Raw genomic sequence first — 57065 nt, 5'->3', positions numbered from 1 at the left:
CCCGCAGCGCCCGCTCGACTTCGGCGGTGAAGTCGACGTGCCCGGGGGTGTCGATGAGGGTGAGCCGGTGGCCGGCCCACGCGCAGCTGACGGCCGCGGAAAAGATCGTGATGCCGCGGTCGCGTTCCTGCGGGTCGAAGTCGGTGACGGTGGTGCCGTCGTGGACCTCGCCCGTTTTGCGGGTGGTTCCGGTGCGGTGGAGGATGCGTTCGGTGAGGGTGGTCTTGCCCGCGTCGACGTGGGCGAGGATGCCCAGGTTGCGGACGGTGGTCAGGTCGTGGGTGCGCATGGCGCGGTCCTTCGTGGCCGATCCTGGTCAGGGCGGCGCGATTCCCCGCGACGCGCAGGTCCACAAAGGACGCGTCACGGAGTCCGGTGCGTGCCGCGCGGCAGGCACCGGGAGCGCGAAGACACGAGGATCACCTCGGACCGCGGACGGGAGACGACGGCGACGCGCACGGCCGGCTCCCTTCGTTCGACGCGATCTTGGACTCCGGGCAGCGTAACGGCGGATTTCCGCGCCGCCAACCGGATTTCCGCCCGGAAACGCCGAAGGCCACCCCGGTCGTCCGGAGTGGCCTTCGGCGTTTAGCGACGGATCAGCTCGGGTCCTGGTCCAGCTGGGTGGCCTTCACCGCGTTGGCGACCTGGGTGCAGTCGTCGGTGGTGATGCCCGCCGTGCCCGCCTTGGCGAGCGCCGCGCAGGAGGAGTTCAGGGCTTCACCGACGTCCTTGAACGTCGCGCTCGGGGTGAGCGTGTTCTCGACGCCCCACCAGATCTGGACGGACTTGTCGAGACCGAGACCGCGCACCGTCTGGTTGTTGAACGTGTCGCCGTCGGTGATCAGGTAGTCGGTCTTGTTGACGACGCCGTCGTTGATGTGCTCGTCCGGGTTGTTCGTCTGCCAGCCGGGGCCGTTGACCATGTCCGGCTGCGGGGAGAGCGACGAGCGCGGGTCCTTCATGTTGCGGATCGCGCCGAGCGACGAGCCCGCGCCGAGCAGCCAGCGGTTGTCGCCGGTGTCGTTGGGGTCGTTCGAGGTGATGCCGATGAACTTGCCGAAGACGTCCGACAGGCCTTCGTTGATCGAGTCGGCCTGGCCGCCGCTGAGCCCGGAGGTGTGCTGGGTGACGCCGTGGGTGAGCTCGTGGCCGGTGATGTCGTCGGTGGTCACGCCTTCGCCGAAGGCCATCTGCTCGCCGTCCCAGAAGGCGTTCGCGAACGGGCACTCGCCGTCGACGCAGATCCGGACGGTGCCGCGCAGCGCCTTGCCGGTGCCGTCGGAGAAGTCGGCGCCGATCAGGTTCGTCAAGTCGACGCCGACGTACTTCTGGTAGAAGTCCGAGGCCTGGCCGAAGAAGTCGTAGACGTGGTTGACGTCGGCGACGCTCGACTCGGCGCCGCCTTCCTTGCGGGTGACGTCGAACGAGGTGCCGCAGCGCACGGATTCCGTGCTGCCGCTGACCACCTTGTGGTTCGCGTCGCAGACGTCGCGGTTGGCCTCGCGCACCTCCGACCACGAGGTGAGGACGTCCGCGGTGCCGGCCTTGACGACCTCGGTCCACTTGTCGTTCAGCTTCTTGCCGTGCACGGTGACCTGGTAGGTCGGCACCGCGACGCCGTCGCCCTTCGCGCCGCCGAGGGTGGCGTCGTACCAGTACGCGCGCGGCGCGTCAGCCCTCAGCGTGGCCGCGGCGAGGCCGGTGCGCTTCGCGACGTCCGCGATGGCGGCGTCCGCGGCGCCTGTCGCGGTGGCCGGGAACGCGCCCGCCGTCTTCTTCGTCGTGCGGCCGTGGGTCGCGAGGACCGCGCCGGCCTTGTCGCGAATCTGGACCAGCTGGCCGCCGAACACGGGCACGTCGCCGATCTCCTGCTGCGACCGCACGACGCTGCCGAACGGCATCGCGAGGGAGTTCAGCGCCTGCATCGACGGCTGCGCGATGGTCGCGTAGGCCGGCGAGCCGGTCGTGAGCAGCGAAGTCACGACGACAGCCGCACTCACCGCCGCCGTCCCTGCGATGACCCGTTTGCGTGACACCCGGTACACCTCCGTGGAAACTTGATCACCTGACGTGAAGTCCGTGCAGGTTCACATGCCCCGAAGGTGTCGCACACCGGTCGAAAGTAGGTAACCGACCAAGTGTGGTCCAGAAGTCGGTAGTTAATCACCGACATTTCGGACGCCGGGCGTTCTCGAAGAGGCATCACGCGTGTCCAGAAAGGCATGATGCGTGATTGGCGGGGCATCACCCGTGATTGGCGGGGCATCGCGCTGATGCCCGTCAAATCACGCGTGATGCCCTTCGGATCACGCGTGATGCCCCTCGGATCACGTGAGATGCCTGGTGGCACACGGTCAAGAGGCGGGTGGGGCCACCACCCGGAGCTGGAGCATCGCCGCGAAGCGCGCTTCGGGGTCCGTCATGTCGAAGCCGCCGACCTCGGCCAGGCGGCGCAGGCGGTACCGGAACGTGTTGGGGTGTACGTGGACCGCGGCCGACGCGGCGATGACGTCGCCGAAGGCGTCGAGCCAGGCTCGCAACGTCTCGACCAGGTGGGCGTGGTGCTGCTCGTCGTAGTCCAGCAGGCGCGCGACCGGGCCGGTCGGGCGGTCGCCGCGGGCGGCGACCAGGTCCTGCAGCTCCAGCAGCAGCGCCTCGACGTGCACGTCGGCCAGCGACGCCACCCGGCGTCCCGGACCACTGCCCGACCCACTGCCCGACCGCAGCACCCGCAACGCCCGGTCCGCGCTGTCGCGGGCCTCCGGCAGCTCGGCCGCGCTGCGCGCCACCGGCCCGATCCCGACCACCGCCCGGACGCGGTCGCCCACCCGGTCCAGGAAGTCGTTCGCGATCCGGAGGGCGCGGCGCTCCCCGTCGGCGTCGCGGGTCACCGGCACCAGCCCGTACGCGGTGTCTCCGACGAGCGCCGCCGCGCAGCGCGGGTGCACCGCGGTCAGGTGCATCGCCAGGCCGTCGGCCAGCCGCTGCCGTTCGGTGGCGAGTTCGGCGTCTTCGGCGCCGTTCTCGAGCACCGCCAGCGCCAGCACGACGACCGGCTGGTCGGCCAGCCCGAGCCGGCTCAGCGCCTCCCGCGCCGCCGCGCCGCCTTCGAGCGCCGTGCTCACCAGGTCCGCGCGCAGCCGGCGTTCGACGTCGGCCCCCGCCCGGACGCGCAGCAGGTGCAGCGCCACCAGGCGGGCCGCGTCGCAGAGGGCCTGCGTGCGGTCGGGCGTCAGCGGCTCGCGCACGGCGGCCCAGATCGAGCCGAGGATCTCGTCGCCGGCCCGGACCGCCACGGCGACGCGCGGGATCGTGAAGCCGTCAAGGCTTTCGGGCGGGCGGTCGACGTACACCGGCTGGTCGCTGCGGTAGAGCTCGCGGAACACGCCGCGGTCGGCCAGCATCCGGGAGAACCGCTCGGGCACCTGCCGCCCCAGGATGGTCTCGACCCGCGACGGGTCGGCTTCGTCCTGGCGGCCGGAGAACGCGAGCACACGCGAACGGCGGTCCTCGATGGTGACAGGGGCGTCGATGAGCGCCCCGATCGCGTTGGCGACGGCGAACAGGTCGCCCGAGGGCAGCCCGGCCAGGGTTTCGGGCTGGGCGTCGCCGACGTCGCCTTCGGCCAGCAGCGACCGCAGCATGGCGGCGAGCTGGGCCCAGGACGCGCCGCGCGCCAGGGCCAGCAGCGCGACGCCGGTCTCCTCGACGGCGGCGGTGATCGCCGCGGTGACCGTGACCGGCGCGCGCAGCACGAGCCCGGCCGCGTCGTGGCGGGCCAGGGTCCGCAGCTGGCGCACCACCTCGTCCGGTTCGGCGAGGCCGACGCCCAGCATCAGGGCGTGCTGGGGCAGGGCGGGCTCGTCGAAGGGGTCGTGGATGGCGACGCCGCCGATGCCGCCGGGGCGGTCGCCGTCCCCGAGCACGAGGTCCAGGAGCGTGCCGCCCAGGTCGTCGAGGACGCGGCCGAGGCTGGCGTGCGGGCGCAGGTTCACCGAAACGAGCACCTCCCGAAGCTAGGCGCGAGAACATCAGCCTAGTTCGTCCGGCGGCACGAAATCAGTATTCGTTTTGGTCGTCTGCGACGAACTCCTCCCACCAGGGGATGATCCGGAAGGAGGCGTCGCCGAGCCCGCGGAAGACGCGCCCCGCGACCTCGGGTTCGTACCCGCTGTGGCGCCGGGTCTCCCAGACGTAGAGCGGGAGCCCGCCGGGCACGTCCGGCGCCTCGCCGAACCGCTCGGTGACGAGGACGACGCGATCGTGCCCGGCCGGGCGGGCCGGGGTGCCGCGGAGGTCGGTGGAGTGCCAGCGGATCAGGGCGTGCAGCGGCGACTCGTCCGGGTCGAGCGGGAACCGCCCGCCGCCGAGCACGGCGAGGTCGGCGGCGTCGCACCGCTGGGCGAGGGCGATCCCGAAGACGATCCGGGCGTCGCTGCCCGGTTCGACGACGACGAGGGTGCGCCCGCCCAGCCGCGGGACGGCACCGAGGCTGTGCCGGGCACCGGCGGCCAGCGCGGGTTCCCACCGCCGGCTGTCGACCGCACCCCAGGCGGCGGCGTACCGCAGCGGCCCCAGCCCGGAGGCGCGGACTTCGGCGGGATCGGCAATCCGCGCGGCGACGGCCATGGCGGTCTCGAACCCGATCCCGGCGGCGTCGAACCGGCGCAGGTGGACGAGGAGGAGGGTGAGGGGAAGGTGCGGGATCAGCGGCTCCAGGCGTTCGCGGACGCTCGGGTCGGCCACCAGATCGGACACGGGCAGGGCGGCGACGAGGGTTCCGGCGTGCGACGAGGTGCCGGCTTGCCGAAGCCGGGCGAGCAGTCGCCCGGGTGGCGGATGGCCATTACCCGACCGAAGCCCGGCGAGGACCTGCATCGGCCCGACCGCCGTCGCAAGATCGATTGCTGTCCCGGCAGCTTGGCTCACCGGCAGTCGCTCGGGCGAAAGCGCCCGGCTGAGCGGATTCGCGATCCCCGGCAAGCGCCCCGAGCCCGCCCAGCTGCGCACCAGCGGCAGCGTCGCCGGGATCGTCCGCACCTTCCCGTGCCGCCGGGCCAACGCGTGCCGGAACAGATCGCCCTGCTCACGATCCCGGGCCCGCGGGTGGACCAGCCTGATCACCTCGCCGAACCGCAACGGCCGCGGTGTCCCGATTCCGCCGTAGCGAGGCAGGTCACCACGAACGAAGCCCACGTCGAAGTGGTGACCACCGTCGTCGTACGCCACCAACGCCGGCTCGTCGTACAGGCGCGTCACCGCGTCCGCCACTGCGCGCTTCACCGGCTTCGGCAGCGACTGCCCGTGCTCCGCCGCCCAATGGGCCAGCAGGTGGCCCGGGTCGTCGGCGCGCTGCAGCACCGAGGCGATCACCTGGCGCGACACCCCGTGCTCGCCCCGCTCCAGCCGTCCGGCCACGAACGCCGCCGCTCCGACCAGGGCCGGGTAGCGCATCGGGGTCGCCGTGCGCAGCCAGCGCAGGAAACCCGGTGCCCACGCCGGATCCGCGCGCCGCAGCAACGACACGTAACGCTCCCGGGCCGGGCGTGGCCAGGCGAAGAACGCGTCCTCGTACGCCACCCTGGCCAGCACCAGCCGGTACAGCTCGTCGATGACCCGCCCCTCCCCCGTGCCGGGCCCGCGAGCGAGGAGAACCGAGACCCGGATCGGCTCCGGGCTGGTCGTCGGCGGACGGTGAGGAGCACGCGCGGCACCCCTCCACTCGCTCCGGATCGCGACCCACAGCCACGCACCGGAACTCCTCGCTCGCGGGCCCCGCGAGCGTAGCGGCGGGGTCCGACAAAAACGCGGCTAGATCACCTTCGCCGCCACGTTGTAGGCCTCCACCAGCAACCGGGCGTTCGGCACGCGCCGCCGCGGCTCGACGCGGACCGTGCGGCTCTCCCCCGGCAGCAGCCAGAAGTAGTTGTCGCCGTAGCGGGTCGGCAGGACGCGGTCGGTGCCGTTGCGCTCGCGCAGCGACAGCCGGATCATCGCCGCGACCGTCTTGCCGTCGTTGCGGATCGTCGCCGTGTACGCGTCGCCGTCGGCCTTCAGCGACGACGTCAGCCGCGCGCCCGGCAGCTGGTTGAGCGCGCGCATCGCCGTGTCGCCGCGGTAGCGCCAGTACGTGTTCTCCGACAGCACCGCGCCGCGGGCGTCGGTCAGCGTCAGCCGCAGCAGGTGCAGGTCCGGGTGCGCGGCATCGAACGGCACGGTGAACGCCGTCGCGCCGACGTTCGCCGCCACGTCGAGCTTCTGCTGCTGTGCCGCCCCGAGGCCGGCGCCATCCGAGGAAAACAGCCGCGCGGTGACCGTCACCCCGCTCAACGCGGCCGGCGTGTGGTTGACGACCCGGACCTGCCACGTCGTCAGGTCGGCCTGCACGTGCCGGGCTTCGCACCCCTTGCGCGCGCCGTAGTAGCTGCCGTTGACGTCGAGGTCGTAGTCGTAGGTCTGCCAGACCGTGCTGTGCCACGCGGGGTGCGACATCCACAGCAGCACGCCGGTGGCGTCGGCCCACAGCCGCGTGTTCCAGGCCTCGAAGATCGCGCGCATGCTCTCGTAGTTGACGAACTGCGCCTTGCGGCAGAACTCCGCCAGGCTCGTCGACGGCGCGAGCCGCGCGTCGATGGCCGCCAGGTAGCTCTGCGGCGACTGGTTGCCGCCCGTGGACCAGTCGTGCAGGAACCACGGCGCGCCGATCGGCCAGCCCGGGTCGTCCTCGCCGACGAGGTTGCGCATGCTCTCGACGACCGACACGGTCGGCAGCCCGATCTCGCTCCAGAACCCGTACTTGCCGCCGGTCGCCTCACCCGTGAAGTACCGCTTCGGGTCCTGCCAGTAGTAGGGCCCGTCACCGGTGATCACGCCGCCGGCCGAGTTGCCCTGGTAGAGCAGGTCCGTGTTGTCGTGGACGATGTCGCGCAGCGCGTTGTCGATGGCCGGCGGCGGCGTACCTTCGTTGCAGCCGAACCAGACCGTCGCGCACGCGTGGTGGCGGTAGCGCAGCACGGTGTCCTTCGCCTGCGCGAGGAAGATGTCGTGGTTGGCCGGGTCGGTCGACCAGCCGTCCCAGAACTCGTTCCACAGCAGGATGCCGTACTTGTCGCAGGCGTCGAACAGCTCCTGGCGGTACGACGAGCCCACCCAGTTGCGGATCAGCGTGAAGTTCATGTCGCGGTGCATCGCGACGACGGCGTCGGTCCGCTCGGGCGTCATCCGGCGCAGCAGCTCGTCCCAGCCCCAGCTGCCGCCGCGGGCGAAGATCTTGACGCCGTTGACGAGGAAGGTCAGCGGCTTCGGGCTGTTGTCCACCGACGCGGCGTCGGTCCACGTCTCGCCGTCTTGCGACACCTGGATCTTGAACGTCGCCGCGTAGGCGGTCTCCCAGGTCAGCACGACGCGGTCGAACGCCGTCGCGGCGCCGAGGTCGACCTGCAGCCACTGGTTGTCGTCATAGGCCGACGTCCAGCGGGTGTTCGGGTCGCCGTCGAAGGCCCGCTCGGGCGGGTTGCCGTCGGCCACCGACAGCGACGTCGCGGCTTTGCCCTGGGCCAGGTCCGTCCCCGCGTTCGCGCTGTCGACCACGGACATCGTCCAGAGCGAGAAGCCCCAGCCCGTGGCGCGCTTGAGCCCCTGCATCCGGACGAACCGGGCATTCTGCGGCGCGAGGTCGACGGACTGGGTCGCCCGGCCGTCGGCGATGACGATCGGCAGGTCGTACTGGTAGCCGATCTGGCGCAGGCCGATCTTCGACGTCCGCCGGTCGCTGGTCGCCGCGCCGATCGCGGCGGTGAGCGTGAGGTCGTAGAGGTTCGGGTCGCCGTAGCCGTTGGGCCACCACAGCTTCGGGTTCTCGACCTGCTGCGCCGGGAACACGACGTCGGTGGTCTGCCCGGCCGGGACGGTGACCGTGGCCGACACGTTCACCGGGCCGAAGGCCGCGCTGACCTTGACGCGCTGGGCCGTCGGCGCGACGTTGCGCACCGGCACGGTGAGCGTCACGACGGCGGTGGCGGCGTCGGGCACCTTCGTGTCGACGCGGACGTCGCCGAGGACGGCGGCGCCGGTCGAGTGCAGGCGCACGTGGTCCCAGATGCCGGACGCGCGGTCGCGCACCGCGGGCATCCAGTCCCAGCCGGACACCGCGAGGTAGGTCGGCGAGTTGTCGAACATCGTGCTGCCGGCGTCGACCCAGGAGCTGCCGTTCGGGCCCTTGTCGCTGGGGCTGCCGGGCCGCGGCATCGGCGAGATCTTCACCGCGAGGGTCTGGTCGCCGGTGCGGCGCAGGGCGGCCGTGACGTCGTAGGCGCCGCGGCCGAACGGGTGGCTCTGGGTACCGATTTCGGCGCCGTTGAGCCAGATCTGCGCTTCGTGGTTGACGCCGTCGAATTCGAGCCAGACGTGCCGGCCCGCCGAGGTGTCGAGGCCGCGCGGGAGTGAGAAGCGGCGGCGGTACCACCAGGCGTGGCGCGACAGCGCTTCCGGGACGTGGAGCTGGTTCATGCCGGAGACCGGGTCGGGCAATTGACCCTGTTCGACCAGCGACGCCAGGACCGTGCCGGGAACGGTCGCCGGGAGCCAGCCCCGGGTGTCCACAGTGGACCCGGACAGTGCCGTGCCGTCGCCGGCCGGCGCCCAGTCGTCCATCGTGAGGACCCAGCCGGACTCGAGCGGCACGGTGCCGTCGGCCGCGACGGAGAGCGCGGGCGGGTCGTCGTGCGGGCGGACCGGGAAACTGGTCCAGCCGTGCACCGCCGGCCGGTTCTGCGGGCCGGCGCCGAACACCTGGAAGCCGTTGAGGCCCAGGGGGTTGGTCGTCGAGCGGCTCGACGCGGTGAAGCGGACCCAGCGCGCGGTGACGGCGGTGAGCGGGATCGTGACGACGCCACCGGTGCCGGCGTCGGTGTGGTGGACGGTGCGCCAGGCCCGGCCGTCGCCCGAGACGTCGAGGTCGAACGCCGTCGCGTAGCTGGACTGGATCTCGAAGCCGCTGGTGTGGCTGCGGGAAGCGGTGCCGTCGAAAGCCGGGTCACCGGGCCGGGCCTCGAAGGTCAGCACGACCGAGTCGATCCGGCACTGCCCCTGCAGGTCGACGACGATCCACTGGCCGTCGCCCGGGGTGGCGCGCCAGCCGGAGCCCCTGACGCCGACCTGGGCGAGGCCGTCGACCGCGAACTCCCCCGGGGTGGCGGCGTAGTCGGTCGAGGACACCTGCACCGGCCGGAACAGGGCCAGGTCGGTCGTCGGCGCCCGGCCGTCGGCGGCCACGGGCGACGCGGACGCGACCCCGGGCAGGACGGCCGCGAGACCGAACCCGGCCAGCAGCCCGGTCCCGGCGGTCAGGAGGTGGCGCCGCGAAACGGCGGCCACCTCCGCGGGCTCGACATCCGCGGTGATGCCGTACTCCTCCGCCATGCGAACTCCGATCTGAAAGCGGCGGCCGGACCTGGCGGGGTGGCGCCGTGAAGAGGGATGACAACGTTGCCAGGAAGCTTCCGCCGCGCGCGCCGGAAGCGTCAAGAAGACAAGGCAGACAAGAATTCCGAATACTTGACATCGTTGTCTCCGGAGCCTTCGGCGTGCCCCGCTGAGCGGTGCCCGTTACGGTTGCAACGGCTGCGCAACGAACCGATCCAGGAGGTCCGATGGTCCAGGTCGAACGCACCGTCACCGTGCGCGCGCCGGTCGCGCGCGTCGCGGAGTACCTCGCGGACTTCGCGCACACGGAGGACTGGGACCCGGGCACGGTGACGTGCACCCGCACGGACGCGGGTCCGATCACCGTCGGCGCCGAGTGGCACAACGTGTCGGAGTTCCGCGGCCGCCGGACGGAGCTGGACTACCACCTGACGCGGCGCGACGCCGGCCGCGTGACATTCGTGGGCCGGAACAAGACGGCGACCTCGACCGACGACTTCGGCCTCTCCGCGGGCCCGGACGGGACGACGGTCCGCTACCGCGCGACGATCGTGTTCCACGGCTGGGCGAAGCTCGCGAGCCCGCTGCTGAAGCGCGAGTTCGAACGGCTCGGGGACGCGGTGGCGCCGGAGCTGACGCGGGTCCTCGACGGGCTGGCGTGAAGCCGGAACTACGCCTCCGCGTGCGCCACGGCCAGCTCGACCGCCGAGGCCAGGTCGTCGACCCTGGCGAAGCCGCGGTCGCCCAGGTGCTCCCAGCCCGGCCCCGCCATGCCCACGACGCGGCCGAGGTCGCGCACGCGGGCGGCGAGCAGGTCGTCGGCCGTCGGGGCCGCCAGGGACCACAGCAGCACCAGCACCGGGTCGAGGCGCGCCGCCAGGTCGGCGACCGTTTCGGCCGGCACCAGCTGGCCGAGATAGGCGACCGGCACCCCGGCCTCGGCCAGGGTCGCGCGCAGGGCCTCCATCGGCAGGGAGTGCCGTTCGGCGGGACAGCACGCCAGCAGGACCGGCCGGCCCGGGACGGCCGCCGGGAAGCGGCGGCTGAACCGCTCGTACGCCAGTGAGATCTCCGTCGTCAGCGCCCATTCCGACCCGAAGCAGACGTCGCCGCGCTGCCAGCGGTCGCCGAGGCTGCGCAGGACCGGAGCGAGGACTTCGGTCCAGGCGGCGGCCGGGCCGAGCGTGCCGAGGGTTTCGTCGATCAGCCCGGCGACCGACGCGGATCGCAGCTCGTCGGCGGCGTCCTCGAGCTCGCGCACCCGGCGGGCCGGAGGCACCTCGGGCGGGCCGGCGGACGAGTCGCCGAAGGCCACGGCGGCGGCCTCCCGCACCGGCATCCCCCGGGCGACGAGCCGCTGCATGTGCTGCAGCCGCCGGACGTCGGCGTCGGAGTAGCGGCGGTGCCGTCCGGAAGCCGGGGCCGACGGACCGATCCCGTACCGCGCGCTCCAGCTGCGCAGGGTCACCGGCGAGACGCCCAGCAGCGCGGCCACCTTGCCCGGCGCCCAGGCACCCGTCTCGATGTTCTTCGGTTCCACCGTTCCCCTTCGCCTCGCTCGCCGCAGCTTAGCGACGACGAGGCCACCTGACCGGCAGGGACACCGTGGCCGCGCCCGGCGCGGAGATCGCCGGCCGGGTCTCCGGGACCGCCCGGCGGAGGTCGGCGAGGGGACGACCTCCGCCGGGACGCCGCGGGACACCGCCGCCACGCGGTGGAACCGGACCCGGAAATCCTGGGCCGGCCGAAGCCCGGAGGGCGGCCCACAGGGGACGCGGCGGCGGGGCGTCGACCTGCCGCGTCCCCTTCGGCGCCGCCCGGCGCCGGGGGATCCGGCCCGCGTCAGCCGGATCCGGACGGCCGCGGGGTGTGGCAACCCGCCACGGCCCGCCCAGTCGCGGGCGGAAGGGGTGCTGCACAGTCAAGCTATACCCGTCTGCAACGCTTGTGCATCGTTATCCCTCGGATGCCGCAGCGATTCGCCCCACCCGGGCGAGTGAACCCGGCGTGCGGTGGGTACTTCGCCGGGCAGGAGGGCCCCGATGACCGAGAACCGCACCCAGCCCCGCTTCGCGACGACGACCGAAGCGGGGGTCGTGATCGTCCGCTGCGCCGGCGACCTCGACCTGGCGACCACCACCCGGCTGCGCGACGCGCTGCTGGGCCCGTTCCGCGGCGACGCGACCGCGGTCGTCGCCGATCTCACCGAGACGACCTACTGCGACTCGACCGTCTTCAGCGTCCTGGTCGAGTCCTACCGCGAGGCCGTCGCGCTCGACATTCCGTACGCCATCGCGGCGGCCCGGATCGCGGTCGCCCGGCCCCTGGCCATCCTCGGCCTGGACAGCGTGCTGCCGCTGTACACCGGCGTCGCCGAAGCGCGCGCCGCGGTCACCGGGGATCCGTCCGTCCGCATCTCCTGAGCCACGACCACACCTCCCTGAAAGCGGCAGAGGCCGCACGGCGGTCCCCTGGTGGCCTCGGCGGCCTCGGGCCGCCTCGATCGGGTGGATCGGCGGGCGCCCGGCACGACCGGCCGCTAGCGTCCGCCCCTGGTAGTCCACAGTGGACAGGGAGGTTCCGTGCGCGCGACCCATGCCGCCCTGGCGGCGCTGGCGGCCTGCGGGCTCGTGGTGCTTTCGGTACCCGTGCTGCGGTCCGCGCACGCCGACCCGCTGCCCGACGGCCTCGGACCGTGCGTGCCCGGGACGTGCCCCGATCCCTACCCGCCGGTCGGCAACCACCCCTTCGCCGGGCGCGACAACGGTGTCAACCTCTACGTCGGCGGCAGCATGCGCGTCACCGGCAGCGCCGCCGAGGCGGAGGGCCGGGTGGTCGTCGGGGGTGACTTCACGCTGCGGAAGACGTCCGGGTCGTCGATCTACAACGTCGGCGTCGCCGGGGTCGGCTCCCGCGTGCCGCCGCCGGACGGTGCCGACTACCTGACCGTCGGCGGGGACCTGACGGTCGCCGACCAGCAACGGCTCGACGCCGTGGGCGACTCGGCCGGCGGCGTCGTCCGCCACGCCAAGACGGTCACCGGCACCGTGATCGGGAAGCTCGTGCACGACACCGACGCGATGCAGCCGTACGCGGGGCTGCGGGGACGGCTCAACGCCGCGAGCAGGTGCTACGCCCGGGCCACGACCACCGGGACCGCGGTGAACCAGGGCTATCAGACGCTCTTCACCGGCGACGGCAAGGCGAAGCTTCAGGTCTTCACGATCGACCAGGACATCGCCGGGCCGGGCGGCGGCACGCAGGGCATCGCGTTCGCCGGCATCCCCGCCGGGGCGACGGTGCTGGTCAACCTCACCGGCCGGGCCCGGACGATCAACACCTACAGCGGCGGCGTCGAGGACAGCGACCCGCTCAACGCGCTGCGCCCCCGCCTGCTGTGGAACTTCCCGGCCGCGGCCACGGTCGGCCTCACCGGCAGCGGCATGTTCCAGGGCAGCGTGCTCGTGGGCAACCCGGCGGGGACGACCACCGTGACGCTGCCGGGGACGAACGGCCGCTTCTTCACGGCGGGCGACCTCGTCCACGGCTCGAGCGCCGGCCAGGGCAGCGGGCAGGAGTTCCACGCGTACCCGTTCGTCGGCGACCTGCCCTCGTGCCGGGACGAGCCCGAACCGACCACGACAGCCCCGACGACCACCACCGGAACGAGCACCACGGCGCCGACCACCAGCACCTCGACCACGACGACCACAGCCGGGCCGACGACGACCACGGCATCGCCGACCACCTCCGAGCCGGCCACCACCACATCCGAGCCGTCGACGACAGCGACCACGAGCGAGCCGTCGACCACGACCCCGACCACCACCGAGCCGTCGGCCACGACCACGACGACCACGTCCGAGCCGACCACCTCGACCACATCGCCGACCACGACCGAGCCGTCGACGTCGACCACCACGACCAAGCCGTCGACCGGCACCACCACCGCCACGAGCGGCCCGGCCACCTCCACCACGACCTCGGCATCCTCGACGACAGCGGCCACCCCGGCCCCCGCACCCACCACCCCCGGCGGCGGCAGCGGCCGCCTGCCGGACACCGGGATCGACCTCGGCCCGATCCTCGGCCTCGGAGCCCTGCTCCTGACCGGCGGCATCGCGCTCGTCCTGGTCACCACCCGCCGGAAGGCGCCCTGACCACCCCGTCCACAGTGGACCACGCTGCGGGCCCTGCCGGGCCGTGCCACCATCGGGTGAACCCTGGCGGGGCCGGCGGACGTGATCCGGGTGTAGCACCCCGGTAATACGCCGTCGTTACGGTGCCGGGCCATAGCAGTCGGACAGCGGGCGGTCGTTCCGCGAGGTGGGCAGGTGCTTGCGGAAACGGACGCGGAACGCACGACCGCGGAACAAGGGAACGCGCCCGGCCGGTGGCTGCCGGTCTTCGGGGCGGTGCTGGGCGCCGTCGTCTTCCTCGTGGTGCGCGGCAGCCTGACCGACGACGGCTACATCACCCTCGCCTACGCGAAGAACCTCGCCGTGCACGGCGAGTGGGGCCTGATCCCGGGCTCGCCCGCGAACTCCGCGACGTCCCCGCTGAACGTCCTGCTGCTCGCCGCGCTCACCCTGCTCACGCGGATCGCCGGCGACCCGCACCCGGTGATCGCGCTCGGGATCCTCACGGTCCTGTGCGGCGGCACGCTCGGCTGGGCGTGGCAGCGCATCGGCCGCACCCTCGCGCTGCCGCCCGCCGCCGGCGTCCTCGGCGTCACGCTGGTGCTGCTCAACCCGTTCGTGCTGTCCGCGATCGGGTTGGAAGTCCTGCTGATCCCGGCGGTGCTGCTGGTGCTCACGGTCTTCGCGCTCGAAGGCCGTCCCCTGCTGTTCGGCGTGACCGGCGGGCTCGCCGTCCTCACCCGGCTCGACCTCGTGGTGTTCGTGGTGCTGATCGCGGTGAGCGCGCCCGCGATCCGCCGCCGGCTGCTGCCCGTCACCGGCTGGGCGGTGCTGACGGCCGCGCCGTGGTTCGTCGTCAGCTGGGTCGCCTTCGGGTCGTTCGTGCCGGACACGCTGGTGATCAAGCAGACGCAGGCCGGGCTGTTCGCGCCGTGGACCTACAGCACCGGGCCGGTGATGTACTACGTCGGCTGGCCGGTCACCGTGCTCGTGTCGTTCGTCCCGGCCCTGCTCGGCGTGGTCGCGCTGGCCGGGTGGGCGGCCGCACGGTTCGGGGTCCGGTGGCCGGAGTTCCCCGCGCTCGGCCCCCTCGCCGCACTGGCCGGCGGCGGGATCCTCTACTACGTCGCGTATTCGTTCCTCGGGGTCGGGCCGTTCCACTGGTACTACGTCGCCCCGGTGACCGCGGCGAGCGCGTTCGCCGTCGCCGCGTTCGGCGCCTGGTCGACGCAGGCCCGCGAACGCCCGGCGTTGCGCGGCACGCCCCCGGCCATCGCGCTGGGTCTCACCGGCCTGCTGGTGCTGGCCGGCGCCGCGGTCGACGCCGCGCAGGGCCTGCCGTGGAAGTCGCCGGTGATCTTCGGCAACTGGGCCAGCTCCACCGACTACGCCCGTGTCGGGACCGAGCTCGGCCCCCGGCTCGCCGGGGCCGCGGTCGCCAGTCCCGGCGAGATCGGCACGCTCGCCTACTTCTGCGAGTGCGCCATCATCGACGAGTTCTCCGACCGCGGCCACGCGGTCGAGCTCGTCGGGAAGCGGATCGCGACGGCGAACCCGCTGATGAGCCTCGCGCTGCGGGTCAACTACCACTGGCTGGACACCTCGGTCACGCCGCGCAAGCCGGACTACCGGCTGCAGTACGCCCAGGGCCCGGCGACCGGACCGGACAGCTGGCAGGTCCGGTCCGCGGCGAAGGGCGTCGGCCACTTCACCCTCACCCGAGAGCCGTGATCTCCGCGCTCATCTGAGCAGTGACCGAAAACTCCGAAGATTCCCCTGGACGCCAGACTGCGCCACAGGCCGGGGAGGCCATAGGGTTTCGGCATGAAGGTCGGCCTGCTCACCCGGGAATACCCGCCGGAGGTCTACGGCGGCGCCGGGGTTCACGTGGAGTTCCTCGCCCGGGAGTTGCGGTCGCTGGTCGATCTCGACGTCCACTGCTGGGGCGCGGACCGCCCGGACGCCACCGGCCACACCGATCCGCACGGGTACCGCCAGCCCGCGTTCACGACCATGGACATCGCCGTCTCGATGGCGAACGCCCTCGAAGACCACGACCTCGCGCACAGCCACACCTGGTACGCGAACCTGGCGGGGCACCTGGCGAAGCTGACGCACGGCATTCCGCACGTGGTCACCGCGCACTCGCTGGAGCCGCTGCGGCCGTGGAAGGCCGAGCAGCTCGGCGGCGGCTACCGCGTCTCGTCGTGGATCGAGCGTGAGGCCTACGAGTCCGCGGACGCGATCATCGCGGTCAGCGGCGGCATGCGCCGCGACGTCCTCGCGGCCTACCCGGCGGTGCCGCCCGAGCGGGTCCACGTGATCCACAACGGCATCGACACCACGCTCTACCGCCCGGACCCGGGCACGGACGCACTCGCGAAGCACGGCATCGACCCGACCCGGCCGTACGTGCTGTTCGTCGGCCGGATCACGCGGCAGAAGGGCGTCCCGCACCTGGTGCGCGCGGCCGCGTCGCTCGAGCCGGGCACCCAGCTGGTGCTGTGCGCGGGCGGCGCGGACACCCCCGAGCTGGACGCGGAGTTCCGCGGGCTGGTCGCGGAGCTGGAGAAGACGCGCACCGGGGTCCGCTGGATCCCGGAGATGCTGCCGCGTCCCGAGGTCGTGCAGCTGCTCACCCACGCCACGGTGTTCGCCTGCCCGTCGGTCTACGAGCCGCTGGGCATCGTGAACCTGGAGGCGATGGCGTGCGGCACGCCGGTGGTGGCCAGTGACGTCGGCGGCATCCCGGAGGTCGTCGACGACGGCCGGACCGGATTGCTCGTGCACTACGACGACCAGGACCCGCGAGGGTTCGAGGCGGGCCTGGCCGCCGCGCTGAACGAGGTGGTGGGTTCCCCGGACCGGGCCGCCGCGATGGGTACCGCCGGCCGCGAGCGCGCGGTCGGCGAGTTCGGCTGGAAGGCGATCGCCGAGCGGACGGTCGCCCTCTACGAGGCGTGCGGGAGGTCGTCGTGAACACTGGAGCGGACGTGCTGGGCATCGTGCTCGCGGGCGGCGAGGGCAAGCGGCTGATGCCGCTGACCGCCGACCGCGCCAAACCCGCCGTGCCCTTCGGGGGTGTGCACCGGCTGGTCGACTTCGTGCTGTCGAACCTGGTGCACGGCGGGTTCCGGCGGCTGTGCGTGCTGACGCAGTACAAGTCGCACTCGCTCGACCGGCACATCTCGACGACGTGGCGCCTCTCGGCGCTGACCGGCGAGTACGTCACGCCGGTGCCGGCGCAGCAGCGGCTGGGCCCGCGCTGGTACCAGGGCAGCGCCGACGCCATCCACCAGAGCCTCAACCTGGTCTACGACGAGGACCCCGAGTACATCGCGGTGTTCGGCGCGGACAACATCTACCGGATGGACCCCCGGCAGATGCTGGAGGCCCACATCTCCTCGGGCGCCGGCGTCACCGTCGCCGGGATCCGGGTGCCGCGCGCCGAGGCGAGCTCGTTCGGCGTCATCCGGACGACCGACGGGCTGATGATCGACGCGTTCATGGAGAAGCCCGCCGACCCGCCGGGCCTGCCCGACTCCCCCGAGGAGTCGTACGTGTCGATGGGCAACTACATCTTCACGACGAAGGTGATGCTGGAGGCGCTGCACGCGGACGCCGAGAACGCGGCCTCGCACCACGACATGGGCCGCGACATCATCCCGGCGCTGGTCAAGTCGGGCGAGGCGGCGGTCTACAACTTCAACGGCAACGTCGTGCCCGGCGAGACCGAGCGCGACCACGGCTACTGGCGCGACGTCGGGACGATCGACAGCTACTACGAGGCGCACACCGACCTGATCTCGACGCACCCGATCTTCAACCTGTACAACCGGAAGTGGCCGATCCTGGCGCACCCGGGCCAGCGCGCGGCGGCGAAGTTCGTCGAGGGAGGCTCGGCGAACCAGTCGATCGTCAGCAACGGCTGCATCATCTCGGGCGCGCAGGTCGTGGACTCGGTGCTCTCGCCCGACGTGCTCGTGGAGCAGGGCGCGGTGGTCCAGGGGTCGGTGCTGCTGGACGGCGCCCGGGTGGGCCGCGGCGCGGTGGTGCGGCGGGCGATCCTCGACAAGAACGTCGTGGTGCCGCCGGGGGCGCACATCGGGGTCGACCTGGCCAGGGACCGCGGGCACTACCACGTCAGCGAGGGCGGGATCGTCGTGCTCGGCAAGGGAGAACGCGCGATCTGAGGGCCGCGGCTCAGGACTGCGAGTCGACCCGCGCCAGGCGCTCGATCACCTGGCGCGGGTCGATGCCCCAGCGCTCGGCGAGCTCCGAGATCGTGGCGCCCGCCGCGTACTCGGCGGCGATCATGCTGTTCACGACCCCTGCCACGTTCCACTCCTCGACCGTGCCTGCGCATGCGCGGGACATGCTACATGTTCGCTGCGGATGTCGAACAAACCGCCTCAGGTCAGCGGGCGGCGACACCGCACGCGATCGCCGCCGCCAGGAACACCGCCGCCAGGACCGCGGCCCACACCACGCCCATCGCCGCCGCGAGGTAGGCCTGGGCCGCCGAGACCACCGCGTACGTCACGGCCAAGCCGCGCCACGCCCGCCCCTCGCGCGCGCCGGTCCTCCCCCGCCGCCGAAAGTGATTCAGCGTCCTGATTTCTCCGGTTCCCCCGGCGGATTCTTCGTAGTCGCCCGTGCGCGCGTGGCGCTGAACACCGCGTCGAAGATCGGCGTCGGTTCCCCGTCGTCACGCTTCGGCCGCTCGTCCCCCGGACTGCGCTTTTCCTCTCCCACGCGCCCAGTTTCTGCGACGGCGGCCGATTTCGCTCGGGCAGCACGGAAAATCGCCCGGCCGGGGGATCACCCGCACGGCGCGCGTTTTCCCGTCGTTTTCGCCCGGCGGCGAATAGGCGGGTGGCGCACGCTGCGGATTTACCCTTACCTCATTTCCGGTGGACATCGGGAATAACCCCGGGGTGCCGCGGGATTGCACCCGGCATGAAAGCTGTCGTCTACCGCCGCCACGGCGGACCCGAGGTGCTGTCGGTGTCGGAGCGGGCCGTCGTGGACCCGGGTCCCGGCGAGGTCCGCGTCCGGGTCGTCGTGTCCGCGGTCAACCCCACCGACTGGAAGGCCCGCGCCGGCCGCGGCGCCGAGGCCGGGACCGAAACCCCCGACACCGTCCCCAACCAGGACGGCGCCGGGGTCGTCGACGCGGTCGGCCCGGACGTCACCGGGCTCGCGCCCGGCGACCGCGTGTGGCTGATCCTCGCCGGCACCCACGGCCCCGAGGCCGGCACCGCGCAGGAGTACACCGTGCTCCCGGCGGCGAAGGTCGTTCGCCTGCCCGACGCCGCCGGCTTCGACGAAGGCGCCGGGTTCGGTGTCCCGGGGCTGACCGCGCACCGGGCGCTGACCGTCGCCGAAGACGGGCCCACCCGGCTCTCCCCCGGCGCGCTCGACGGCCGGACGGTGCTGGTCAGCGGCGGGGCCGGCGCGGTCGGCAACGCCACGATCCAGCTCGGCCGCTGGGCCGGGGCGACGATCGTCGCGACCGTCAGCAGCGACGAGAAGGCCGCGCTCGCCCGTGCGGCCGGCGCCCACCACGTGCTGCGCTACCCCGACCCGGAGCTCGCCGGCCGGATCCGCGAGGTCGCGCCGGACGGCGTCGACCTGGTCGTGGAGGTCGCGGCCGGGGTCAACGCCGGGCTGCACACCGAGGTTCTGCGTGCGCGCGGCACGGTCGCGGTCTACGGCGACGACCGCGGCACGGGCACGGTCAGCCTCGAGTTCGGCCCGAACCTGTGGCTGAACACGCGCTACCAGTTCCTCGTGCTCTACACGGTCGGGGAGGACAAGCTCCGCGCCGCCGCCGAAGACGTCACCGCGGCGCTGGCCGACGGCGCGTTGCGGCTCGGCAAGGACCGCGGCGTGCCGGTCCACCGCTTCCCGCTCGAAGACACCGCGAAGGCCCACATCGCGTCCGAGGAGGGCGCGACCGGGAAGGTGCTGATCGACGTCACGCCGGCGGGGTGACCAGCGCCTGAAGGAGGTCGGCGAGGGTCAGGCCGGCTTCGTCGCGGTGGTCGCGCCAGCGGCCGAACAGTTCCCGCGCGGCGTCGACCGACGCGGGTGAGAGCCCGGCGTCGGCGCACGCTTCGGCGATCTCGGCCATCTCGCCTTCCCACCGCCAGGCCCGCCGGCCGGCGGAGGTGATCCCGCCGGGTGCGCCCAGCGGGGTGTGCGACAGGACGTCGGCGGCGAGCTCACGCAGCTCGCCGCCGACGCCGTAGCGCTCCGCCAAGGCGTGGGACTGCGCGGCCAGCGCGAAGGTGAGCTTGTTGTAGGAGGCGAAGGCGAGCTTGAGCGCCGACGCCGTCCCGACCGGGCCGTCCAGCACCACGGGCCGGAGATCGGTGCCGGCGAACAGGCTTTCCAGGGATGCGACGGCGGTCGCGGGCCCGGACAGGTAGAGCCGGGTGGTCCCGGCCTGCCGCGGCGGCGGGCCGACGATCCCGCCGTCGGCGACGGTCGCCTTGTCCAGGATCCGCGCGATCTCGGTCGCGTGCCGCGGGCTGATGGCGTTGGCGTCGAGGTAGACGCCGGTGAACCCGGCGACGCTCCGGGCGACGTCGAGCGCGGCGGCGGGCGGGCAGATGCTGAGGATCACGTCGCACCCGGCGAGGTCTTCGGCTTCGGTGAGCCCGGCGTCCTCGGCTCGGCGGCGCGTCGCGGGGCCGCGGCCGGCGGGGAGCCAGGAGGTCCGGATATCTCGGGCGGTGAGCACCGCCCCGACAGCGGCGCCCATGGCTCCGGGATGCAGCAACCCGACGGAAGTCTTCATGCTCCCTTCCTACCGTGGTCGTGAGTGGGAAACAGGGTTAGAACACTGTTTCTCACTCACGACCGGCTCAGCCCGCGCTCACCCGCAGCCCGCGGCGCAGCGCGTCGACCTCGTCGGCGAACATCCGGCGGGAGATCGCCGCCGTCTCGACCATCCCCGACCCGTGGAACGTGCCCGGGTAGTGGCGCAGCTCGGTCGCCACGCCCGCGTGCGCGAGGCGTTGCGCGTACTGGATCCCCTCGTCCCGCAACGGGTCGAACTGGCACGTCGTGACGAACGCCGGCGGCAACCCGGCCAGATCCGCTGCCCGGGCCGGCGCGGCGTACGGCGAAACGCCGTCGCCGCCGGGTTCCGCGTCGAGGTAGCTGGTCCAGCTGAACACCGCGTTCGGCTGGTTCCACAGCGGCGTGTCGGTGTACGCGCGCATCGACGGCGTGTCGAGCCGGTCGTCCAGCTCCGGGATTCCGAGGTACTGGAAGCAGAGCGCCGGGCCGCCGCGGTCGCGGGCCAGCAGCGCCACCGCCGCCGAGAGGCCGCCGCCCGCGCTTTCGCCGCCGACGCCGATCCGCGCCGGGTCGATGCCCAGCTCCGCCGCCTTGGCCTCGACCCATTGCAGGGCCGCGTAGCAGTCCTCGACCGGCGCCGGGAACGGGTGCTCCGGCGCCAGCCGGTAATCGACCGACACGATCACGATGCCCAGCTCGTCGACCAGCCGGAGCAGCGACGCGTGGAACATGTCCAGGTCGCCGAGGACGAACCCGCCACCGTGGATGTAGAGCAGGCCGGGCACCGCGCCGGTGCGGTTCGCCGGGGAGTAGACGCGCACCGGGACCTCCGGCGCGTCCGACGGCCCCGGCACGGTCGTATCGCGGACGTCGATGGGGTTCGCCGGCTCGTAGGCCGGCAGGACCTCGCCCAGCTGCCCCATCGAGGAGCGCGCGGCGACCAGGGCCTCGTAGTCGGTCAGGGTCACGGCCGGCAGCATGTCCAGCCAGGGCACCAGCTCGGGATCGATCGCGTAGGTCATGCCCCGATCTTGGGCCGCCGGAGGTGGTCCCGGCCACCGCCACGCGGCGGGCGTTGCCGCTCCGGAGCTCGCCATCCGGCGGCGGCCGCGCCTATCGTGACGGCATGAAGGGGCTGCTGCTGCGCCTGTCCGGGCTCGACGCCGACGCCGAGAACGCCGTGCGGGTGATCGGGTTCTTCGATCGCCTGATCACCGGCCACGCCGGCCTGGACGCGCTGGTGGGCAGCACGGCCGAGCTCGCCGGCTGCCCGGTCGGCGTGCACGCGCCCGGACAGGGGCTGTCGCTGCGCGCGGAACCGGGCCACGGCGTCACGACGGCCGGCACGGCGCCGGCGGGAGCGGCCGTCCGCCGGCTCGAGGGCGGCGTCGAGGTGTGGGTGGCCCGGGGCGGCGCACCGGCTCCGCTCGACGACATGCTGCTGGAACGGTTCGCGATCGCCACCGCGATCCTGCTGGAGCAGGGCGGAGTGCCGCGGCCCGAGCTCGGCGACCCCGCGCTGGTCGAGCTGGTGCTGTCCGAGGACGCCGGGACGGCCGAGCGGTCGCGGGCCCTGCACCTGCTGGGGATCTCCCCGGCGGCCCGGTTCCGAGTGCTGGCGGGCACCGGCGTCGACGGGCTCGCCGGGCGTGCGGCGCAGCTGGGCGGGGTACGCGCGATCCTGCTGGACGCCGTGCCCGGCCCGCTTCCGGACGGCGGCCGGGCGGGCATCGGCCCGGAGCTGCCGGCCATCGACGCGGCCCGTTCCTGGGCCGCCGCCCGGACGGCGCTGCGCTTCACGGCGGGTTCCGAGCCGGTGGTGTGGTGGGACCGGCTCGGCAGCTTGGTCGCGTTCGCCGGCCGGCTCGACGGGCCGGACCTCGCCGAGCTGCCCGACGTCCGAGCGCTCGACCGGCTCGCGGCCGAAGCCCACGGCGACGACACCCTGGCGGCACTCGACGCGCTGTGCGCGACCGGCTCGGCCCGCAAGGCCGCGGCGGTGCTGCACCGCCACCACAGCACGATGCCGGCCCGCTTGGCCCGCGCCGAAGCGGTCCTCGGCTTCGAGGTCGACTCCCCTGGGGGTCGGTTCCGGCTGCACCTCGCCCTGATGCTGAGACGGCTGCGGGACAACGCTTCGGTCAGCTGACCGTCCTTTGAGGACGCTCGGCCGAGTGCTTGTGGCAACTTGGGCGAGTTTGCCGGCGCAGCTATGCGGCGGTGGACCAGCCACAACCTCAGCTGACCGTCCTCAGTGGACCCCGGAGCAGGTCCTCCGCCGCCCCGGCCCACTCGGGGTGGTCGAAGGCGAACCCCGCGTCCCGGAGGCGCCCGGGGACCACGCGGCGGCTCTTCAGCAGCAGCTCCGTGTCCGAGCGCAGCACGAACGCCCCGATCTCCGCCATCCACCTCGTCGCCGGCAGGCCGAACCGGACCCCCGCCGCCTCGCGCAGGGAGCGCAGGAAGTCCCGGTACGGCAACGGTTCCGGGGCCGCCAGGTTCACCGGGCCACTCAGGTCCTCCCGCGCGATCAGGAAGTCGATCGCGCGGACCAGGTCGTCCTCGTGGATCCACGACAGGTACTGGGCCCCGCCCGCGACGGGGCCACCCAGGCCCAGCCGCGTCAGCCGCAGCAGCATCGCGAACGCGCCGCCGGGCTCCGGGCTCATCACCATCGCCGTCCGCAGCGCCACCTTGCGGGTGTGCGGCGTGTTCGCCACCTCCTGCTCGCGCTCCCACGCCCGGGCGAGGTCGACGCTGTAGGCCCAGTAGGCGGGCGCGCCCGGTTCGCCGCCGCCGAGCACGCCGGTGGCTTCGTCGTTCGGGGCGTCGAACCGGTGCGCGTAGATCGTCGCCGTGCTCATCTGCAGCCAGACCCGCGGCGGCCGCGCGGCCCGCTCGATCGCGCCGCCGACGACCCGTGCCGAATCGATCCGCGAGTTCCACATCTCCCGCAGGTTCGCCCGGGTGTACCGGCAGTGCACCGACCGGCCGGCCAGGTTGAGCACGACGTCGCCGCCGTCGATCTCCGCCGTCCACGGCCCCGCCGCCCGCCCGTCCCAGCGGACGTGGCGCACCCCCGGTTCCGGCGGGACGTCCCGCCGGGTCAGCACGACGACCTCGTCCCCGCGTGCGGCCAGCCGGCGGCTCAGCACCCGCCCCAGATGCCCGGTGCCACCGGGTAGCACGACCTTCATGAAATCCCCCTTCACGGTCCGCCCACCCCACGGTACCGAAAGAGTTGAACACGTTCAAATATTCTGGGCACCGGCCAGGACGTCGTCGTTCCGGGCCCGGGACGCCCCGGGCGGGCATAGAGTCGGCCGATGACCGCTGCAGCCGCGCCGCCGATCGTCACCGGGGTGGACGGGTCGGCCGAGTCCCTGGACGCCGTCCGGTGGGCCGCGCGAACCGCCTGCCTGCGGGACGCGGCCCTGGAGATCGTGCACGCCCTCGACGTCCCGGCCCTGCTCACGGGCGGCGTCGTGCCGCCGCCGGAGGAGATGGTCGACGCCCTGCGCGCCCGCGGCCGGCGAGCCCTGCGCACCGCGCGGGAACTGGCCGCCGCGCAAGGGGTTCCCGGCGCGACGACCCGGCTCGACCCCGACCGCGCCGCACAGGCGCTGATCGAAGCGTCCCGGGCGGCCGCCCTGCTCGTCGTCGGCTCCGCCGGGCACGGGCGGCTCACCAGCCTGCTCGCGGGCTCGGTCGCCGCGGCTGTCGGGACCCACGCGCGCTGCGACACCGTCGTCGTCCGCGGGGACAGCTGGGACGAGCCCGGCGCGGGCGAACGCCCGGTCGTCACCGGCATCGACGGCAGCGAAGCCGGCACCCGCGTGCTCGCGGCGGCGCTCGCCGAAGCCCGCGTCCGCCGCGCACCGCTGGTCGTGCTGCACGCCTGGACCGACGCCCCGCCGCCGCGACCCGACCCGCGCTGCGTCGCCGAGGCCGGGCGCCGGCTGCTCGGTGAACGGCTCCACGACCACGACCTCGGCGACCTCGCGGTCGAGCAGGTCGTCGTCCACGCCCACCCGCGGCGCGAACTGATCGAGCGCAGCGGGTCCGCCCAGCTGGTCGTCCTCGGCGACCGCGGCCGCGGCGGTTTCCCCGGACTGCTGCTCGGGTCCACCGGCCAGGCGCTGCTGCACCACGCGGCGTGCCCGGTCCTGCTCGTCCGCACCGCCTCCGGAGGGAAGCGGGACGGAAGCCCGATCCGGCAGGATGGCCCCGACCGAGAGCGAGGGATCAGATGAAGACAGTGGTGCGAGCCGGGCTCGTCGCGATGCTGGCCACGACGCTGGCGGCCCGGGCCCAGGCGGCGACCGTCAAGCAGGTCACGAGCGTCTGCCACGCCGGCGGGTTCAGCGGGACGTTCACGCTGCGGTACGAAACCTCCGGCGGCTACCACCACCCGCTCGGCTCGATCACCACGTCGGGCCCGTACATCGGCGACTCGGGCACGCAGTCGTTGCGGATCTCCTACCAGGACGGGCTGGGCACGCACACCGTCTACACCCGGATCGGCCCGGCGACGAACGGCACCGCGTCGCTGCCGGCGGGCCTCGCGATCCCGGCCACCGCGCGGGGCACCGCGGCCACGACGTTCGACAACGGCACGACGTCCTGCGTCGCCACCGTGCCGATCACGTAGGCGTCACCGGGCCACCGAGGACCCCCCTGCCACCAGGACCGCCCGCTCCCGGCCCCGCACGCGGGCGGTCCTGCTCGCCGTCGCCCTGGTGCGGACGGCCGTAAGTAGCGCTTTTCCCGGCGGCCGCGGGACCCGTGACGGCACCGGTCGCCACCCGTGCGGCACCCGCCCCCGCGACGGCGGAAACCCCGGCCAGGCCTCGAATCGTGCGTTTCCCGGACGTCCGCCCGGACAACCGACGGCCGCGGGTCCCGTGATCGACCGCGGCCGGGCCCGGCCGCCGTCGATCGACACTTAACCGTCGCGGCTTTTCCATCCTGTCGACGTATCTCGCGCGGCCGACCCCGCTCCTGTACGCCTGAGCGCGGACGCGTCCGCGGCGGAGGGGCGGGGATGGTCGGCAACACCACCGGCGGGGTGGACCTCGGAGTACTGGGACCGTTCGAGGTCCGGATCGGCGGTGCGCCGCGCGACGTCGGCGGCCCGCGCCTGCGGACCCTGCTCGCCGTGCTGGCGGCGGAGTCGGGGCGCGTCGTGAGCGTCCCCGCGCTCGGCCGCGCGCTGTGGGGCGAGCGGCCGCCCGACCACGCGGACCGGACCGTGCGGACGTACCTTTCGCGGCTGCGCGGTTCCGTGGACGGCCGCCTGATCCTGACCCGCTCGCCGGGCTACGTGCTGCGCCTGGCACCCGAGGCCCTCGACGCGGCGCGGTTCGAGCAGCTCGCCGCCGAAGGACGTCGCGCGCTCGCCGCCGGTGAACCCGCCGCCGCCCGCGAGCGCCTGACCGCGGCTTTGGCGCTGTGGCGCGGGAAAGCGTACGAGGAGTTCCCCGGCGTCGAGCCGCTCCGCGCCGAGGGGCTGCGGCTGGAACGGTTGCGCCACAACGCCGTCCAGGACCGGATCGACGCCGACCTGGCCACCGGCGAGGACACCGGCCTGATCGCCGAGCTGGAGTCGCTGACCGCCGCCTTCCCCGGCCACGAACGGCTGTGGGGGCAGCTGATGACGGCGCTCTACCGCGCCGGGCGGCAGGGCGACGCGCTGGAAGCGTTCCGCCGGGCCCGGCACGGGCTGATCACCGCGTCCGGCGTGGAGCCCTCGCCGGTGCTGGCCCAGGTGCACCGGCAGGTGCTCGCCCACGACCCGGGCCTGCTCCCGGCGCGGCCCGGAACCGTGGTGACCGTCCCGGACGACGCGCTGGCCGCCGGCGAGCACGCCCTGCTGGAGGACGGCGACCTGCGGACCAGCCGCGAGCACTTCGAGACCGCCTACCGCCGTGCGGAGCAGGCCGGGGACGCCGACGCGCTCGCCCGCGCGGCGCTCGGGCTGGGCGGGGTGTGGGTGCACGAACACCGGACGGCCGCCGCGTCGGAGCTGCTCCTGACCCGCCTGCGGCACGCGCTGGCGGAGGTGGACCCGGCGTCGGCCGTGGCCCGCCGGCTGCGGACCCGGCTCGCGGGCGAGGAGGACTACCAGGCCGTCACGCACGACCGGATCCTCGCCATCGCCGCGGAAACCCGGGAAGCCGGCGACCCGGTCGCGCACGCCGAGGCGCTGAGCCTGGCCCACCACTGCCTGCTCGGCCCGGACCACACGGCCCGGCGGCACGCGCTGGCCACCGAGCTGGTCGGGGTGAGCGGGCGGTCCGGGCGGCGCACCGACCTCGTGATGGGCGTGCTGTGGGACACCGTCGACCTGTTCCTGGCCGGCGACCCGCACGCCCAGCGGCGGCTCGGCGAGCTCGACGACCTCCTGGCGGCGCGCAAGCACCTGGCCGCGGGGTTCGTCGCCGACGCGCTCAAGGTCATGCTCGCCATCCGCGCGGGCCGGTTCCGCGAGGCCGAGCAGGGTGCCCAGGCCTGCGCGGAGCTCGGCCAGGCGGCCGGTGACCTGGACGCGCTCGGCTGGTACGGCGCGCAGCTGGTGGCGATCCGGTGGTTCCAGGGCCGGCTCGGCGAGCTGGTGCCGGTGCTGGACGGGCTGATGCACTCCCCCACGCTCAGCCCGATCGACAACTCCTACTACGCGGCGCTGGCGGTGGCGGCCGCTTCGTCGGGCGACCGCCGGACGGCCGCGGGAGCGCTGGCGCGCCTGTGCGGCGAGGACCTGGGCGCGCTGCCGCGGTCGAGCACGTGGCTGATCTCCCTGTGCGGCGTGGCGGAAACGGCCTACCTGCTGGCCGACGCGGAGACGGCGACGCGGGTTTCCGAGCTGCTCCGCCCGTTCGGTCACCTGCCGGCGATGGCGAGCCTGGCCATCGCGTGCTTCGGCTCGATCCACTACCCGTTGGGCACAGCGGCCCTGACGACCGGCGACCTGGACCGCGCGGTCGCCCACCTGCGGGCGGCGGTCCAGCACAACCTGGCCCTGGCCCACTGGCCGGCGGTGGTGTTCTCCCGCCGCCGCCACGCGGAAGCACTGGCCCGGCGCGGCGGCCCGGGGGACGCGATGGCGGCGGCGAGCGAGCTGGCCGCGGCCGAGGAAGAGGCTCGGACGTTCGGGGAACCGGCCCGGTGAAAGGGTTTTCGGCTCGCGGACCGGGTTCGTCCGGTCAGGAGCCGCAGGACCGAGCCGACCGCGGCCGGATCGAACCACGGCACATCGATCGGCGGGCCTCAATGCACCGGGTTCCACCCGTCGCCGCCCGCGAGGTAGTGCTGCGCCGTGTACGTCGCGGCCTGGGCCGCCGTCAGCTGTGGCCGGTCCGTTCCGGTGCCCGCGCCCGGCCCCGTGTTGCGGTACTCGGCGAACCGGGCGTCCTTCCACGAGAAGCCGGACATGTCCGTCCACGGCGTGGGCTTGATCGCCGCGGGCAGCACCGTCTCGCGGACGACCACCTGCGCGATCGCGTCGACGTCCCCGCCGGGGTGCCACGGCCGGCCCAGGTAGAAGGTGGCGCTGGCCGCCGGGCTGAGCACCTTGCTGCCGACGATCAGGAACCCGTACGCGGTGGTCCGCCGGGTGCTCGCCGCCGTCAGGTAGCCGTTGGGGCTCGAGCCTCGGTCGAGCGCGGTGATCGTCGCCCGGTCGAACACGGCGGTGGCGCGGCCGAAGAGGAAGTCGACGTCGCCGCTGATCGCGCACGCGCGGTAGTACTGACGTCCCGCTGTGCCGACCGCCGCGGTGTCGGCGTAGAGCGTGTCCTGGTGGCCGAGGAACGTGACGTTGTCGAAGACCATCCGGTCGCCGGTGGTCTTGACCGCGACCGCCTGGGTGGCGGTGATCTCCGGGTGGGCCTTGCGGTCGAAGGAGTTGCGGAAGGTCAGCGCGCTCGCCGTGAAGCCGTTCGCGGCGATGGTCGCGGTCGCGCTGCCGGTGGTGCCGTACGTCGTGCCGTCGGGCTTCTTGGTCCCGCTCGCGTTGTCGTAGTCGACCACGACGTCGGCGGCCTTGCCGGTGGTGCCGCGCAGGGTGATCCCGGTCTTCGCCGCGGGCACGGTGATCACCTCGCGGTAGGTCCCCGGCTTCACCGAGACCGTGCCGCCGGCCGGAACCGCGTCGATTCCGGCTTGGACGGTGCGGTAGTTCCCGGAGCCGTCCTCGGCCACGACGACGTTCGCCGCGGCCGACGGGCACAGGGTGGCCCCGGTGAGCACCGAGGCGAGGAGCAGGGTCGTGAACATGACGCCTCCTGGGGGGTGCCGGACGGTGGACGGCACCCCCGGCCGGTCACTGGTAGGTGATGTTGGCGGTGGTGTAGAGGCAGTTCGTCGAGTCGGGGCCGCTGCCGGTCTTGGTCGGCTCGCCGCTGGTGACCCCCTTGTACTTCTGGCAGGGCTCGATCTTGCGGCTCGAGTCGCCGACGATGGTGATCCGGGTCAGCTTCGCGGTGTCGCCGTAGTTGGTGTTGATGCCGACCAGTGCCTTGCCGGGCACCGTGGCGGTGACGTTGTCCACGACGACGGTGCGCTTGTACTGCGTCTTGCAGTTGCCGCAGGAGCGGTACAGCTTGCCGAAGTCGTTGACCTGGAAGTTCCGGATGTACATCGTGCCGGGGCCGTTGTGCTGGAACACCTTGTCCGACGCCTTGCGCGCCCCGCCGCCGTCGATCGTCATGGTCTGCGACGCCGAGGTGCCCTTGAAGGTCGCGGCGTCCTCGCCGACGTCCTCCCACCAGACGTTGAGCAGCGTGCAGGTGCCGAGGCAGTGCACGCCGTCGGCGGCCGGGCTGCCGAGGACGACGTTCTTCAGGGTGGTGCCGTTGGCGAGCTCGAAGATCGGGCCCTGGTCCTCGTCCTGGCCGCCGGTGCCGAGGTCGCCGGTGCCGTAGAACCGCTTGAGGCCGCCGTCGTAGGTGCCGCCGGTGACCTTGATGGTCGCGCCGACCGCCTGACTGGCGGTGGGACTCGGCCACGAGGCGGCGCTCGCGGACGGGCCGGCGACGATCACGGTGGACACCGCGAGCGCGGCGACGACCGCGACCCGGGAAATCGGGGACATGCTCATCACTCCTTGGGTCTTCCCTTGCGGAAAAGGGTCCTGGCGAGTGCTGAAAGCGCTTTCTCAGTCTCCGGTTCCCGGGTTCGGCGTGTCAATGTCACCGGCCGCTGGGATCACCCTGTCGCCCGGATGCCCGCCGTTTTCAGAAAACGGGACCGGCGCCGAGCAGCACCCGCGCGGGCACCGCCCACGTGGGATCGAGGTGGTCGACCAGCGTCGGCGTCCAGCCCACGTCCGGCCCCAGATCCGGATCGTTGGCCGCGTTGTACTCCGCCGGCAGATCCACCGGCCGGGGCAGCGCCGCACCGGAGGAAACCAGCGTCCCGGTCGCGTGCAGCACCGTCCCCTTCCAATAGTGGACCAGCGCACCCAGGGGAACCGTGGCCGGGATCCGGAAGAAGTTGTTCTCCGCGTAGATGCGCGACTCGACGCCCACCCCGAGCGAATACGTGTAGGCGGCCGGGTCCCGCACCACGTAAAGGTTGTCGTACACGTGCACCTGCCCGTACCGCACCCGCGGCGCGCGCTGCCCGATCTCCGAGAACAGGTTGTGGTGCACGGTGACGCGCAGCTTCCCGACGTCGTAGGTGGGCTTGTCGGTGTTGCCGATCAGCATCGTCTTGTCGTGGTCGTGCAGCCGGTTGTCCGACACCGTCACCAGGTCCGAGCCGTTCACGATGTCCAGCAGTCCGTCGTGGACCTCGTATTTGCGCCCGAAATACGTGGGCTGCGCGTCGTTCCCGCCGTCGCTGAACTCGTTGTGGTCGACCCAGACGTGCGTCGCGCCGACCAGGTCCACGTTGTCGTACTCGGAGTTCCAGTTCCCGTCGGCGCCGTCGAGGGGGTCCCACTGCGGGAAGCAGTCGTGCGCGTCGGAGAACCGCAGGTTCCGCAGGATCACGTTGTCACCGGTGACGCGCAGCGTCAGCCCGTGCAGAGTCGCGCCGAGCCCGTAGATCGTCGTGTCCGGGCCGACGTCGACCACCACCTGCGCCGCCTGGTTCGCCTGCGACCGGGCGCGGGCCTCCTCCAACGGTCCGGAAGGCTCGACCTTCCCCCAGGTCGCCGGGTCGTACGCCGCCAGGTACGCGGGCAGGCTGTAGCCGGGATCGGCGAAGTCGGCACAGGTCCGCGGCCGGTCACCGGCGTCCACGTTGCCCTCGATCGTGCCGCGGACGTAGACGATCTTCGGCGCGCCCGGGTGCGATGCCAGCGCCGCCACCAGCTCCGAGCGCTTCGACACCGTGTGGACGTCGCCGGGTGCGGCGGCCGCTCCCCCGGTCGTCCCCGCGCCCCAGCCGTCGTGCGCGCCGGCCACGACGCGGCCCGGGTCGTGGCCGTGGGCTTCCGCCGGCCCGGCGGTGAGGGTGAGTCCGAGCAGGGCGAGGCACCCCGCGAAGGCCTTCCAGCGCATGTCGGCTCCTTCTACTCGGCCGCCCGGGCCGCGAGCTCGGCCAGCCGGGCGGGCTCCGGATCGCCGTCGAGGACGACGACGTGGTGGGTCAGCGTCAGCTCCTCCCCCGGTGCGAGCAGCCGCGGCCGGTGGTAGGTCGCGGCGAAGCTGACGACCGGGAACGGCTCGGCCCGCACGTACCAGGCCGTGGGAAAACCGGGGTTCGCCGGGCTGTCGGCGAACAGCAGCGTCGACGTCCGGAGGCTCTCGTCGTGCCGGCCGGTGAACGCGAGCCACGGGGCGCGGTGCCCCATCGCGTCGTCCGCCGGCCGGCCGTCGGACGTCCGGACCGCGCCCCCGACGAACGAGCGCGGCCCGCGCCAGAACAGCCCGCCGTAGCCGGCCGTCTCGCGGCCTTCGGTCACCGGGCTGCCCCAGCGCAGCTCCCGGCCGCTGGTGTTGCGCAGCCGGCTCGTCCACGTGAGGGTCCAGCGGTCCGCCGAGACGTCGCCGAAGCGCAGCGTGCGGTGCTCGGTCAGCCACCGCCGGCCCGCCGCGGTGCGCCAGGCCAGCTCGTGCCGCAGCTCGCAGGACCCCGCCGCGGTCACGATGCTCTCCCAGCGGACGTGCCGGACGCTGCCGTTGTTGTCGAGCGGCGTGTACCCGCGGCCGCGCACGTACGTCCGGCCGCCCCAGAAGTTCTCCCCCGAGAGGTGGGCCATGGTGAACTGCAGGCCGTTGTGCCAGGTGTGGTCGTGCGGCCGGACCGCGGTCACGGTCTCGCCGGCGGTGGTGCGCAGCGGGTGCAGGTACGGCTTCGGCGAGTCTCCGGCCGGCGTCGGCGGCGCCACGACGTACTCCGCCAGGACGAGGTCGCCGACGTGGACGCGCATCCGGCCGTCGTCTTCGGCCAGCGCCAGCGTCCCGTCGCCCACGGCCGCCCGGCTCACCCCGGTTCCCCGATTTCGCCGAGCAGGTCGTCGACCGGCACCGGCAGGCCGGTGGCCAGGGACCGGTTGGCCGCCAGCCCGGTGAGCAGCGCCTGCAGGCCGGAATCGTGGTCGGCGGCGCAGCCGAGCGGGTCCGGGCCGGCGTCGCCGAGCAGCTCGGCGAGCATCCGCTCGTCCCCGCCGCCGTGGCCTTCGCCGAGGACCTCGTCGAGCACGACCTCCGGCGGTTCCCAGTGCCGTTGCACGGTCAGCCGGGCGCGTCCGGGCTCGGCTTTCGGCTCGGCACCGGACGGGTACTCGTTCTCCCGGACCTCCAGCTCGAGCCGCCCCGAGCTGCCCGAAAACGCGACGCGGTAGCCCTCCCGCGGCGAATACGCGTGCAGGTGGTAGTTCAGGACCACCCCGCCGCGGTGCCGGACGAGCACCGAAACGTCGTCCTCGATCGTGACGCCGGGTGCGAACACGTCCTGGTTCCTGACGTAGCCGTCTTCCCGCTCCGCGTCGAGGTAGAGCGCGCGCAGCAGGGGCGAGGCCTCGAGGTCCAGCGCGAAACGGTCGTCGGGGGCGGTGGGCCGGCGGCCGTTCCGCTCGCCGTAGAAGAACAGCCTGCCGAAGGCGAAGACCGTCTCGGGACCGCTGCCGAGCCACCAGTTGACCAGGTCGAAGTGGTGGCCGGACTTGTGCACGAGCAGGCCGCCGGAGTTCGCCTTGTCGCGGTGCCAGCGGCGGAAGTAGTCGGCGCCGTGCGCGGTGTCGAGCAGCCAGCCGAACTCGACCGAGCCGATCTCCCCGATCGCGCCCGCGGCCAGCAGCTCGCGCACGCGCCGGTGCACCGGGTTGTACCGGTAGTTGAACGCGACCCGCACCGAGCGCCCCGTCTCCCGGCGGGCCGTGAGGATGCGCCGCGCGCCGTCGACGTCGGTCGTCATGGGCTTTTCGGTGACGACGTCGCAGCCGGCGTGCAGCGCGGCGACGACGTAGTCCGCGTGCGTGTGGTCCGGCGTGCACACCACGACGACGTCGATGTGCTCCTTTTCCAGCATGGCCGCGAAGTCCGCCGGCCGGTAACCCGGCACCGACGCGCCGATCCATCCTTTGTGGACGCGCATGCGGGTTTCGCTGGGGTCGCAGAAGGCCGCGAGCTCGGCTCGCGGCGAGCTGGCCAGTGAGCGGGCGAACAGCCGGGCGCGGGACCCCAGGCCGACGATCGCGTAGCGGCGCGTCACCATCACGTCTCCTCTCGGGCGAGGGTCCAGGGCAGGGCGAGCTCGGAGAAGAGCGCGAGCCGTTCGGCCGCCACGTCGACGGCCCGGTCGACACCCGGCACGACGAACCGGCGCTCCGGCCCGGTGCCGACCGCCCGGGCCCCGGGCAGCCGTCGCGGCTCGGGCGCGTCGCGGACCGTCTCGACCAGTGCGGTGAACGCGCGGGTGGCGGCCAGAGGGGCGAGCAGGGGCACGCCGTCGCGGAGGTGCCCGACGAGGTTCGCCAGCAGGTCTTCCGGCGGGCCGACCGGCACCGGCTCGCCGCCGATGAGGACGACGTCGGTCTTGTAGTGCCACCGGATCCGGCCCTCGGTGCCGTGGATCAGCACGTAGGGCTCGTGGTCGGCTTCGGCGGCGAGCGTCGCGGCCGCGACGACGTCCGGCGCGCCGGCGAAGCACAGGCGGGCGCACGCCGTGTCGTCCGACTCGATGTCGCGGGCGCGGTACAGCTCGACGGTCGCGCGCTCGGGCCGGGCGCCGGCGGTGCCGTTGAGCAGCAAGGCGGTCGCGACGGCGTGGGCGAACGGGTTCGTCAGCGCGCCGTCCACGACCGCTCGCCCCTCGAGCCGGCGACGGCCCGCCCAGGCGGAGCGCGCGAAGTAGCGGTCACGCCGGATCCACGCGCCCGCGGCGGCGACCCCGGTGACCGCCCCGATCGCGCCCCGGGCCAGCGCGGCCCGGATCACCGGCACGGCGGGCGAGCCGAAGCTCTGGAACCCGACCTGACAGGCCCGGCCCCGGGCCCGCTCCGTCAGCTCGTCGAACGCCGTCAGGTCGAGCACCGGCGGCTTCTCCACGAGCACGTGGCAGCCCGCGGCGAGCGCGAGGCGGGCCAGCGGCAGGTGCGTGTGCGGTGGGGTGGCCACCACGGCGATGTCGGCCGGCACGCGAGCCAGCAGCTCGGCCGGGTCGCGGGTGAACACCGGCACCAGCTCGCCGGCCCCGTCCGGCGGCTCCCGGACGTCGCACGCGCCGGCCAGGACGATCTCTCCCCGGTCGTGCAGCGCCCGGGCGCGGCGCAGGTGCGTGCGCGCGTAGCCGGCCGTGCCGAACACGACGACGCTCGGGATCATCGGGGCCCGCCGGTCGCCACCGCGGCCAGGGCCAGCGGCCCGGCCACCAGCAGGGCGAGGATCGGCAGCATCCAGACGAGCACCACCGCGAGGCCGGCCGCCCCGGCCAGGAGCAGGGCGTTCCCCGGCGCCGCCGCGGTCTCGCGGGCCGCCGTCGCGACCGCCCGCCGCCAGGACAGCGACTCGGTCGCTACCACCTCGCACGTCCGCAGCGCGACGACGGCGACCGCGGCGGCCAGGACCCACAACGCGGGCCCGAGCACCCCCGCGCCCGGCATCGAGCGCACCACTTCGAGGTCCACCACGAAGAGCACGACCGCGACGGGGCAACCGAGGGCGAAGAGCAACCCACCCCGGGCGGCGTGGCGGAAGTCGGCCCAGAACGTCGTCCACAGTGGACTTCCGATGCCGTGCCGCGTCCGGTCCAGGGTGCGACAGCCCGCCGCGAACGCCGGGGCCGCCGTCACCACCGGCACCGAGGCGAGGGCGACGAGCAGGCCCGTCAGCAGGCAGTCCGAGAAGTCGCCGAGCCCGGTACGCCACTGCGTCTTCGCGGTGCGCATCGCCGTCACCCCTTCAGGCCGCTGGTGCTGACGCCTTCGACCAGCAGGCGCTGGAAGGCGAGGAAGAAGAGCACGATCGGGACGAGCGCGAGCGCCGACATGGCGAACATCGCGCCGAAGTTCGACTCGCTGCTGGTGTCGACGAACAGCCGCAGGCCGAGCGGCACGGTGAACTTCTCCGTGTCGTTCAGGTAGACCATCTGCGTGAAGAAGTCGTTCCACGTCCAGATGAACGTGAAGATCGACGTCGTGACCAGCGCCGGTTTCGACAGCGGCAGCACGACGTGCCAGAAGGTCCGGTAGACCGAGCAGCCGTCGATGGTCGCGGCCTCGTCCAGCTCGCGCGGGATCCCGCGCATGAACTGGACGATCAGGAACACGAAGAACGCCTCGGTGGCCAGCAGCTTCGGCAGGACCAGCGGGACGAACGTGTTGACCAGGCCGGCCTGCTGGAAGATCACGTACTGCGGGATGAGCGTGACGTGGTAGGGCAGCATCAGCGTCGTGATCATGAACGCGAACAGCGCGCCGCGGAACCGGAACTTCAAGCGCGCGAAGGCGAAAGCGGCCAGCGAACACGACAGGACGTTCGCGGCCACCGACAGGCCGGCGACGAGGAACGAGTTGAGGAAGAAGCGGCCGAACCCGACGTCCGCCGCGCCTTCCCAGCCCTTCGAATACCCGTCGAAGACGAGCCGCGTCGGCAGCAGCGCCAGCCGCGAGAGGATCTCGTCCGGCGGCTTGACCGACGCGAACGCCAGCCACACCAGCGGGTACAGCACCACGGCGACGATCACCAGGCACAGCACGTGCCACCCGGCCGAGCGGGCCGAACGCGGGAGCACGGTCATGAGCGCTCCCCGGTGTCGTCGTAGAACACCCACAGCTTCGCGGTGCGGAACACGATCGCCGTGACGATCGCGATCACCGCCAGCAGGACCCACGCCATCGCGGACGCGTAGCCCATGCGGAAGTCCTGGAAGCCGACCTCGAACAGGTAGAGCGTGTAGAACAGGTCCGCGTCGGCCGGACCGCCGCGGCCGCCGCCGATGACGAACGCCGGGGTGAACGCCTGGAACGCGTGGATGGCCTCCATCACCAGGTTGAAGAAGATCACCGGCGACAGCATCGGCAGCGTGATGTGCCGGAACCGGCGGAACGCGCCGGCGCCGTCGATCGCGGCCGCTTCGTGCAGCTCGGCCGGGATCTGCTTGAGCCCGGCCAGGAAGATCACCATCGGCGCGCCGAACTGCCAGACCCCGAGCAGCACGATCGAGGCGAGGCTGAACTGGGGGTCGTCGACCCAGCTCGGCGTGTGCCAGCCGACAGAGGCCAGCACCTCGTTCACCGGGCCGCCGCCCATGAACAGCGCCCGCCACACCAGCGCCGCCGCGACGCTCGCGCCCAGCAGCGACGGCGCGTAGAACGCGGCCCGGTAGAAGCCGCCTCCGCCGCGGCGCGTGTTGAGCAGCATGGCCACCAGCAGCGACACGGCGAGCTTCAGCGGCACCGAGACCAGGACGTAGATGAGCGTCACCTTCACCGACTGCAGGTAGCGGTCGTCGTCGGTGAACATGTGCGCGAAGTTCCCGAAGCCGACCCACTTCGGCGAGGTGAAGAGGTCGTAGTCGGTGAAGGACAGGTAGAGCGAGACGACCATCGGGCCGACGGTCAGCGCCACCGCGCCGAGCAGCCAGGGCGTCAGGAACGCGAAGGCCTCCGGCTGGCTCTTGCGGCGGCGCCCGGCCGGCCGGTCCCGCCTCCGGACCCCCGCGGCCGCCTCCGGGGCGACCGGCGGGTCCGGGGTGCGCACGGTCGTCATCGGCTACTTGAGTCCCTTCTCGGCTTCGGACATGAACCGGCTGACGGCGTCGTCGAGGCTCATCCGCCCGAACGCGACCTCCTCGTAGGTGCGCTGGAGGAGCTTCTGGATCGCGCCCGCGCCCTTGGGCGGCACCGGCGGCGCGGCACCGAGCTTCGGCTCGAGGGCGGCTTCGTAGTCGTAGAGCGTCTTGTCGGCACCCTTCGCGGACGGCGCGAGCTGGGCGCGGACCTTGAGGTTCGGCGCGAGCCCGCGGTCGGTGCCGACGATCTTGCCCACCTCGGGGTCGTTGACCAGGAAGTCGACGAGCTTCGCCGCCGCGTCCTGCTGCTGGCTGCGCGCGGAGACCGACAGGAACATCGACGGCCGGCGGTACTGCCCGGTGTCCCCGTTCGCGGCGGTCGGGTACGGCGCCACGTTCAGCGGCTTGCCGTTCGCCTTCTGGTACGCGGGCAGGAGGTTGTCGTAGGCGAACTCGGAACTGGTCAGCTGCCTGCCGAGCGGCGACTGCTCGGGCGAGGTGTTGTACGACGCCGTGACGTCGGCCGGGGACGCGCCCTTGGCATCGCGGAACCGGCCCGCGAGCTGCCAGTACCGGCGCAGGTCGTCGGCGGCGAAGCCGAGCTTGCCCTCCGGCGTGTAGAACTGCTTGCCCTGCTGGCGCAGCCAGATCTCCAGCGTCGTGTCGAGGATGCCGAAGTCGGTCGTGCCGCGCGCGCTCCCGGCGCCGCTCACCTTCTGGGTCGCGTCGGCGAACTGGTCCCAGGTCAGGCCCTTCGCCGGGTCCGCGCCCGCCGCGGTGAAGGCCGCCGGGTCGTAGAGCATGGCCGGCGTGTTCTGCGCCCACGGCACCGCGTACCGCTTGCCCTGGTAGACGCCGGTGGCCGCCAGCTCGGGGTTGATGTCGGCGAGCGAGATCGCCTTGCCGGTCCCCTGGTTGAGGTCGGCCAGGACGCCGCGGCCGCCGTACTCGGCCAGGTAGCGCGTGTCGACGTTGAGGACGTCCGGCGGCTTGCCGCCCGCCGTCTGGGTCGCGAGCTTCTCCCAGTAGGCCGCGTACGCCGAGAACGACGTCTGCACCTTGATCTTCGGGTTCTTCTGCTGGAACAGCTCGACGGCCTTCTTGGTCAGGTTCGCCCGGCCTTCGCTGCCCCACCAGACGAACGTGATCGTCACGTCCCCGCCGTCGCCGCCGGAGCCCGAGCCGCACGCGGCGACCCCGGTCAGCAGCAGCGGGACCACCGCGGCCAGCGCGACGAGCGTTCGCCGCTCTCTTGTCCGACGCATCGAGCTCTCCGTTCTCAGCCGGTCAGCACTTTCTGAAAACGCTGTCAGCGCGCTCACGGTAGGCAAGGCGCGCGAGCGGTGTCAACGGTCAAATCAGGGCAATAACCCTTGTGCACCAATGTTTCCGTCGATTTCCAGGCAGCGCGAGAAAGCGCTTTCAGCACACCGCCTCCGAAGTGGGCTGTCAGCGCGAGCAGCACCGGGGAGGCCTACCCGGTGTGTTGCGCGCCCCGGCGGACGGCGCTCGCCCACGGGACGCCGATCTCGGAGAACAGCGCCAGCCGGTCCGCGGCCACGGCGACCTCCTCGCCGATCCCGCGGACCACCGGGTGCCGGCTCGCCCCTTCACCCGCCGTGCGGATCCAGCCCGCCGGGATCCGGGCCGGCGACGGCGCGTCCCGCACCGCCTCGACCACCGACGCGAACGCGCGGGTGGCCGGCAGCGGCGCGAGCAGCGGGACCCCGGCCGGGTCGAGCCGGTGGGCCACCAGGTTCCGCAGCAGGTCCACCGGTTCGCCGAGGTGGACCCGTTCGTCGTCGAGCTCCAGCCGGTGGCTCTTGTACCAGAACTTCGCCCGCCCCTTCGTGCCGTGCACCACCACGTAGGGCTCGTGGTCCTGCTCGGCGCACAGCGACGCGGCGACGACGATCTCGGGACCGCGGTCGAAGCGGATGCGCAGGCACGCCGTGTCGTCGGCTTCGATGTCGCGCGTGCCGTAAAGCTCCAGGGCGATCTCCGCCGGATCGCGCCCGCCGACCCCGCCGACGAGCAGCGCGGTGGCCACCGCGTGGGAGAACGGGTTGGTCAGCGCGCCGTCGACCACGGCTTCGCCGTCCAGCCACCGGCGGCCCGCCCAGGGGTTGCGGCGGTAGTAGGCGTCGGTGCGGATCCACGCCCCGGCCGCGCCGACGCCCGCCACCTCGCCGAGCTTCCCCGCCGCGATCGCCGCCCGCAGCACCGGCAGCGCCGGCGAGCCGAAGCTCTGGAACCCCGTCTGGCAGGCCGAGCCGTTCTCCGCGGCCAGCCGGGACAGGGTCCGGAACCCGGCCAGGTCGAGCACCGGCGGGGTTTCCAGGAGCAGGTCGCCGCCCGCCCGCAGCACCGCGCCGCCGACGCGGACGTGCGCGTGCGGCGGGGTCGCGACCACGGTGATGTCGGGACAGCAGCGGCGGAGCAGGTCGTCGACCCCGACGTGCGCCGTGGCGCCCTCGGGCAGCAAGGCGATCGCGGCGGCCGACGGCACCCGGACGTCGGCCATGCCGGCGAACCGGACCAGGCCCTCGTCGTGCAGGATGCGCGCGCGGTGCAGGTAGCTGAACGCGTAGCCGGACGTGCCGACCACGGCCAGCCTCGGCGGGTCCGCGACGGTGCGGCGCCTGCTCCCCGACATGGGTCTCCGATCGGCGCGACCGGCTCCGGCCGCGCGGGAACTGACGAATGGGCAGTTCGGGAGAAACTTCCGGTGGTCACGGTAGGGCGTTCGCGACAAGTGTGTCAATGTTCGGGACACTGTTTCGAATTCGTCGAAGGCCGGATACTCCGAACGGCGGGCGTCGGTTCGAGTAAGCGCTTACTCGAACCGACCGCACGGTCGGCCGCCGGTCAGATCCGGCCGACGCCCGCACCCGCCGTCACGGTGGCCTTGACCGTCGAAGTCGGCTCCAGCGTGAAGGAATACGGTGCGTTCGTCATGCTGCCGGTGCGCGTGATCTTGTTCGTGCAGCCGCCGAAGGAGTTGCCCGACTCGTTGAGGTAGCCGTCGACATCGCTGTCACCGGTCGTTTCCAGGCACACCTTGGTGGATTCGAAGACGTTGTTCTGGGCGAGGAACTGCGCGTTCATCCGCGAATGCACGGCGGAATCGGTGACCGCGTGGAAATAGTTGTCGTAGGCGTGCCCGGTGCCGAACCGCAGGCTGGGCAGCCGCGAGTTGACGTTCTCGAACCAGTTGTGACTGTAGGTCACGTGCAGCTTGCCGGTGTCCTCGCTCGCGTTGTTGTCGCTGTGCCCGACGAGGGAGACCTTGTAGTGGTCGTGGAACTTGTTCCACGACACGGTGATCCCGTCGGCCGCGTGGCTGATGTCGAGCAGGCCGTCGTAGTAGTCCTTGCCGTGGTCGAGGTCGGACGACAGGTCGTTGTGGTCGACCCACACGCGGGTGGCGCCGCGCTGGATCTGGATCGCGTCGGTGCCGACGGCCTTGGCGATGGCCAGGTTGCGGATGATCACGTTCGACGACTTGTCCACGGCGAGCCCGCCGCCGGTGAAGCCGGAACCGGACCCGACGCCGAGGATCGTCTTGTTCGACCCGATCTTCACCAGGGTCTTGCTCGCCAGGGCGATCTTGCCGCTCACCCGGACCGTCCGGGCCGTGGTGCCCGTCACCGCGTCGGCGAACGCCGACGCCGTCGTCACGGTGACGGTCTCGCCGCCCGCGCCGCCGGTCGTGCCGGCGCCGAAGCCGACGGGGGAACTTTCGTAAGCGGCGTGCGCGACTCCGGTGGGAACCATCGCCGCGGCGAAGGCGGCCGTGGCGAAAACGCGCAGGCAGAACCGGGCTTTCCTGGTCATCAGGCACCTCTGAGGGGGTGGGGACCCGCGCCCCGGGGAACGGGGAACACGGCGGAGACTCCGTTCTACGATTTGCAGCAAAACCCGGTCAACGATTTTCAGGGTTTTCACCGGAAGCCCAGCCGAATGGCCCTGCGGGGGCCGGATCCTCGCTGCCGCAAGGCGATCCGTTGTTGACAACGCTGCCGGGCGTTTCCATGATGTTGCGCAGAGCCTGCCGAGGAGTAGCCGTGAGCGTGACCATTCACGACGTCGCCCGCCGGGCCAACGTGTCGATCTCGACCGTGTCGCGCGCGTTCACGTCCCCGGACCTGGTCCGGCACCAGACCCGCAGCCGGGTGCTGGCCGCGGCGAGCGAGCTCGGGTACCACGCCGTCGGTGCTCCGCAGCCCGTCGTCCGCACCGGGCACATCGGCATCGTGGTGTCGGACCTGGGCAACCCGTTCTTCACCGGCGTGCTCGACGGCGTCCAGGCCCGCGCGCGCCAGGACGACGTCGCCGTGCTGTTCGCGAGCAGCGACCAGGACCCGGCGACCGAGCAGAACCTGGTGCGCCGGATGGCCCGGCAGGTCGACGGCGTCGTGCTGGGCAGCCCGAGCATGACCGACGACCAGCTGCGCGCGCTCGCCACGCAGACGACCCTGGTGCTGCTCAACCGCGAGGTGCCGGGGATCCCGTCGATCGTGATGGACGCGGCCGACGGGATGCGGCAGGCGATCGAGCACCTGGCCGCGCTGGGCCACCGCCGCTGCGCGTACCTCGGCGGCCCCCGCATGTCGTGGGCCAACCGCGCGCGCCGGGCGGGCCTGGCGGAGGCGGCCGAGCGCCACGGCACGGAGGTCGTCGAGTTCGGCCCGTTCCCGCCGGTGTTCGAGGGCGGGCTGCAGGGCGCGGACCTGGCGCTGGCCGCGGACGTGACGGCGATCGTGGCTTACAACGACCTGGTGGCGTTCGGCGCACTCGCACGGCTCAACGCCCGCGGCGTGCCGGTGCCGGACGAGATCAGCCTGGTCGGCTTCGACGACCTCGTCTTCGCGGCGATCTCGGCCCCGCCGCTGACGACGATCGCGATGCCGACGGAGGCGGCGGGCCGGGCCGCGGTGACGATCCTGCTGGACCTGCTCGACGGCGCCGCCGACGAGCACACGGCGCAGGTGCTGGACACGTACCTGATCGTCCGCGCGACCACGGCCCCGCCGGCGTAGGCCCTAGCCGCCGAAGACGTGGCGGTCCAGGAACGGGTTGCGGAACTTGCCGCGCGGGTCCAGTTCCGTGGCCAGCGTGCGGAAATCATCGATTCGCGGGTACGGCCCGGCCGTGTGGAAGAGCTTGCCCCAGTGCGGCCGGGCGCCGAACGCCGCCAAGCGCTCCTCCAGCACCGGGAGCACCGCCTCCACCTCCGGCTGCCGCGGCTGCCACGTGAAGTGCAGCGCCACGCGATCACCGCCGTGACACGGGCTCAGCCACAGCTCGTCCGCCGCGATCGCGCGGATCTCCGACACCAGCAGCACCGGCGCCAGCAGCGCGCCGATCTCGCGGACCGCCCGCACCGCCGCCACCGCGTCCCGGTACGGCACGAAGTACTCCGACTGCAGCTCGTCCCCCACGCTCGGGGTGAACGCCAGCGCGAAGTGCGGCAGCCGCTCGTGCCACGGGCCCGGGACCCCTTGCTGCGGCGTGCAGTTGCCGGCCGCGATGCCCGCCGCGTGCGCCGGGTGGCGGGGCCCGTCGGCCGGGACCGCGCCGAACAGGTCCGTCCGCGCGGTGAACGCGTCCACGCGGCTCTTGAGCCACACCTGGTCGATCGTGTCGTTCACCCAGTTCGTGAACAGGCTGACGCTGTAGGCGGCGTCCTCGATCTCGTCGAAGTGCCGGTAAGCGGCCTCCCACGGCAGGCCGTCGAAGACGTCCTGCCGCACGTCGAACGCGGGCTCGACGTCCAGCGTGATCCGCGTGACGACGCCCAGCGCGCCGAGGCCGACGACCAGCCCCGGGAACTCGGCGTGGGCGCGGGTGAACGTCCGCAGCTCGCCGTTCGCGGTGACCAGCTCGACCGCCGACACGGCCGAGGCGAGGCCCGGCTGCCGTCGCCCGGAGCCGTGGGTGCCGGTCGCGACGCTGCCGGCCACCGTGATGTGCGGGAGCGACGCGAGGTTCGGCAGCGCGAACCCCGCCGCGTGCAGCTGTTCGGCGAAGTCGCCGTAGCGGGCGGACCCGCCGACCGTCACCGTGCCGTCGCCGATCTCCACCGGGACGTCGAGCGCGCGCAGGTCCAGCAGGACACCGCCGGGGGTGTCCGCGATGTCGTTGAAGCAGTGCCGGCTGCCCAGCGCCTTGACCCGCGACGCCGCCGCGACGGCTTCCCGCACCTCGTCGACCGTGCGTGGAGTCAGCACCGAGTCCGCGCCGTAGGCGTGGTTGCCGGCCCAGTTCTGCTCGCCCAATGTCCCTCCACGGTGCCGGATCCTCACCGCCGACCCTACGCGGCCGCGTCCCGCCAGAAGCCGCGCATCCACTCCGGGGGCACCGGGTTGTCTTCGCCGACCTGGGTCAGCAGCACGGCGACCGTGCCGGTGGCGGGCACGACGTGGGCGGTGGTGCCGGTGCCGCCGACCCAGCCGTAGCGGCCCGGGACGGTCCACGGCTCGACGGCGGCGATGTCCACCGCGCCGCCCATCCCCCAGCCTTGGCCCTCCAGGAAGAGCGCGCCGGTCTCGCGGTGCGCGGCGGTGGTGTGGTCGGTGGTCATCAACCGGACGGACTCGGGGCTGAGCACGCGCCCGCCGTCCGGTGCCGCGCCGGAAGCGAGGAGCATCCGGCCGAAGGCCACCCAGTCGCCCGCCGTCCCGGCCAGGCCGCCGCTGCCCAGCGGCAGGGCCGGCCGGGTGCTCCACTGGCCGTCCGGGGCGTCGGCGAGCACCAGGCCGTCCGGGGTCTTCTTGTAGAAGGCCGTGAACCGGTCCCGCCGGTCCGGCCCGACGGCGAACCCGGTGTCGGCCATGCCCAGTGGCGTGAAGATCCGCTCCTCGAGGAACTCCGGCAGCGACCGGCCGGACGCGCGGGCGACGAGCACGCCCTGGATCGTCGAGCACGTGTCGTACAGCCAGGCCTCGCCCGGCTGGAAGGCGAGCGGCACCTCGGCCAGCCGCGCGAGCCAGACGTCCGCCGGCGGGAAGCTCTGCACCTCCCGGCCGTCGCCTTGGACGGGGAAGAGCGCCCGCACCGCCGGGAGCGTGAAGTCGGCGGCGAACCCCCAGCCCGCCTGGCCGGTGAGGACGTCGAAGACGGTGATCGGCCGCTTCGCCGGGACGACGTCGTCGACCGGGCTCGCCGGGGTGCGCACCACCTTCGGGTCCGCCAGCTCGGGCAGCCACCGGCCGATCGGGTCGTCGAGGGTCAGCCGGCCGTCGTCCACCAGGGCCAGGACCGCCGCGGCGGTGACCGGCTTGGTGATGGAGGCGAAGCGGAAGAGCGTGTCTTCGGCCATCGGCCCGCTGCCTTCGACGTCCACCGAGCCGACCGTCACGACCTCGGGGCGCCCGGCCCGGTCCACGATGGCCACCGCACCGGGCAGCGTGCCTTCGTCGACGTGACGCCGCAGGTTCTCGCGCAGGCTCATGGCTTCCGACGGTAGTCAGCGGGCCGGGATGATCGCCTGGTGGGCCCCGCCGAGGCCGTGCGCTGAGCAGCCGGCCCATCCGCTTCGGCATCCGCAGCGTGATCGCGCGGTCGAGGACACGGGTGCCGGGCGCCGCGGCCGCGAGCCGCGTCTCGTAGCCCGTGCAGCCGGCCGGCTCCCGCAGCCACGCCGACACCACCAGGTTCCCCTCCCCCACCACCGCGGCGCAGAGCCGCGTCTCCGGCAGTTGCGCGATCGCCGTCCCGGCGCGGTCCAGGTCGCCGGCGGCGACGTCGAGGCGGTAGCCCGCGATCACCGGCCAGCCCGCCGGGACGTGCGCGAGGTCGCAGCGGAAGTCGAGCTCGTGGTTGCGCAGCATCCGCGCGAGCGTGCGGCGGACCGCCGACTCGCTCATCCGGCAGTCGCGGGCCAGTTCGGCGTAGCTGCGCCGGCCGTCCTCGCCGAGGGACTCGACCAGAGCCCGCAGGTCCCGGTCGTCCCACTGCTGCGGGACGACCAGCCGGGCCTGCGCCGCCGTCTCGTCGAGCACCGCGCGTTGTTCCGGGGCCAGCGCGTTCACCAGCCAGCCGCTGCCCTCGCGGTAGACGCGCGTGGCCACGGCGAACCGGACGTCGCGCACCCCGGGCAGGGCGCCGAGGCGGCCGGTGACCAGGCCGTCGAGCGCGTCGAGGTCGCGGGCGGCCAGGGAGAGGAACAGGGAGAACCGGCTGGTCGTGCGCTCGACGCTGAACACCGACGGCCAGCCGCACAGCTCCCGGGTCAGCTCGGTCAGCGCGTCCGGGCGGCAGGCCAGGTCGACGTAGCCGACGGTGGTCGTCGGGGCCGTCGCGTACGCGGTCAGCCACGCCAGCCCGGCCGCCTGCAGGCGGTCCCAGCGGCGCGCGGCCGTCGTCGCGTCGGTGCCGACGGCCGCGGCGATCCGTGTCCACGGCGCCCGCGGGTCGCGCTGCAGCGCCTCGACCAGTGCGAGGTCCGGACCGCTCGGCCGCGCCGGTTCCGGCGGGGCGGCCGGGGAAACGGGCATGGCGCATTCTGGCCTGATCATGATCACCTGCCAAGGGGCCGCCGGACGCACCGGCGGCCCCGCTCCGCTTACCGGCGTCGCAGGCGCGGCGCGCCGACCGCGCCGGCCACCAGCACGAGGACGCCGCCGAGGACGAACGGCAGCACCGGCGTGTCCCCGGGGTCGGCGGCGGGAACCGCGCGCTCGCGGCCGCCGTAGCCGCCACCCGCGCCGTCGCGGTCGTAGGCCGAGCCCGGCAGCTTGTCCGCGTACCGCTGGTGCAGGGCCGCGCGGTAGTCGCGCACGGTCAGCTTCGTGCCGGCGGCCAGGCCGGTGACCGAGCCGTCCAGCACCGTCACGGAGTCGCCGTGCACCGCGTACCAGGCGTTGACCTGCGGTTCGTGCAGGAGATAGCCGCCGGCCGCCGCCTCTCCGTACTTCCGCTCGTAGTCCCCGGAAGCGACGTTGACGACGGTCCAGGCCGCGCCCCGCCGCTCGGCCCAGACGGTCGCCGTGGTGCCGTCGCCGGTCCGCGCCGGGACCGCGACGTAGGCGAGCGCGGCCAAGACGTCCGAGGCTCCGGCGACGAACGCCGCCGTCGGCTCGTAGACCGCGACCTGGGTGCGCGGGTCGGCGTTCGCCGCCTGCGCCACCGGTGCCGGGTGGGCACCGGGGAACTTCGTCGTCGCGAGCCGGTCGAGGGTCGACTGGCCGCCGGTGACCTGGCCGATCGCGGCGGTGTCGGCCGCGGTCGGGGTGCCGGCCGGTCCGGTGGCCGCGCCGGCCGCACCGGCGGTGGTGAGCATCGCGGCACCGGCCAGCACGGCCGCGCCCATCGCCTTCTTCAGCACGCTCATCCCTCGATCCCGTACAGCGTGTGCGTCCACTGGAACTGCGTGTTGGAGCGGTAGGTGTCGTAGTTCATGGAGTTGTAGCGGCTGTTGTTCGGCCACGGGTCGCCGTATTCGACGCGGGTCGCACCGCTCGCGTTGTCGTACCCGTAGAGGACGTGCATGTGGCCGCCACCGGAGCGCCAGCCGATGCGGGTGCCGATCGGCTGTCCCGCGTCGATCTGGTTCTTGATGGTGGCGAAGGAAAGGACCTGCCCGTTCGAGTTGTAGGACCCGACGTTCGAGAAACCGAGCGAGCGGAACACCCGTTGCTGGTCGGACAGGTAGCCCTGGTTGTTGGCGCAGTCGCTGCCGGATTCGTTGTGGGCGATCTGGCAGAACCGCGTCTGGGAAAGCGAATATCCCCAGTAGTCGGCGATCGTGTTCCCGCTGGCGTCCCAGCACCACTGGTCCTTCTGCTGGGCCTGCATGGTGATGCCGAGGTCGGTCCGCGCGGCGGCCGCGGTCGCGGGCGCCTGCAGCGCGACGACGGCGGCCACGGCGGCCGAAACCGCGGCGAGTCCACGCAGAACTCCTGATGTGGTTTTCACGAAGTGGTCCTCCACTCGGTGACGATTCGACGTGGTGGCAGGGAATACTCCGCGCACGACCGGTGAACCGGTACCTACTAAGGGAGGATCACGTTGGGAGAGAACGGTTTCGGCGGATCCCGGCATTTCCCGGGTGCCGGATTCCGGCATCGGCTCCGGCCCGCCGGGTGGATTCCGGCGGGCCGGAGCGGCGGGTTCAGCCGACTGTCGTCGTGCCGAGGGTGGCGTCCTGGTCCGGCGGGTCGAGCGTGAGGTCGACGTCGAACTCGCCGAGGCCGCTGTCGGTGACGACGTGGGTGGTCGCCGCGGAGTCGACGCTGCTGGTCGCTTCGCCCGCCGGGGTGCCGGCCGGGACGGTGAAGTCGACCTGGCCCTGCGCGGTGAACTTCAGGGTGCCTTCCGCGGGGACGGGCGTCTCCGGGATCGGCAGCTCGATCGGGATCGCCACGGACTGGCCGCCGATCGCGAGGTCGACCTTGGAGGCGATGGTGCCGGAGATCTTGGTGGCCCCGACGAGGCGCAGGCCGTCACCGGCGGCCTGGCCGGCGTCGACGTCGAGGCTGAACGGCACCGAGACCGGCGTGCCGGCGGTCGCGGTGGCGGGGATGTCCGCCTTGACGACCACGGTGACCTGCTGGTCGCCGATCAGCGGGAAGCCGCCCCGGTAGGTCAGCGATTTCTCGGCCGCCGCGGCCGGTCCCGCGGAAAGCACGGCGACCGCGCCCGCGAGCAGCGTGGCGAGCCCGATTCCCAGGAAGCGCTTTTTCCGCAGAAGGGTTTCCGTCATCTCCGGTCCTTTCGTCGTCGAACGGCCTTTCGGATGCTAGGCGGAAACTTCCCAACCGGCCAATGCGCTTTTCCGTGGGCCCGGAATTTGTCACGCGCCTTTGCGTGGCGCGCATTGTTTTTTGTGAGGTGCGCTTTCCCGCGTGACAGTTTCCGGCTCGCGGGCACTCACGTGCGTCAGCAGCCGCCCGACGGCAGCGCGGCAGACCGTGTCACCCGCGATCCGCCGGACGGCCCACGACGAAAGTCGCGTTTTGGATCAACCGACTATCGGCGGGTTACGGAGATTCACCCACAGCAGTGACGGTAGGCGTGTCCTTCACCACACGTCACCGCGAGACCCCGGTCCGCGGCGGGAGGTTGATCCTCAAGTGCGCAAACGTATCGCGCGAACCGGCGTAGTCGTCACCGGTGTCCTGCTCTCGGCACTCGCGGCCGCGGCGCCGTCCCTGGCCGCTCAGCCGGCCATCATCGACGGCAGCGATGCCGGCTCGCTCCACTCGGCGGCCCGGATGTTCGCCGGCGGCCAGGAGATCTGCTCGGCGACGATCATCGCGCCCGACTGGATCCTCACCGCCCGCCACTGCACCCAGGGTGCCGACGGCAAGCCGATCAGCTTCCACGTCGGCGACCTGGACCAGACGAAGGGCACCACCGTCAACGCCACCTCCGTGCACGAGGCGCCGGACTCGGACATCGCGCTGGTCCAGATCGACCAGCAGGTGCAGACCGAGTACGCGCCGCTGGGCAGCGAGGGTGATGTGAAGGTGGGCGACCAGGCCGAGGTCTACGGCTGGGGCGCGACCTGCACCGACAAGCCCGAGATCGAGTGCCAGTCGCAGCTGCTGAAGGTCGCGAAGGTCAGCGTCAGCTCGATCGACTGCCCGGACGGCGCGGCGGGCGTCTCCGTGTGCGCGAACCGCGGCGACGGCATCACGGCGGGCGGCGACTCCGGCGGCCCGATGTACGCAGGAGGCAAGCAGGTCGGCGTGGCGTCGACGAGCGACCGCCAGTCGTACACGGCCTACATAAACATCACGAAGTACCGGGACTGGATCTCCGCCACCGCGGGCGTCTGAGCGAGCGGCCCCCGGGAAACCGGGGGCTTGCTTCGGCGGCAAGAGTGAGTGTACGGTCACTCACATGACCAAGCGCGGAGCCACCCTCTCCACCTCGGACGCCCGGCGGGACGTCGTCGTCGACGCGGCCATCGCCGAGTTCGCCCGGGGCGGGTACCACAGCACGCCGATCAGCGCCGTGGCCGCGCGGGCCGACATCTCCCCCGCGTACGTCTTCAAGTTGTTCCCCGGCAAGGTTTCCCTCTTCGTCGCCGCGATCGACCGGTGCTTCGAGCTCGTCGCGCACGCTCTCTCCAACGGCGCCGCCCGCGCCGGCGGTGACGACCCCGGCCGGATCCTCTACGAGATGGGCGGCGCCTACGCCGAGCTCATCGCCGACCGGAACCTGCTCATGCTGCAGGTGCACGCCCAGTCGGCCGCCGACACGCCCGAGATCGCCGACGCCCTGCGGCGCGGCTTGGCGAAGGTCACCGAACTCGCCCTCGAGCGCTCGGGCGCCGACGGCGAGCAGGTCCAGCGCTTCATCGCCTACGGCCAGCTCTGCCACCTCATCGCCACCCTCGACCTCGACGACCGCGCCGGCGACTGGGCCGCCGTGCTCGCCGCCGGCATCCGCCACCCCGGCAAAAACTGAACCCGACCCCGCCGTCCCCTTTTTCGCGCCCATTGAGTGATTGACCAGTCACTCACACCTCGGAAGGAACCCACCATGACCACCACCACCGAAATCGTCCTCCCCAGCCTCGTCGAGCCGGACGGCCTGCGCGTCGAGCACCGCGAGCTGCCGCGGCCCGGGGCCGGCGAGGCCCTCGTGGGCGTCGAGGCGAGCGGGGTCTCGTTCGCCGAGCAGCAGATGCGCCGCGGGAAGTACTACGACCAGCCGCCGTTCCCGTTCGTGCCCGGGTACGACGTCGTCGGCACGGTGCTCGAAGCCGAAGACCCGGCCCTCGTCGGGCGCCGCGTGGCCGCCATGACCAAGATCGGCGGCTGGAGCAGCCACCTCGTCGTCCCGGCCGCCGACCTCGTGCCGGTCCCCGACGGGCTGGACGCGGCCGAGGCCGAGACGTTCGTGGTCAACGGCATCACGGCGTGGCAGATGCTGCACCGGAAGGCGCGGGTGCGGGCCGGCGGCACGATCCTCGTCCACGGCGCGAGCGGCGGCGTCGGCACCACGCTCGTCCAGCTCGCCCGGGCGGCCGGGATCAAGGTGATCGGGACCGCCTCGGCCCGGAACCTGGACGCCGTGACCGCGCTCGGCGCGACCGCCCTCGACTACCGCGGCGACGTCCCGGCCCGGGTCCGCGAGCTGGCACCCGGCGGGGTCGACGCCGTCTTCGACCACATCGGCGGCCCCGGCATCGTCGACTCGTTCCGCCTGCTGGCCCCCGGCGGCACCCTGGTCGCCTACGGCAGCGTGTCCACGGTGAACACCGGCGGCAGCGCGAAGCCCGCCGTGCTGAAGCTGGTCGCGCGGCTGCTGTGGTGGAACGCGCTCCCCAACCGCCGCCGGACGCACTTCTACAACGTCTGGGGCGGCAAGCGGAACCTCACCCGCTTCCGCGCGCGCCTCGCCGAGGACCTGACGGCCGTCTTCGCCCTGGCGGCGAAGGGGCAGCTCAGGGCGCAGGTGGCGGCGCGGATCCCGCTCGAGGACGCGGCGAAGGCGTTGAGCCTGGCCGAATCCGGGACCGTCACCGGCAAGGTCGTGCTCGTCCCCTGAACACACCGAAGGCCACCACGGCGAGCGTGGTGGCCTTCGGGTCTGGCGGATCAGTCCGTGCCGAACTCCATCGCGGCGCTGTCGAGCAGCTCGTCGTCGTCGGTCTTGCCGCGGGAGGCGATCACCTGGGCGCCACCCTCGGGCATCGCGCCGATCAGGCCGGTCGACGCCGCCTGCGCCGCGCCGATCAGCTTCGGGTGCGAGTTCCCCCCGACCATGCCGAGGCTCGCGTACTGCTCCAGCTTGGCCCGCGAGTCCGCGATGTCGAGGTTGCGCATGGTCAGCTGGCCGATCCGGTCGACCGGGCCGAACGCCGAGTCCTCGGTCCGCTCCATCGACAGCTTGTCCGGGTGGTAGCTGAACGCCGGGCCGGTCGAGTCGAGGATCGAGTAGTCCTCGCCGCGACGCAGCCGCAGGGTGACCTCGCCGGTGATCGCGGTGCCGACCCAGCGCTGCAGCGACTCGCGCAGCATCATCGCCTGCGGGTCCAGCCAGCGGCCTTCGTACATCAGGCGGCCGAGCTGCCGCCCGTGGTTGTGGTAGCTGGCGAGGGTGTCCTCGTTGTGGATCGCGTTGACGAGCCGCTCGTAGGCCGCGTGCAGCAGCGCCATGCCCGGCGCCTCGTAGATGCCGCGGCTCTTCGCCTCGATGATCCGGTTCTCGATCTGGTCGGACATGCCCAGGCCGTGGCGGCCGCCGATGGCGTTGGCCTCCAGCACCAGGTCGACGGCGGAGGCGAACTCCTTGCCGTTGATCGTCACCGGCCGGCCCTGCTCGAAGCCGACGGTGACGTCCTCGGTGGCGATCTCCACCTCGGGGTCCCAGAACGCCACGCCCATGATGGGCTTGACGATCTCGATGCCGGTGTCCAGGTGCTCCAGGGACTTCGCCTCGTGCGTGGCGCCCCAGATGTTGGCGTCGGTCGAGTAGGCCTTCTCGGTGCTGTCGCGGTAAGGCAGGTCGTGGGCCAGCAGCCACTCCGACATCTCCTTGCGACCGCCGAGCTCGGTGACGAAATCCGCGTCGAGCCACGGCTTGTAGACGCGCAGGGAGGGGTTGGCCAGCAGGCCGTAGCGGTAGAACCGCTCGATGTCGTTGCCCTTGTAGGTGGAGCCGTCGCCCCAGATCTGGACGTCGTCCTCGAGCATGGCGCGCACCAGCAGGGTGCCGGTGACCGCGCGGCCGAGCGGCGTGGTGTTGAAGTAGCTGCGGCCGCCGGTGCGGATGTGGAACGCCCCGCACGTCAGCGCCGCGAGCCCCTCTTCGACGAGGGCTTCCCGGCAGTCGACGAGCCGCGCGATCTCGGCCCCGTACTGCCCGGCGCGGCCGGGCACCGACTCGATGTCGGGTTCGTCGTACTGGCCGATGTCGGCGGTGTAGGTGCAGGGGACCGCGCCTTTGTCGCGCATCCACGCGACCGCTACGGAAGTGTCGAGGCCACCGGAGAAGGCGATACCGACACGCTCGCCGACGGGCAGGGAAGTGAGCACCTTGGACATGCGAATGATTATGCACGCCCATGCATCGTCGTGCAATCCGGGGTGCCCCGGCTCACCAAATCGCGTTGACGTGCGTGTTCGGTGATCCCATGCCCGCCATCGACACCGCCCTCGTCCGCGGCTGCTGCGCGGCCAGTTCCCGGAGCGGCGGACCGGCCGATCACTCCCCTGGCTTCCGGCGGCACAGTCAACGCCGTGTACCGCCTCGGGGACGACCTGACGGTCCGGCTCCCGCTGACCGCGGGCGGCGCCGGTGACATCGCGAAGGAAGCCCGGACCCTCGCCGCGCGATCGAGGAACTGGGCCGCACCGGCGAGCCGTTCGACGTGGACGCGGCCCTCGACGTCTGGGCCGAAGCGCTCGACGCTCCACAGTGGACGGGCCCGTCATCTCGGCCAACGCCCGTTACGTGCTCACGGAGCTGGAATGCGTCCCAGCTCCGTGAGCACGCCGGATCAGCTCGACAGGAGCGCCGGGGCCGCGAGGCGGGTGGCGTTCGCCGCCGCGTCGTCCGGGGCTTCCTGTGCCGAGCGCTCCGCTTCCACCCGCGCGAGGTAGTTGGCCACCTCGCGGTCGACGCGGTGGGCGTCCCACCCCAGCACCGGGGCCATCAGCCCGGCGACCACCGGGGCCGCCGCCACGCCGCGGTCGCGTTCCTCGATCGAGATCCGCGTCCGCCGGGTCAGGACGTCCTCCAGGTGCAGCGCGCCCTCGTGCGAAACCGCGTACACCGCTTCCACGCGGAGGTACTCCGACGTGTCCGTGATCGGCTCACCGAGCGACGGTTCCTCCTTGATGAGCTCGGCGAGGTTCCAGATCCGCGTGCCGTACCGCTGCAGCAGGTGCTCGACGCGCGGCAGCGGCAGTCCGGTTTTCGAAGCGACCGAAGCGCGGTCGGCCCACAGCTCGTGGTACCCCTCGGCGCCGGCGATCGGCAGCCGGTCGGTCCACGACGGCGGAGCCGGGCGGCCCAGCTCGTCGACCACGACGTCGACCGCGTCCGCGGCCATCACCCGGTAGGTCGTGTACTTGCCGCCGGCCACGATCACCAGGCCCGGCACCGGGTGCGCCACCGCGTGCTCCCGCGACAGCTTCGTCGTCGCGGCCGCCTTCGCGGCGAGCAGCGGACGCAGTCCCGCGTACACGCCCTCGATGTCGTCGTGCGTCACCGGCGTCCGGAGCACCGCGTTGAGGTGCTCCAGCACGTAGTCGACGTCCGCGCGGCTCGCCGCCGGGTGCTCGCGGTCGAGGTCCCACTCGGTGTCGGTCGTGCCGACGAGCCAGTGCTTGCCCCACGGGATGACGAACAGCACGCTCTTCTCGGTACGCAGGATCAGCCCGGTGTCGAGGTCGATCTTCTCCCGCGGCACCACGAGGTGGACACCCTTCGACGCGCGCACGGTGAACGGCGCGGGGATCCCCGCCGCCTCCGCCATGTCGTCGCTCCACACGCCGGTCGCCGCGACGACGGTCTTGGCCCGCACCTCGATCTCGGCGCCGCTCTCGCGGTCGACGACCTTCGCGCCGACCACGCGCTCGCCGTCGCGAAGCAGCGACGTCACCCGAGCCCGCGTCAGCACCGAAGCGCCCTGTTCGGCGGCCGTCCGCGCGATCGTCATCGTGTGCCGGGCGTCGTCGACCTGGGCGTCGTAGTACTGGATCGCGCCGATCAGCGCGTCGTCGGCCAGGCCCGGCGCCGCCTTGAACGCGCCGCGCTTGGACAGGTGCCGGTGCCGCGGCAGCGCCCGGGCCCCGCCGAGCGTGTCGTACAGCGTGACGCCGGCGCCGATGTAGCCGCGCTCCCACACCCGGTGCTTCAGCGGCACCAGGAACTTGACCGGCCGGACCAGGTGCGGGGCGAGGGTCTGCAGCAGCAGCCCGCGTTCCTTGAGCGCTTCGCGCACCAGCTTGAAGTCCAGCTGTTCCAGGTAGCGCAGGCCGCCGTGGATCAGCTTGGACGAGCGGCTGGACGTCCCGGCGGCGAAGTCCCGCGCTTCGACGAGCGCGACGGACAACCCGCGCGAAGCCGCGTCGAGCGCGACGCCGGCGCCGGTCACTCCCCCGCCGACGACCAGGACGTCGACCTCTTCACGCGCCAGCTTCCGCAGGGCGTCCGCGCGGTACTTCGGGGAAAGGGCGGTCACGGTGTTCCTCCTCGTGGTCATTCGACGTCGACCCAGTCGAGCGTGCGGCCGACGGCCTTCTGCCAGCCCGCGTAGCCTTCGGCCCGCTGCTCTTCCGTCCACGACGGCTGCCAGCGCTTGTCCTCGTTCCAGTTCTGCTCCAGCTCGTCGGTCGACTTCCAGAAGCCGACGGCGAGCCCGGCCGCGTAGGCGGCGCCGAGCGCGGTCGTCTCCGCGACGACCGGCTTCGACACCGGGACACCGAGGATGTCCGCCTGCAGCTGCATGCACAGCTCGTTGGCGGTGACGCCACCGTCCACCCGCAACACGTCCAGGGTGACGCCGGAGTCGTTCTGCATGGCCTCGACGACGTCGCGGGTCTGGTAGCAGATCGCCTCCAGGGTCGCCCGCGCGAGATGAGCGTTGGTCGTGGCGCGGGTGAGCCCGACGATCGCGCCGCGGGCGTCCGAGCGCCAGTACGGCGCGAACAGGCCGGAGAACGCCGGGACGAAGTAGATGCCGCCGTTGTCCTCGACCTGGCGGGCCAGGCTTTCGCTCTGCGACGCGCCGCTGATGATGCCCAGCTGGTCGCGCAGCCACTGCACGGCCGACCCCGTGACGGCGATGGAGCCCTCCAGCGCGTAGACCGGCTTCTCGTCGCCGAACTGGTAGCACAGGGTCGTCAGCAGGCCGTGCTTCGAGCGGACCAGCTCGTGACCGGTGTTGAGCAGCAGGAAGTTGCCGGTGCCGTAGGTGTTCTTCGCCTCGCCGGGCCGGAAGCAGACCTGCCCGACGGTCGCGGCCTGCTGGTCGCCGAGGACGCCGGTGATCACGACCTCGCCGCCGAGCGGGCCGCCGGCGCGGGTGGTGCCGAAGCCGGCGTTCGACGACGGCTTGATCGCCGGCAGCATCTGCCTCGGGACGGTGAAGAACGACAGCAGCTCGTCGTCCCAGTCCAGGGTCTCGAGGTCCATCAGCATGGTGCGCGAGGCGTTCGTCGGGTCGGTGACGTGGACGCCGCCGTCCGGGCCGCCGGTGAGGTTCCAGATGAGCCACGAGTCGGTGGTGCCGAAGAGGGCGTCGCCCTTCTCGGCGTCTTCGCGCACGCCCTCGACGTTCTCAAGGATCCACTGCAGCTTGCCGCCGGAGAAGTACGTCGCGGGCGGGAGGCCGGCCTTGCGGCGGATGACCTCGCCCTTGCCCTCGCGCTCCAGGGCGGAGGCGATCCGGTCGGTGCGGGTGTCCTGCCAGACGATGGCGTTGTAGTACGGGCGGCCGGTGCGGCGGTTCCACACCACGGTCGTCTCGCGCTGGTTGGTGATGCCGAGCGCGGCGAGGTCACCGACGGTCAGGTTGGCCTTGGTCAGCGCGGTGGCGATGACCGAGCGGGTGCGTTCCCAGATCTCGGTGGCGTCGTGCTCGACCCAGCCCGGCTTGGGCAGGATCTGCTCGTGCTCGAGCTGGTGGCGGGCGATCTCGTTGCCGCCGTGGTCGAAGATCATGAAGCGGGTGCTGGTGGTGCCCTGGTCGACGGCACCGACGAAGTCCGGCATGGTCGTGCTCCTTCTCAGGCGGCGGTCTCGAAGTCCTTGGCGGGCATGGCGTCCAGCGGTTCCCCGGCGGGCAGGTGGCGCTCGATGAGGAACTTGTAGATCGCGCCGCCGATGACGGCGCCGATCACGGGCGCCACGATCGGGATCCACCAGTAGGGGAAGCCGTACTGGTCGGACCACGCCGTGTCGTAGCCGGTCAGCCAGGACGCCAGGCGCGGGCCGAAGTCGCGGGCGGGGTTGATCGCGTAGCCGGCGTTGGTGCCCCAGGCCATGCCGATCGCGACGACGAGGAAGCCGACGACGACCGGGGCCAGGTTCGCGCCCGGCGAGGTGTTGCGGAGGTCGGTGATCGCGAAGATCACCAGGACGAGGATCGCGGTGCCGATGATCTGGTCGCGGAAGGCGCCCCAGTCACCCACCGGGAGCGTGCCGTTACCCGGAAGGGTGGAGAACACGCCCTGGGTCTTGACCGTGAGGCCGGGATCCTTGGCGTTGAGCACCTCGGTGTAGTTCCAGCGCACGAGCAGGGCGGCGAGGAACGCGCCGGCCGTCTGGGCCAGGGCGTAGGGGGCGACCTTGCGCCACTCGAAGCCCTTGAACACCGCGAGGGCGACGGTCACGGCCGGGTTGAGGTGCGCGCCGCTGATCCGCGAAGCGACGTAGACACCGAGCGTGACGCCGAGTCCCCAGGCCCAGGCGATGCTGTCGTGGTCCCCGATGCCCGCGGCGACGACCTGCGCCACCACCCCGCACCCGAACAGGATGAGGATCATCGTCCCCACGAACTCGGCGGCCATCTCGCCGGCGAGTCCGTGGGCCTTGAGGTTTCGCACCATTGCTTCCTCCACAAAGGACCATTCGTTCCCCCTGGTGGATGAAAGTTAAGTTCGCGAAAACACCGGGTCAACGGAGGCGGGTCGGCATTGTCGAACGCGCGAAGACGATGTTCGACATTGTCGAATCGGGCCCGGTCGGGCTAGGGTGCGGACGTGCCGGGTCCGATCCAGTCCATCGAGCGCGCCGCCGCGATCCTCAAGCTGCTGGCGCGCGGCTCGGGACGGCTCGGCGTCGGCGAGATCGCCGAATCCCTCGAACTGGCCAAGGGGACGGCGCACGGCATCCTGCGCACGCTGCAGGGCGTCGGGTTCGTCGAGCAGGACCGCGACACCGGCAAGTACCAGCTCGGGGCGACGCTGCTGCACCTGGGCACGAGCTACCTGGACGTCAACGAGCTGCGGTCGCGGGCGATCAACTGGGCCGACGCGCTGGCCTCGCGCAGCGGCGAAGCGGTCCGGATCGGCGCGCCGCTGGAGGGCCGGGTGCTGGTGGTGCACCACGTGTTCCGGCCGGACGACACCCTGCAGACCCTCGACGTCGGCACGCTGCTGCCGCTGCACGCGACCGCGTTGGGCAAGGTGCTGCTGGCCTACGACACGACGCTCGCGGCGTCACCGGAGGCTTACACACGGCGAACCCTGGTCACGCAGACCGCGATCAAGCGCGCGTGTGCGAAGGTACGCGAAGCGGGCTGGGCGGTGGAGAACGGCGAGATGATCTCCGGCGAGGCGGGGATCGCGGCCCCGATCCGCGGCCACGGCGGCATCGTGGTGGGTGCGATCGGGGTGTCGGGAGCGGTGGAGCGCGTCTGCGAGCCGGACGGAACCCCGAGCGCGCGGCTACTGGGCCACGTCCGGGACGCGGCGCGGGCGGTTTCGCGAGACTTGGGTGCGTCGCGATGGTGAAGGGAGGGGCATGGTCCAGCGGTACGTGATGTCCATCGACCAGGGCACCACCTCCACCCGGTGCATCCTGTTCGACGCGCGCGGCCGG

The 57065-nt window shown here is 72.6% G+C and carries 49 protein-coding genes and 1 pseudogene (2 of these 50 only partly in view); 17 read left to right on the top strand and 33 right to left on the bottom strand.

Annotation, left to right across the window (positions count from 1 at the left end; all coding sequences use genetic code 11):
- The 5 genes from fusA to AA23TX_RS18700 form a co-directional block, all read right to left on the bottom strand.
- On the bottom strand, window positions 1-289 hold the start of the coding sequence (gene fusA, locus AA23TX_RS18720) for an elongation factor G (RefSeq protein ID WP_155543786.1). The gene continues 1652 nt to the left of window position 1, outside the view; 289 of the gene's 1941 nt are visible here — the first part of the coding sequence; the start codon lies at window positions 287-289; the stop codon falls past the left edge of the window.
- Between the two features lie 310 nt (window positions 290-599).
- Window positions 600-2003 carry a M4 family metallopeptidase gene (locus tag AA23TX_RS18715; protein WP_155543785.1) on the bottom strand — a complete coding sequence of 468 codons (1404 nt, stop codon included), beginning with the start codon at window positions 2001-2003 and terminating at the stop codon, window positions 600-602.
- A gap of 354 nt (window positions 2004-2357) precedes the next feature.
- Complete coding sequence (locus tag AA23TX_RS18710) at window positions 2358-4010, bottom strand: PucR family transcriptional regulator (RefSeq protein WP_230862559.1); 1653 nt, start codon at window positions 4008-4010, stop codon at window positions 2358-2360.
- A gap of 52 nt (window positions 4011-4062) precedes the next feature.
- Entirely contained in the window at window positions 4063-5595 is a 1533-nt protein-coding gene (locus AA23TX_RS18705; RefSeq protein ID WP_155543784.1) for a hypothetical protein, read from the bottom strand.
- Between the two features lie 219 nt (window positions 5596-5814).
- The gene (locus tag AA23TX_RS18700; protein ID WP_155543783.1) at window positions 5815-9423 is read right to left on the bottom strand and encodes a discoidin domain-containing protein; all 3609 of its coding nucleotides are present in this window, start codon (window positions 9421-9423) and stop codon (window positions 5815-5817) included.
- Window positions 9424-9653: 230 nt separating this feature from the next.
- On the opposite strand from AA23TX_RS18700, the gene AA23TX_RS18695 reads away from it, so the two are divergent.
- The gene (locus AA23TX_RS18695; protein ID WP_155543782.1) at window positions 9654-10088 is read left to right on the top strand and encodes an SRPBCC family protein; all 435 of its coding nucleotides are present in this window, start codon (window positions 9654-9656) and stop codon (window positions 10086-10088) included.
- An 8-nt stretch (window positions 10089-10096) separates the two neighbouring features.
- Here AA23TX_RS18695 and AA23TX_RS18690 read toward each other — a convergent pair whose 3' ends face one another.
- Window positions 10097-10966, bottom strand: a complete 870-nt coding sequence (locus AA23TX_RS18690; protein WP_155543781.1) for a MerR family transcriptional regulator — start codon at window positions 10964-10966, stop codon at window positions 10097-10099.
- A gap of 502 nt (window positions 10967-11468) precedes the next feature.
- Between AA23TX_RS18690 and AA23TX_RS18685 the strand changes: the two genes are divergently transcribed.
- The 5 genes from AA23TX_RS18685 (at window position 11469) to glgC (ending at window position 17758) form a co-directional block, all read left to right on the top strand.
- Window positions 11469-11849: an STAS domain-containing protein gene (locus tag AA23TX_RS18685; RefSeq protein WP_155543780.1), complete on the top strand. Its 381-nt coding sequence runs from the start codon at window positions 11469-11471 to the stop codon at window positions 11847-11849.
- Window positions 11850-12008: 159 nt separating this feature from the next.
- Complete coding sequence (locus AA23TX_RS18680; RefSeq protein WP_155543779.1) at window positions 12009-13586, top strand: choice-of-anchor A family protein; 1578 nt, start codon at window positions 12009-12011, stop codon at window positions 13584-13586.
- Between the two features lie 174 nt (window positions 13587-13760).
- A complete protein-coding gene (locus AA23TX_RS18675) occupies window positions 13761-15296 on the top strand; it encodes a glycosyltransferase family protein (protein ID WP_230862558.1) in 1536 nt (511 codons plus the stop codon).
- 93 nt (window positions 15297-15389) lie between these two features.
- A complete protein-coding gene (gene glgA, locus AA23TX_RS18670; RefSeq protein WP_155543778.1) occupies window positions 15390-16544 on the top strand; it encodes a glycogen synthase in 1155 nt (384 codons plus the stop codon).
- A complete protein-coding gene (gene glgC, locus AA23TX_RS18665) occupies window positions 16541-17758 on the top strand; it encodes a glucose-1-phosphate adenylyltransferase (protein WP_196425373.1) in 1218 nt (405 codons plus the stop codon). The genes glgA and glgC overlap by 4 nt, the downstream gene beginning before the upstream one ends.
- 10 nt (window positions 17759-17768) lie before the next feature.
- Here the strand turns inward: glgC and AA23TX_RS50770 are convergent, their stop codons facing one another.
- Complete coding sequence (locus tag AA23TX_RS50770; RefSeq protein WP_277875400.1) at window positions 17769-17903, bottom strand: hypothetical protein; 135 nt, start codon at window positions 17901-17903, stop codon at window positions 17769-17771.
- Window positions 17904-17982: 79 nt separating this feature from the next.
- Window positions 17983-18108 (bottom strand): hypothetical protein, encoded by a 126-nt coding sequence (locus AA23TX_RS50765; protein ID WP_277875399.1) that lies wholly within the window; start codon window positions 18106-18108, stop codon window positions 17983-17985.
- A 416-nt stretch (window positions 18109-18524) separates the two neighbouring features.
- Here AA23TX_RS50765 and AA23TX_RS18655 point away from each other — a divergent pair, with 416 nt between their 5' ends.
- Window positions 18525-19562 (top strand): NADPH:quinone reductase, encoded by a 1038-nt coding sequence (locus tag AA23TX_RS18655; RefSeq protein ID WP_155543776.1) that lies wholly within the window; start codon window positions 18525-18527, stop codon window positions 19560-19562.
- Here AA23TX_RS18655 and AA23TX_RS18650 read toward each other — a convergent pair.
- Together AA23TX_RS18650 and AA23TX_RS18645 are read right to left on the bottom strand one after the other, a co-directional pair.
- Window positions 19546-20370 carry an NAD(P)-dependent oxidoreductase gene (locus AA23TX_RS18650; RefSeq protein ID WP_155543775.1) on the bottom strand — a complete coding sequence of 275 codons (825 nt, stop codon included), beginning with the start codon at window positions 20368-20370 and terminating at the stop codon, window positions 19546-19548. The genes AA23TX_RS18655 and AA23TX_RS18650 overlap by 17 nt on opposite strands.
- 67 nt (window positions 20371-20437) lie before the next feature.
- A complete protein-coding gene (locus AA23TX_RS18645; protein WP_155543774.1) occupies window positions 20438-21397 on the bottom strand; it encodes an alpha/beta hydrolase in 960 nt (319 codons plus the stop codon).
- Between the two features lie 104 nt (window positions 21398-21501).
- Between AA23TX_RS18645 and AA23TX_RS18640 the strand changes: the two genes are divergently transcribed.
- Entirely contained in the window at window positions 21502-22524 is a 1023-nt protein-coding gene (locus AA23TX_RS18640; protein WP_155543773.1) for a helix-turn-helix domain-containing protein, read from the top strand.
- A gap of 88 nt (window positions 22525-22612) precedes the next feature.
- On the opposite strand, the gene AA23TX_RS18635 is transcribed toward AA23TX_RS18640, so the two are convergent.
- A complete protein-coding gene (locus AA23TX_RS18635; RefSeq protein ID WP_155543772.1) occupies window positions 22613-23572 on the bottom strand; it encodes a TIGR01777 family oxidoreductase in 960 nt (319 codons plus the stop codon).
- Window positions 23573-23701: 129 nt separating this feature from the next.
- On the opposite strand from AA23TX_RS18635, the gene AA23TX_RS18630 reads away from it, so the two are divergent.
- From AA23TX_RS18630 to AA23TX_RS18620, 3 genes are all read left to right on the top strand, one after another.
- Entirely contained in the window at window positions 23702-24628 is a 927-nt protein-coding gene (locus AA23TX_RS18630) for a universal stress protein (protein WP_155543771.1), read from the top strand.
- Window positions 24625-25026 (top strand): hypothetical protein, encoded by a 402-nt coding sequence (locus tag AA23TX_RS18625; protein ID WP_155543770.1) that lies wholly within the window; start codon window positions 24625-24627, stop codon window positions 25024-25026. Before AA23TX_RS18630 ends, AA23TX_RS18625 begins: the two co-directional genes overlap by 4 nt.
- A gap of 393 nt (window positions 25027-25419) precedes the next feature.
- Window positions 25420-27543, top strand: a complete 2124-nt coding sequence (locus tag AA23TX_RS18620; protein ID WP_155543769.1) for an AfsR/SARP family transcriptional regulator — start codon at window positions 25420-25422, stop codon at window positions 27541-27543.
- Between the two features lie 98 nt (window positions 27544-27641).
- On the opposite strand, the gene AA23TX_RS18615 is transcribed toward AA23TX_RS18620, so the two are convergent.
- The 12 genes from AA23TX_RS18615 to AA23TX_RS18560 all read right to left on the bottom strand — a co-directional run bounded on the left by AA23TX_RS18615 (window position 27642) and on the right by AA23TX_RS18560 (window position 40391).
- On the bottom strand, window positions 27642-28649 hold the full coding sequence (locus AA23TX_RS18615) for a pectinesterase family protein (protein WP_155543768.1): 1008 nt from the start codon (window positions 28647-28649) through the stop codon (window positions 27642-27644).
- Window positions 28650-28695: 46 nt separating this feature from the next.
- The gene (locus tag AA23TX_RS18610; RefSeq protein ID WP_155543767.1) at window positions 28696-29466 is read right to left on the bottom strand and encodes a pectate lyase; all 771 of its coding nucleotides are present in this window, start codon (window positions 29464-29466) and stop codon (window positions 28696-28698) included.
- Between the two features lie 142 nt (window positions 29467-29608).
- Window positions 29609-30880 (bottom strand): pectate lyase family protein, encoded by a 1272-nt coding sequence (locus tag AA23TX_RS18605; RefSeq protein WP_155543766.1) that lies wholly within the window; start codon window positions 30878-30880, stop codon window positions 29609-29611.
- An 11-nt stretch (window positions 30881-30891) separates the two neighbouring features.
- Window positions 30892-31809 carry a DUF6807 domain-containing protein gene (locus tag AA23TX_RS18600; protein WP_155543765.1) on the bottom strand — a complete coding sequence of 306 codons (918 nt, stop codon included), beginning with the start codon at window positions 31807-31809 and terminating at the stop codon, window positions 30892-30894.
- Complete coding sequence (locus AA23TX_RS18595) at window positions 31806-33038, bottom strand: Gfo/Idh/MocA family protein (protein WP_196425372.1); 1233 nt, start codon at window positions 33036-33038, stop codon at window positions 31806-31808. The genes AA23TX_RS18600 and AA23TX_RS18595 overlap by 4 nt, the downstream gene beginning before the upstream one ends.
- Window positions 33038-34147 carry a Gfo/Idh/MocA family protein gene (locus AA23TX_RS18590; RefSeq protein WP_155543763.1) on the bottom strand — a complete coding sequence of 370 codons (1110 nt, stop codon included), beginning with the start codon at window positions 34145-34147 and terminating at the stop codon, window positions 33038-33040. Before AA23TX_RS18590 ends, AA23TX_RS18595 begins: the two co-directional genes overlap by 1 nt.
- Entirely contained in the window at window positions 34144-34710 is a 567-nt protein-coding gene (locus AA23TX_RS18585; RefSeq protein ID WP_155543762.1) for a YesL family protein, read from the bottom strand. The genes AA23TX_RS18590 and AA23TX_RS18585 overlap by 4 nt, the downstream gene beginning before the upstream one ends.
- Before the next feature lie 5 nt (window positions 34711-34715).
- Window positions 34716-35561, bottom strand: a complete 846-nt coding sequence (locus AA23TX_RS18580) for a carbohydrate ABC transporter permease (protein WP_155543761.1) — start codon at window positions 35559-35561, stop codon at window positions 34716-34718.
- Window positions 35558-36532: a carbohydrate ABC transporter permease gene (locus tag AA23TX_RS18575; protein ID WP_155543760.1), complete on the bottom strand. Its 975-nt coding sequence runs from the start codon at window positions 36530-36532 to the stop codon at window positions 35558-35560. The genes AA23TX_RS18580 and AA23TX_RS18575 overlap by 4 nt, the downstream gene beginning before the upstream one ends.
- 3 nt (window positions 36533-36535) lie before the next feature.
- Window positions 36536-37819, bottom strand: a complete 1284-nt coding sequence (locus AA23TX_RS18570) for an ABC transporter substrate-binding protein (RefSeq protein WP_155543759.1) — start codon at window positions 37817-37819, stop codon at window positions 36536-36538.
- 209 nt (window positions 37820-38028) lie between these two features.
- Entirely contained in the window at window positions 38029-39210 is a 1182-nt protein-coding gene (locus AA23TX_RS18565; RefSeq protein WP_155543758.1) for a Gfo/Idh/MocA family protein, read from the bottom strand.
- A 212-nt stretch (window positions 39211-39422) separates the two neighbouring features.
- Window positions 39423-40391 carry a pectate lyase family protein gene (locus tag AA23TX_RS18560; RefSeq protein WP_155543757.1) on the bottom strand — a complete coding sequence of 323 codons (969 nt, stop codon included), beginning with the start codon at window positions 40389-40391 and terminating at the stop codon, window positions 39423-39425.
- 230 nt (window positions 40392-40621) lie between these two features.
- On the opposite strand from AA23TX_RS18560, the gene AA23TX_RS18555 reads away from it, so the two are divergent.
- Window positions 40622-41596 (top strand): LacI family DNA-binding transcriptional regulator, encoded by a 975-nt coding sequence (locus tag AA23TX_RS18555; protein ID WP_155543756.1) that lies wholly within the window; start codon window positions 40622-40624, stop codon window positions 41594-41596.
- Between the two features lie 3 nt (window positions 41597-41599).
- Here AA23TX_RS18555 and AA23TX_RS18550 read toward each other — a convergent pair whose 3' ends face one another.
- From AA23TX_RS18550 to AA23TX_RS18525, 6 genes and pseudogenes are all read right to left on the bottom strand, one after another.
- Window positions 41600-42835, bottom strand: a complete 1236-nt coding sequence (locus AA23TX_RS18550; protein WP_155543755.1) for an FAD-binding protein — start codon at window positions 42833-42835, stop codon at window positions 41600-41602.
- Window positions 42836-42870: 35 nt separating this feature from the next.
- A complete protein-coding gene (locus AA23TX_RS18545) occupies window positions 42871-44010 on the bottom strand; it encodes a serine hydrolase domain-containing protein (RefSeq protein ID WP_155543754.1) in 1140 nt (379 codons plus the stop codon).
- A 427-nt stretch (window positions 44011-44437) separates the two neighbouring features.
- Window positions 44438-45055: pseudogene (locus AA23TX_RS50210) on the bottom strand (Lrp/AsnC family transcriptional regulator); the annotation flags it as partial.
- Between the two features lie 68 nt (window positions 45056-45123).
- Window positions 45124-45891: a hypothetical protein gene (locus AA23TX_RS18535; protein ID WP_155543753.1), complete on the bottom strand. Its 768-nt coding sequence runs from the start codon at window positions 45889-45891 to the stop codon at window positions 45124-45126.
- On the bottom strand, window positions 45888-46475 hold the full coding sequence (locus tag AA23TX_RS18530; protein ID WP_155543752.1) for a papain-like cysteine protease family protein: 588 nt from the start codon (window positions 46473-46475) through the stop codon (window positions 45888-45890). The genes AA23TX_RS18535 and AA23TX_RS18530 overlap by 4 nt, the downstream gene beginning before the upstream one ends.
- A 196-nt stretch (window positions 46476-46671) precedes the next feature.
- A complete protein-coding gene (locus AA23TX_RS18525; protein ID WP_155543751.1) occupies window positions 46672-47262 on the bottom strand; it encodes a DUF6801 domain-containing protein in 591 nt (196 codons plus the stop codon).
- A gap of 370 nt (window positions 47263-47632) precedes the next feature.
- Between AA23TX_RS18525 and AA23TX_RS18520 the strand changes: the two genes are divergently transcribed.
- From AA23TX_RS18520 to AA23TX_RS18510, 3 genes are all read left to right on the top strand, one after another.
- Complete coding sequence (locus AA23TX_RS18520) at window positions 47633-48340, top strand: S1 family peptidase (RefSeq protein ID WP_155543750.1); 708 nt, start codon at window positions 47633-47635, stop codon at window positions 48338-48340.
- Window positions 48341-48404: 64 nt separating this feature from the next.
- On the top strand, window positions 48405-48974 hold the full coding sequence (locus AA23TX_RS18515) for a TetR/AcrR family transcriptional regulator (RefSeq protein ID WP_155543749.1): 570 nt from the start codon (window positions 48405-48407) through the stop codon (window positions 48972-48974).
- 75 nt (window positions 48975-49049) lie between these two features.
- Window positions 49050-50060: a medium chain dehydrogenase/reductase family protein gene (locus AA23TX_RS18510; protein WP_155543748.1), complete on the top strand. Its 1011-nt coding sequence runs from the start codon at window positions 49050-49052 to the stop codon at window positions 50058-50060.
- Window positions 50061-50110: 50 nt separating this feature from the next.
- On the opposite strand, the gene argG is transcribed toward AA23TX_RS18510, so the two are convergent.
- The 4 genes from argG to AA23TX_RS18485 form a co-directional block, all read right to left on the bottom strand.
- Window positions 50111-51559 (bottom strand): argininosuccinate synthase, encoded by a 1449-nt coding sequence (argG, locus tag AA23TX_RS18505; protein ID WP_155543747.1) that lies wholly within the window; start codon window positions 51557-51559, stop codon window positions 50111-50113.
- A 455-nt stretch (window positions 51560-52014) separates the two neighbouring features.
- Window positions 52015-53724: a glycerol-3-phosphate dehydrogenase gene (glpD, locus tag AA23TX_RS18495; RefSeq protein WP_196425371.1), complete on the bottom strand. Its 1710-nt coding sequence runs from the start codon at window positions 53722-53724 to the stop codon at window positions 52015-52017.
- The gene (gene glpK / locus AA23TX_RS18490) at window positions 53721-55235 is read right to left on the bottom strand and encodes a glycerol kinase GlpK (protein WP_155543745.1); all 1515 of its coding nucleotides are present in this window, start codon (window positions 55233-55235) and stop codon (window positions 53721-53723) included. Before glpK (AA23TX_RS18490) ends, glpD begins: the two co-directional genes overlap by 4 nt.
- A 14-nt stretch (window positions 55236-55249) precedes the next feature.
- Window positions 55250-56071 (bottom strand): MIP/aquaporin family protein, encoded by an 822-nt coding sequence (locus tag AA23TX_RS18485; protein ID WP_155543744.1) that lies wholly within the window; start codon window positions 56069-56071, stop codon window positions 55250-55252.
- Window positions 56072-56224: 153 nt separating this feature from the next.
- Here AA23TX_RS18485 and AA23TX_RS18480 point away from each other — a divergent pair, with 153 nt between their 5' ends.
- Window positions 56225-56977 carry an IclR family transcriptional regulator gene (locus AA23TX_RS18480; protein WP_155543743.1) on the top strand — a complete coding sequence of 251 codons (753 nt, stop codon included), beginning with the start codon at window positions 56225-56227 and terminating at the stop codon, window positions 56975-56977.
- Between the two features lie 10 nt (window positions 56978-56987).
- On the top strand, window positions 56988-57065 hold the 5' end (the start) of the coding sequence (gene glpK, locus AA23TX_RS18475) for a glycerol kinase GlpK (RefSeq protein ID WP_155543742.1). 1872 nt of this gene lie beyond the right edge of the window; the window shows 78 of its 1950 coding nt (coding positions 1-78); it begins with the start codon at window positions 56988-56990; its stop codon lies off the right edge, out of view.

It is taken from the genome of Amycolatopsis camponoti (assembly GCF_902497555.1).
GTDB classification, from domain to species: domain Bacteria; phylum Actinomycetota; class Actinomycetes; order Mycobacteriales; family Pseudonocardiaceae; genus Amycolatopsis; species Amycolatopsis camponoti.
This window is presented reverse-complemented; position numbering and strand designations above follow the sequence as displayed.

Excerpts from the sequence above, each read along its gene's own strand:
- AA23TX_RS18610 (WP_155543767.1), bottom strand. The coding sequence starts at position 29,466 with ATGTCCCCGATTTCCCGGGTCGCGGTCGTCGCCGCGCTCGCGGTGTCC.
- AA23TX_RS18590 (WP_155543763.1), bottom strand. The coding sequence starts at position 34,147 with ATGATCCCGAGCGTCGTCGTGTTCGGCACGGCCGGCTACGCGCGCACG.
- AA23TX_RS18625 (WP_155543770.1), top strand. The coding sequence starts at position 24,625 with ATGAAGACAGTGGTGCGAGCCGGGCTCGTCGCGATGCTGGCCACGACG.
- AA23TX_RS18585 (WP_155543762.1), bottom strand. The coding sequence starts at position 34,710 with ATGCGCACCGCGAAGACGCAGTGGCGTACCGGGCTCGGCGACTTCTCG.
- glpD (WP_196425371.1), bottom strand. The coding sequence starts at position 53,724 with ATGACCACGAGGAGGAACACCGTGACCGCCCTTTCCCCGAAGTACCGC.
- AA23TX_RS18685 (WP_155543780.1), top strand. The coding sequence starts at position 11,469 with ATGACCGAGAACCGCACCCAGCCCCGCTTCGCGACGACGACCGAAGCG.
- AA23TX_RS18515 (WP_155543749.1), top strand. The coding sequence starts at position 48,405 with ATGACCAAGCGCGGAGCCACCCTCTCCACCTCGGACGCCCGGCGGGAC.
- AA23TX_RS18510 (WP_155543748.1), top strand. The coding sequence starts at position 49,050 with ATGACCACCACCACCGAAATCGTCCTCCCCAGCCTCGTCGAGCCGGAC.
- AA23TX_RS18525 (WP_155543751.1), bottom strand. The coding sequence starts at position 47,262 with ATGACGGAAACCCTTCTGCGGAAAAAGCGCTTCCTGGGAATCGGGCTC.
- AA23TX_RS18560 (WP_155543757.1), bottom strand. The coding sequence starts at position 40,391 with ATGACCAGGAAAGCCCGGTTCTGCCTGCGCGTTTTCGCCACGGCCGCC.
- AA23TX_RS18570 (WP_155543759.1), bottom strand. The coding sequence starts at position 37,819 with ATGCGTCGGACAAGAGAGCGGCGAACGCTCGTCGCGCTGGCCGCGGTG.
- AA23TX_RS18620 (WP_155543769.1), top strand. The coding sequence starts at position 25,420 with ATGGTCGGCAACACCACCGGCGGGGTGGACCTCGGAGTACTGGGACCG.
- AA23TX_RS18575 (WP_155543760.1), bottom strand. The coding sequence starts at position 36,532 with ATGACGACCGTGCGCACCCCGGACCCGCCGGTCGCCCCGGAGGCGGCC.
- AA23TX_RS18485 (WP_155543744.1), bottom strand. The coding sequence starts at position 56,071 with ATGGTGCGAAACCTCAAGGCCCACGGACTCGCCGGCGAGATGGCCGCC.
- AA23TX_RS18645 (WP_155543774.1), bottom strand. The coding sequence starts at position 21,397 with ATGACCTACGCGATCGATCCCGAGCTGGTGCCCTGGCTGGACATGCTG.
- AA23TX_RS18595 (WP_196425372.1), bottom strand. The coding sequence starts at position 33,038 with ATGGTGACGCGCCGCTACGCGATCGTCGGCCTGGGGTCCCGCGCCCGG.
- AA23TX_RS18580 (WP_155543761.1), bottom strand. The coding sequence starts at position 35,561 with ATGACCGTGCTCCCGCGTTCGGCCCGCTCGGCCGGGTGGCACGTGCTG.
- AA23TX_RS18650 (WP_155543775.1), bottom strand. The coding sequence starts at position 20,370 with ATGAAGACTTCCGTCGGGTTGCTGCATCCCGGAGCCATGGGCGCCGCT.
- glpK (WP_155543745.1), bottom strand. The coding sequence starts at position 55,235 with ATGCCGGACTTCGTCGGTGCCGTCGACCAGGGCACCACCAGCACCCGC.
- AA23TX_RS18605 (WP_155543766.1), bottom strand. The coding sequence starts at position 30,880 with ATGCGCTGGAAGGCCTTCGCGGGGTGCCTCGCCCTGCTCGGACTCACC.
- AA23TX_RS18615 (WP_155543768.1), bottom strand. The coding sequence starts at position 28,649 with ATGTTCACGACCCTGCTCCTCGCCTCGGTGCTCACCGGGGCCACCCTG.
- AA23TX_RS18545 (WP_155543754.1), bottom strand. The coding sequence starts at position 44,010 with ATGAGCCTGCGCGAGAACCTGCGGCGTCACGTCGACGAAGGCACGCTG.
- AA23TX_RS18635 (WP_155543772.1), bottom strand. The coding sequence starts at position 23,572 with ATGAAGGTCGTGCTACCCGGTGGCACCGGGCATCTGGGGCGGGTGCTG.
- glgA (WP_155543778.1), top strand. The coding sequence starts at position 15,390 with ATGAAGGTCGGCCTGCTCACCCGGGAATACCCGCCGGAGGTCTACGGC.
- AA23TX_RS18640 (WP_155543773.1), top strand. The coding sequence starts at position 21,502 with ATGAAGGGGCTGCTGCTGCGCCTGTCCGGGCTCGACGCCGACGCCGAG.
- AA23TX_RS18565 (WP_155543758.1), bottom strand. The coding sequence starts at position 39,210 with ATGTCGGGGAGCAGGCGCCGCACCGTCGCGGACCCGCCGAGGCTGGCC.
- argG (WP_155543747.1), bottom strand. The coding sequence starts at position 51,559 with ATGTCCAAGGTGCTCACTTCCCTGCCCGTCGGCGAGCGTGTCGGTATC.
- AA23TX_RS18700 (WP_155543783.1), bottom strand. The coding sequence starts at position 9,423 with ATGGCGGAGGAGTACGGCATCACCGCGGATGTCGAGCCCGCGGAGGTG.
- AA23TX_RS18535 (WP_155543753.1), bottom strand. The coding sequence starts at position 45,891 with ATGAGCGTGCTGAAGAAGGCGATGGGCGCGGCCGTGCTGGCCGGTGCC.
- AA23TX_RS18695 (WP_155543782.1), top strand. The coding sequence starts at position 9,654 with ATGGTCCAGGTCGAACGCACCGTCACCGTGCGCGCGCCGGTCGCGCGC.
- AA23TX_RS18655 (WP_155543776.1), top strand. The coding sequence starts at position 18,525 with ATGAAAGCTGTCGTCTACCGCCGCCACGGCGGACCCGAGGTGCTGTCG.
- AA23TX_RS18630 (WP_155543771.1), top strand. The coding sequence starts at position 23,702 with ATGACCGCTGCAGCCGCGCCGCCGATCGTCACCGGGGTGGACGGGTCG.